Source organism: Klenkia terrae, from assembly GCF_037083865.1.
Taxonomy (GTDB): Bacteria; Actinomycetota; Actinomycetes; order Mycobacteriales; family Geodermatophilaceae; genus Klenkia; species Klenkia terrae.
In genome coordinates this window covers 1-57,671 of sequence record NZ_JBAPLV010000025.1, presented here as the reverse complement: position 1 = coordinate 57,671, position 57,671 = coordinate 1, and the positions used below count along the sequence as shown (strand labels likewise).

Here is a 57,671-nt window from a genome sequence, read left to right as displayed (position 1 = left end):
AGCTTCGGAGCCCGGGCGACGTTGAGCGTCGACGGCACCGACTACGACATCTTCCGGCTCGACGCGGTGGAGGGCGCTGACAAGCTGCCCTACAGCCTCAAGATCCTCCTGGAGAACCTGCTCCGCACCGAGGACGGCGCGGACATCACCGCCGACCACGTGCGGGCGATCGCCGGCTGGGACCCCTCGGCCGAGCCCGACCAGGAGATCCAGTTCACCCCGGCCCGCGTGGTCATGCAGGACTTCACCGGCGTGCCCTGCATCGTCGACCTGGCCACCATGCGCGAGGCCATGGCCGACCTCGGCGGCGACCCGACGAAGATCAACCCGCTCGCCCCGGCCGAGCTGGTCATCGACCACTCCGTCATCTCCGACGTGTTCGGGACCCCCGAGTCCTTCGAGCGCAACGTCGAGATCGAGTACCAGCGCAACGGCGAGCGCTACCAGTTCCTCCGCTGGGGCCAGGGCGCCTTCGACGACTTCAAGGTCGTCCCCCCGGGCACCGGCATCGTCCACCAGGTCAACATCGAGCACCTGGCCCGCGTGGTCTTCTCCCGCGACGAGGACGGGAAGACCCTCGCCTACCCCGACACCTGCGTGGGCACCGACAGCCACACCACGATGGTCAACGGCCTGGGCGTGCTGGGCTGGGGCGTCGGCGGCATCGAGGCCGAGGCGGCCATGCTCGGCCAGCCCGTCTCCATGCTCATCCCCCGCGTCGTGGGCTTCAAGCTCACCGGCCAGCTGCCCGACGGCGCCACCGCCACCGACCTGGTCCTCACGATCACCGAGATGCTGCGCAAGCACGGCGTCGTCGGGAAGTTCGTGGAGTTCTACGGCGCCGGCGTCTCCGCCGTCCCGCTGGCCAACCGCGCCACCATCGGCAACATGAGCCCGGAGTTCGGCTCGACCGCCGCGATCTTCCCGATCGACGGCGAGACGATCCGCTACCTGCAGCTCACCGGCCGCAGCGACGCCCAGGTCGCCCTGGTCGAGGCCTACGCCAAGACCCAGGGCCTGTGGCACGACGAGACCCGCGAGCCGGTCTTCTCCGAGTACCTCGAGCTGGACCTGGCCACGATCGTGCCCTCGATCGCCGGCCCGAAGCGCCCGCAGGACCGCGTGCAGCTGTCCGACGCCAAGGCCGCCTTCCGCGAGGTGCTGCCCACCTACGCCGGCTCCGCCGACGACAGCGTCGACGACGCCCCCACCGCCGAGTCGGTCTCCGACGAGGGCGTGGAGGAGACCTTCCCGGCCTCGGACCCGGTCTCGGCCAGCAACGGCAACGCCGGCGCCGAGCCGCACACCGTCGTCCCGGCCCGGGTACCGGACCGCGCCTCCAAGCCGACGAAGGTCGTGCTCGAGGACGGCACCGAGACCTACGTCGACCACGGCCACGTGACGATCGCCTCGATCACCTCGTGCACCAACACCTCGAACCCCTCGGTGATGATCGGTGCGGCGCTGCTGGCCAAGAACGCCGTCGAGCGCGGGCTGACCAGCAAGCCGTGGGTGAAGACCACCCTGGCGCCGGGGTCCAAGGTCGTCATGGACTACTACGAGAAGGCCCAGCTCACCCCGTACCTGGAGAAGCTCGGCTTCTACCTGGTCGGCTACGGCTGCGTGACCTGCATCGGCAACTCCGGGCCGCTCCCCCCGGCGATCAGCGAGGCCGTCAACGAGGCCGACCTGGCCGTCGTCTCGGTGCTCTCGGGCAACCGGAACTTCGAGGGCCGGATCAACCCGGACGTGAAGATGAACTACCTGGCGTCCCCGCCGCTGGTCATCGCCTACGCGCTGGCCGGCTCCATGGACGTCGACCTGAACAACGAGCCGCTGGGCCAAGACCAGGACGGCGTGGACGTCTACCTGCGCGACATCTGGCCCTCGCCGATCGACGTGCAGCGCACGATCGACGAGTCGATCACCAAGGAGATGTTCGTCGACGACTACGCCGACGTCTTCGCCGGTGACGAGCAGTGGCGCTCGCTGCCCACCCCCGAGGGCAAGACCTTCGACTGGGACGCGCAGAGCACCTACGTCCGCAAGCCCCCGTACTTCGACGGCATGCCGGCCGAGCCGGCCCCCGTCGAGGACATCGCCGGGGCGCGCACCCTGGCCGTGCTGGGTGACTCGGTGACCACCGACCACATCAGCCCGGCCGGCTCGATCAAGGCCGACTCCCCCGCCGGGAAGTACCTGTCCGAGCACGGCATCGAGCGTCGGGACTTCAACTCCTACGGCTCGCGCCGCGGGAACCACGAGGTCATGATCCGCGGCACCTTCGCCAACATCCGGCTGCGCAACCAGCTGGTGCCCGGCACCGAGGGCGGCGTCACCAAGAACCACCTGACCGGCGAGACGACGACGATCTACGACGCCTCGCGCGGCTACATCGACGCCGGCGTGCCGCTGGTGGTGCTCGCGGGCAAGGAGTACGGCTCCGGGTCCTCGCGCGACTGGGCCGCCAAGGGCACCGCGCTGCTGGGCGTCAAGGCCGTCATCGCCGAGAGCTACGAGCGGATCCACCGCTCCAACCTCATCGGCATGGGCGTGCTGCCGCTGCAGTACCCCGAGGGCCAGAACCGGGAGTCCCTGGGCCTGACCGGTGACGAGGAGTTCACGATCACCGGCATCACGGCGCTCAACGACGGGTCCACCCCGCGGACGGTCAAGGTCAAGGCCGGGGACGTCGAGTTCGACGCCCGGGTCCGGATCGACACCCCCGGCGAGGCGAACTACTACCGCAACGGCGGGATCATGCAGTACGTGCTGCGCTCCCTCCGCGGGTCCGTCCCCGCCTGATCCGTGGACCTGGGGCTGGGCGGTCGCGGGTACCTGCTCACCGGCGCGAGCCGGGGGCTGGGTGCCGCGACCGCCCGTGCCCTGGTCGACGACGGGGCCCGGGTGCTGGTCAGCTCCCGGTCCCGAGGATCCGTGGACGCCGCCGTCGCCGCCCTGGGTGGGGCGCCGGCGGCGTACGGCCTGGCCGCCGACCTCGCCGACACCTCGTCCGCCCAGGACCTGGTGGCCGCGGCGGTCCGCGACCTCGGCCGGGTCGACGGCGCCCTGGTGTCCGTCGGCGGGCCGAAGCCCGGGTCCGTGCTGGACACCGACGAGGCCGACTGGCGCGACGCGGTCGACTCCGTCCTGCTGGGCACCATCCGGCTGGTGAAGGCTTTGGTGCCCGTGCTGGCCGAGGGGTCGGCGATCGGGCTGGTGCTGTCCACCTCGGTGCGGCAGCCGATCGGTCACCTGGCCATCTCGAACGGCCTGCGGCCGGGGCTGGCGATGACCGCCAAGGCGCTGGCCGACGAGCTGGGCCCCCGCGGCATCCGGGTGTTCGGCCTGCTGCCCGGCACCATCGCCACCGACCGGATCACCGACATCGAGGCCGCGTCGGGCGACGCCGCCGCGATGCGGGCCCGCACCGAGTCCGGCATCCCGCTGCGCCGGGTCGGCCGGCCCGAGGAGTTCGGCGCGGTCGCCGCCTTCCTGCTCTCCCCCGCGGCGAGCTACGTGACCGGCACGATGGTCGCCGTCGACGGCGGCGTCACGAGGTCCCTGTGACGACGCAGGAGGCACACGACGCCGTGGTGGAGACCGCCCCGGTGCTGGTGGCCTGCGCGCACGGCACCCGCAACCCGACCGGCCGCCGGCTGATCGCCGAGCTCGCGCTGGCCGCGAAGGCGCTGCGGCCGGGGCTGGAGACGACCGCAGCGTTCGTCGACGTGCAGCCGCCCACGGTGGTCGACGTGGTGGCCGGGCTGGCGGAGCGGCGCACCTCGGCCGTCGTCGTCCCCGTGCTGCTGTCGGGCGGGTTCCACGTCCACGTGGACATCGCCGGTGCCGTCGACAGCCACCCGGGCACCCTGTCGGCCCGCCCGCTGGGCCCGGACCTCCGGCTGGCCCAGGTGCTGCACGACCGCCTGGTCGCCGCCGGCGCCGACCCCACCGACCCGACGACCGCCGTCGTGGTGGCCGCGGCGGGCTCCAGCGACCCCCGGGCGACCGCGGACGTCGAGGACACCGCCGACCTGCTGCAGCGCACCTGGGCCGGCCCGGTGACCACCGGCTACGGCTCGGCCGCCCAGCCCACCGTGCCCGACGCAGTGGCCACCGCCCGCGGGGCCGGCGCCGAGCGGGTGGTGGTCGCGGCCTACCTGCTGGCGCCCGGGCACTTCCGCGACAAGCTCGACGCCGCCGGCGCCGACCTGGTCACCGCCCCGCTGCTGCCCGACGAGCGGATCGCCGCCGTCCTGCTGGACCGCTACGACGCCGCGATCGCCTCGGCCCGCCGCGAGGCCGAGGTCCGCGGCCCGCACCGGGTCGACACCCTGGACTTCTGGCCGGGCCCCGAGGACGCCTGAGGGCTCAGGGCCCGGTGGCGACCGGGCGGGTGGGGTCGGCCGACCACTCCGACCACGAGCCCGGCCACAGGGCGGCGTCGACGCCGGCGACGGCCAGCGCGGCGACCTCGTGCGCGGCCGTGACCCCGGAGCCGCAGTAGACGCCCACCGTCGTCCCCGGGACGACGCCGAGCGCGGCGAAGTGCTCGGCCAGGTCGGAGCGGAACCGGCCGTCGGCCAGGGTGTCGGTGGTCGGCGCGCTCACCGCGCCCGGGACGTGGCCGGCCACCGGGTCGATCGGCTCGACCTCGCCCCGGAACCGCTCGCCGGCCCGGGCGTCCAGCAGCACGCCGCCCGAACCCGGCAGCGCAGCCGCCTCGTCGGCGGTGAGCACGGGCATGGCGCCCCCGGTCAGGACGACGTCCCCCGGCTCGGGCACCACCTCACCGGTCTCCAGCGGACCGGTCCAGGCGGCCAGGCCGCCGTCCAGGATCGACACGTCGACAAGTCCACCCCAGCGCAGCAGCCACCAGGCGCGGGCGGCCGCCGTCCCCGGGCCGGCGTCGTGCACGACGACCCGGGACCCGGTGCTGATCCCCCACCGGCGGGCCGCGGCCTGCAGGTCGGCGACCGACGGCAGCGGGTGCCGGCCGGCGGCCGAGGGCGGGGCGGCCAGCTCGGTGTCCAGGTCGACGTAGACCGCACCGGGCAGGTGGCCGGCCAGGTACTGCTCGTGCCCGTCGGTGCGGCCCAGCGCCCAGCGCACGTCGAGCACCACCGCGCCCGGGACGGCGCCCGGACCGGCCAGCACCGGGATGGTCACCCGGCGAACTCGGCGGCGAGCACGGCGACCGCGTCGGCCGGGGCGGACCGGAGAGCCGGGGTGGCGGCGAAGACGCCGATCTTCCACCGGCGGCCGTCCTTCACCAACACGACGGTGTGCACCGCGACCAGGTCGGGGTGCAGCGTGCCGTCGGGCGCGGGCATGCCGGCGATCGCCGTCAGCACGGCGGTCTCCTCCCCCATGGCCCGCACCGAGCGGACGGTGCCCGCGTACGGCGGCGGGGCGTGGTCGGCGAAGATCCGCCGGAGGTCGGCGGCGAACTGCAGCCGGCCGTGGTGCTGGGTGCCGTCGAAGCCGACCACGTCGGCGTCGTCGGCGAGGGTGGCCGCCTGCCGGGCGGCGCTGTGCGCGTTCCAGCCGGCCAGGTACTCGGCGTAGACGGCGCGGATCTCCGCGTCCTCGGGGTGCACGACGGACAACGGGACTCCAGGGGTGGTGCGGGTGGGACCCCTGTGACGGTAGTGCTCAGGCCGGGGCAGCGGTCGGCGACACGGGCCCCTGGGTGAACTGGGTGCTGTGCAGCTCGGCGTAGCGACCGCCGCGGACGAGCAGCTCGTCGTGCGTGCCCTGCTCCACGATCCGGCCCTCGTCGAGCACCAGGATCAGGTCGGCGCTGCGGATGGTCGACAGCCGGTGCGCGATGACCAGCGAGGTGCGGCCGGCCAGCGCGGTGTCCAGCGCCTTCTGGACGGCGACCTCGCTCTGGCTGTCCAGGTGCGCGGTGGCCTCGTCCAGGATCACCACCCCGGGCGCCTTGAGCAGCACCCGGGCGATCGCCAGCCGCTGCTTCTCCCCGCCGGACATCCGGTAGCCGCGGTCGCCGACCACCGTCTCCAGACCGTCGGGCAGCGAGGCGACCAGCGCGGCGATCCGGGCGCCGGTCAGCGCGGCCCACAGCTCGTCCTCGGTGGCCTCGGGCCGCGCGTAGACCAGGTTGGCCCGGATCGTGTCGTGGAACAGGTGGGCGTCCTGGCTGACCACGCCGATGGCGGCCCGCAGCGAGTCCGCGGTGGCCTCCCGCACGTCGACCCCGCCCACCCGGACGGCGCCGGCGGTCACGTCGTACAGCCGGGGCACCAGGTTGGCGATGGTGGACTTGCCGGCCCCGGAGAACCCGACCAGGGCGACCAACTGGCCGGCCTCGGCCCGGAAGCTGACGTCGTGCAGCACCTCGGCCGGCTCGCCGTGCTCGGGCAGCGACAGGTCCTCCAGCGAGGCCAGCGACACCTGCTCGGCGGTCGGGTAGCTGAAGGAGACGTGGTCGAACTCGACCGAGCGGTCCCCCGCCGGCACCGGCCGGGCGTCGGGCGCCTCGTCGATCATGGGTGCCAGGTCGAGCACCTCGAAGACCCGGTCGAAGCTGACCATCGCGCTCATCACGTCGACCCGGACGTTGGACAGCGCGGTCAGCGGGCCGTACAGCCGGGACAGCAGCAGCGCCAGGGACACCACGGCGCCCGGCGTCAACGAGCCGTCGAAGGCCAGCGAGCCGCCCAGGCCGTAGACCAGGGCGGTGGCGAGCGCCGCGACCAGGGTGAGCGCGGTGAAGAAGGTGCGGCCGTACATCGCCGACAGCACACCGATGTCGCGCACCCGGGCGGCGCGGGCCCGGAAGGACTCCACCTCGGCCTCGGGCCGGCCGAACAGCTTGACCAGCAGCGCGCCGGCCACGTTGAACCGCTCGGTCATGGTGGCGTTCATCGACGCGTTGAGCCCGTAGGACTCCCGGGTGATCTCCTGCAGCCGCGCCCCGATCCGCTTGGCCGGCAGCACGAACAGCGGGACCAGCACGACCGACAGCAGGGTGATCTGCCAGGACAGCGTGAGCATCACGCCGGCGGTGAGCACCAGGCCGATGACGTTGGAGACCACCCCGGACAGCGTCGAGGTGAAGGCCTGCTGGGCGCCGATGACGTCGTTGTTGAGCCGGCTGACCAGCGCACCGGTCTGGGTGCGGGTGAAGAACGCCACCGGCATCCGCTGCACGTGGGCGAACACCCGGGCCCGCAGGTCGTAGATGACGCCCTCGCCGATCCGCGAGGAGTACCAGCGCTGCGCCAGCGAGCTGCCCGCGTCCACCAGGGCCAGGCCGGCGATGACCAGCGCGATCCGCACGATGTCGCCGGAGGTGCCGGTCAGCCCGGCGATCCGGTTGACGATGTCGCCGGCCAGCAGCGGGGTGGCCACCCCGATCACCGCCGACAGCACCACCAGGGCCAGGAAGAACGTCAGATCACGTCGGTACGGACCGGCCACGCCGAGGATCCGGCGCACGGTCCCCTTCGGGATCTCCCGGGCGGGGGTGGCGTCGCGGCGGAAGGACCGCATCGCGGCCATCGAGGTCATCGGTCCGTCCACGACGTCCTCAACCCTGCGTCGACGTGCCCTGTTCCGCGAAGGCGTGCAGCCGCCGGACCTGCGCGGCCCGCTCGGCGGCGTCCTGCCCCTCGGTGTCGGCGGCTGCGGCCCGCCGCACGAGCGCGGCGGTCTCCCGGCTCGCACCGGCGTCGGGGCCGAGGATCGCGCCGACCAGCTCGCTGACGGTGCGCTCGAGCGCTTCGGCAGGGACGACGGCGTTGGCCAGCCCGGTGGCGTGCGCCTCGGCGGCACCGACCCGCCGTCCGGTCAGGCACATCTCCAGGGCACGGCTGTAGCCCACCGCCTGCACCAGGGTGGACGTGCCGGTCAGGTCGGGCACCAGGCCGAGCACCGCCTCGGGGAGGGAGAAGGTGGCCTCCTCACCGCAGACCCGGAGATCGCAGGCCAGCGCCAGCTGCGCGCCGGCGCCGATGGCGTGCCCCTGCACGACGGCGATCGAGACGACGCCCGGCCGGCGCAGCCAGCGGAACCCGGCCTGGTAGCCGCGGATCCGCTCCTGGGCGCCCTCCGGGCCGAGGCCGACGAGCTCGCCCAGCCCGCCCGGCAGCGACGGGTCGGCGGAGAACAGCGACCGGTCCAGCCCCGCCGAGAATGCCCGGCCGGCGCCGCGGACGACGACCACCCGGACGTCGTCGGGCAGCGTCGCGCCGATCTCTGCCAGGGCGTGCCAGGTCGCCGGGACCTGGGCGTTGAGCTGGTCGGCCCGGTCCAGGGTGACGGTGAGGACGGGGCCGTCCAGCGACGTGGTGACCCAGCCCCGGGCCGGGTCGCCGCTCACTTCTTCGCGTCGGGCGCGCTGGGGCGGTTGGCGCCGCCGCGGCTGCGCAGGGTCGCCCCGGACTCGCTCAGCAGGCGGTGCACGAAGCCGTAGGAGCGCCCGGTGGAGGCGGCCAGCAGCCGGATGCTCTCCCCGGCGTCGTACCGCTTGCGCAGGTCGTCGGCGAGCGTGTTGCGGTCGTCGCCGGTGATCCGCTTGCCCTTGGTCAGGTCAGCGGTGGTGTCGGCTGCTGCGTTCGAGTCGGCCATGACTCCCCTCCGTGCCAGCGTCCACCCCGGCTGCGCCGAGGTCCCCCACTGGTCGCCCGGACCGTCGTCCCGGTGACGTCGGTCTCGTCCGAATGATCACCCAGTGGCGGGCGCGCCGCTCGGTGAGCGGCTACGCCAGCTCGACGAGCTCGGCGAAGTCGGCCGACCAGGTGTCCTCGGTGCCGTCGGGCAGCAGGATGACCTTGTCCGGGTCCAGCGCGGTGACCGCGCCCTCGTCGTGGGTGACCAGCACGATCGCGCCCTGGTAGGTGCGCAGCGCCTCGAGCACCTGCTCGCGGCTGGCCGGGTCCAGGTTGTTGGTCGGCTCGTCCAGCAGCAGCACGTTGGCCGCCGAGCAGACCAGCGCGGCCATCGCCAGGCGGGTCTTCTCGCCACCGGACAGCGTGCCGGCGCGCTGGTCGACGGCGTCCCCGGAGAAGAGGAACGCGCCCAGGATGCGGCGCAGCTCGGTCGCGGTCTGGTCCGGCGCCGCGGACTGCATGATCTCCAGCAGCGAGCGGTCCATGTCCAGCGTCTCGTGCTCCTGGGCGTAGTAGCCCAGCCGCAGCCCGTGCCCGGCCTTGACCTCGCCCGTGTCCGGCTTCTCGGTGCCGGCCAGCATGCGCAGCAGGGTGGTCTTGCCCGCGCCGTTGAGCCCGAGGACGACGACCCGGGTGCCGCGGTCGATGGCCAGGTCCACGCCGGTGAAGATCTCCAGCGAGCCGTAGCTCTTGCTCAGCCGCTCGGCGGTCAGCGGGGTCTTGCCGCAGGGCGCCGGGGTCGGGAAGCGCAGCTTGGCCACCCGGTCCTGCACGCGCACCTGCTCCAGGCCCGCGGCCAGCCGCTGGGCGCGCTTGTCCATCGACTGCGCGGCCTTGGCCTTGGTCGCCTTGGCCCGCATCTTGTCCGCCTGCGCGGTCAGCGCGCCGATCTTCTTCTCGGCGTTGGCCCGCTCGGAGCGGCGGCGGCGCTCATCGGTCTCCCGCGCCTCCAGGTACCGCTTCCAGCCCAGGTTGTAGACGTCGACGGTGGCCCGGTTGGCGTCCAGGTGCCAGACCTTGTTCACCACGGCGGCCAGCAGGTCGACGTCGTGGCTGATCACGATCAGCCCGCTGCGGTGGGTGGCCAGGAAGCCCCGGAGCCAGGCGATCGAGTCGGCGTCCAGGTGGTTGGTCGGCTCGTCGAGCAGCAGGGTCTCGGCGTCGGAGAACAGGATCCGGGCCAGCTCGACGCGGCGGCGCTGGCCACCGGACAGCGTGGACAGCGGCTGCTCCAGCACCCGGTCCGGCAGACCCAGGTTGGTGCAGATGCGCGCGGCGTCGGACTCGGCGGCGTAGCCGCCCATGGCGGCGAACTGGTCCTCGAGCCGGCCGTAGCGGCGGACGGCGCGGTCGCGCTCGGCGTCGTCGGCGGGCTCGGCCATGGCGATCTGGGCCTTGGTCAGCTGGGCCTTGAGCTCGTCCAGGCCGCGGCCGGACAGCACCCGGTCGCTCGCGGTGATCGACAGGTCGCCGCTGAGCGTGTCCTGCGGCAGGTAGCCCAGCTCGCCGACCTGGTCGACCTTGCCGGCGTGCGGGACGCGCTCACCGGCCAGCGTGGTGAGGGTGGTGGTCTTGCCGGCGCCGTTGCGCCCGACGAGGCCGATCCGGTCACCGGGCTGCACCCGCAGGTCCGCCTCGCTGATCAGGATGCGCGAGCCCGCGCGGAGCTCGAGGCCGGTGGTCGTGATCACTGGTTCCATGGTACCGGCGGAACGGCCCTGGTCCGAGGACCTGCGGTGGTGACATCCGCAGCACTACTCAGCCCGGGTCGGGTAGCACGCCGGAGGCCGGGGGCCCTGGACCCGGACAGCCTGGGTGGCATGACTGCTCCGACCGCCGCCCCGTGGGTGCTGCGCTGCCCGGTCTGCTCGACGCCGGTGCCCCCGGGCGCCCCGCCGAGCACGCCGTGCCCGACCTGCGGGCTGCCCGCGGCCGCGCACGCCGGCCTGGTGGTCGGCCGGATCGGCGTGACCCTGGCCGACCTGCACCGCGACCGCGACGCCCTGCTCGCCACGCTCCGCACCGCCGCCCCCGGACCTCGACGCCCCCCGACACCCCCTCCCGCACCCCCGACGCCCTTCCCGTACGCACCGGCCCCCTCCGCGCCCACGCACCCCGCCCCCGCTGCCGGGCCGGAGCCGGAGCGGCGGCGGGTCAGCCCGCAGCAGGTGCTGGTCGGGCTCGGGGCGCTGCTGGTCGTGGCCGCCTCGCTGGCCCTGGTCGCCGTCGCCTGGACCCGGTTCGGGATCGGGTTCCAGGCCGGCGTGATGGCGACCGCCACCGCCGCGGCCGCCGTGGGCTCCGGCTGGGCCGCCCGGCGCGGGCTGCGGGCCACCGAGGAGGGCCTGGCCGCCACCGCGGCCGCCCTGCTGCTCGTGGACGTCGGCGCGGCCCGGTCGCTGGGCCTGCTCGGCCTGGACGCCGTGGACGGCCGGGTCTACGCCGCCGTCGCCGCGGGCGTGGTCGCCGTCCTCACCGCCGGGCTGGCCGCCCGCACCCGCAGCACGCTGGTCTGGCCGGCGGTCGCCCTCCTGGCCGCCGAGCCGGTGCTGCTGCTGGCCCTGGGTGACCTGGTCGACGGCGTGCTCGGCGTCGCGGCCCTGCTCGTGGTCGCCGTCTCCGACGGCCGGGTCGCCGGGGTGCTGCCGCGCTGGTCCGCCGAGGTCGCCCGGGTGCTGGCCGGGGTCTCCGCTGCGGCGGCCGCCGCCCGCGCCGTCGCCCTGGCCTGGACCGGCTCCCCGCTCACCGGCGCCGGGGCCACCGCCCTGGTCACCGCCGCGGCCGTGGCCGGCGGGGTCGTCCTGGTCCGCCGGGCGGAGCGGGGGCACCCGGCCGGTGCCCCCTGGGCGGTGGCCGGCCTGGCCGCCGTCCCCGCGCTCGCCGTCGCCGGCCTGGTGCAGCCCGCCGGGGACCTCGCGGCGCCGCTGCTGGCCCTGGCCGGGCTGGCCGCCGCGTCCGCCGCGGTCCTGCTGTGGTCCTCCCCGCTGCGGCGCGAGGTGGGCGGCGGTCCGGCGGTCGCCCTCGTCGCCGTGGGGACGACGCAGCTCGTGCTCGCCGACCGCCCGGCGGCGCTGGCCCTGGTCGCCCTGGTCGCCGCGGTCCCCGCCGCCCTGGCCGCGGTCACCCACCGCGCCGCCAGGGCCGCCGGCACCGCGCTGGCCCTGCTGCTGCCCGGGGTCGCCGTCCTGGCCGCCCGGGAGGGCGACGTCCTCGGCACCTCGGCGGCCGGGCTGCTGCTGGCCTTCCTGGCCGCGGCGGCGCTCGGCGCGGCCACCACCCGGCTCGGCGCCCCCGAGGAGCGGGCCGCTGCCCTCGCCGCGGTCGTGCTCGCCGCGGCCGCCACCGGTACGGGTGCCTCGGTCGGCGCCTGGGGCCAGGTCGGTGCCCAGCTGGCGCTCGTGGGCGGTGCCGCCCTCGCCCACTCCGTCGCCGGGCGCCGCACCGTGACCGGCTGGATCGCCCTCGCCGACCTGGTCGCGGCCGCGTGGGTCGCGCTGGCCGGCGCCGCCGTCGTCACCACGGAGGCCTACAGCCTGCCGCTGGCCGCCGCGCTGCTGGTCGCGGCCGGCCCGCGCCTGGTCCGCGGGCCCTCGTGGCAGAGCTGGGGCCCGGCGCTGCTGGTCGGGTTCGCGCCGTCGCTGGTCACCGCGCTGGCCGTCGACCAGCCGCTGCGCACGCTGCTGGTCGGGCTCGCCGGGGTGGTCGCATTCGTCGCCGGGACGTGGGCGCACCGGCAGGCCCCGTTCCTGGTGGGCGCGGTGACCGTGGGCGTGCTCGGGGTCGTCGAGCTGGCCCCGTGGGTGGGCCGACTGGACTCCTGGGTGCCGCTGGGTGCCGCCGGGCTGCTCCTCCTGGTCGTCGGCGCCACCTACGAGCAGCGCCGCCAGCAGGCCCGGGAAGCCGTCGCCTGGGTGTCCCAACTGCGGTGAGCCCCCTACGGTGGGGCGGTGGACGGCGACCGCGGCGCCACCGCACCCCCGCGGCCACCGCTCCCCTACCCCGCCCCCGGCGGCCGGGAGTACCCGCCGCCCCTGGACCCGCAGCCGCTGGGCGACCGGGTCACCCCGCAGCAGCTGCTGCTGGGCGCCGGCGTCGTCGCGGTGCTGGGGTCGGTGCTGTCCACCTTCACGGTCGGGACGCCGGCCGGGGTCGTCGCGGTCTCGGTCCTGCTGCTCGTCGCGGCCGCGCTGGGCGTCCTGGCCGGGCACGCCGGCAGCCCGACCGCCGGCGAGGCCCTGGCCGTCGGCTCGGTGCTGGCCGCGGCGGCGCTGGTCGTGGTCGGCGCGCGGACGGCGCCCGACCCGGAGCTGGCCGCCGGCACGCTGGTGCTCTTCGTGGCCGTCGGCACCGGCGCGCTGGCGCTGGTCAGCCCGCAGCTGCGCACCTGGCGGGTCAGCTGCTGGGTCGCCGCCCAGGTCGCGGTGCTGGTGGCCGTGCGGGCCGGGGACCTGCCCAGCGACCTGCTCGCCGGGGCCCTGCTGGGCGTGGCGTTGACCGGCCTGGCGATCGCCTGGTTCGCCGACGGCGTCGTCGCGCTGTCCGGCCTGCTCTGCTCGGTGCCCTGGTGGGTGGTCGGCGTCTGGGTCGCCGAGCGGGCCGCCTGGTCCGGCGACCGGCCGGCGGTCGCCGCGCTGCTGGCCACCGGGGCCGCGGTCGGCCTGCTGGTCACCACGCACGAGAAGGTGCCGGAGCTCCCCCTGGGCGGGGCTGCCGTCCCGGTGCTCTCCGGGCTCACGGCCGGCTCGGTGGTCGCCGGCGCCGCGGCGTCCACCGGGCCGCAGTGGGTGCTGGGGTCGGGGTTCCTGGGCCTCGGACTGGCTGCGCTGGTCGCCGTCGCCGCGTCCCGGGGGCCGGACTGGGTGCCGCGGGACGCCGGGCTGGCCGCCGCGGCCACGCTGACCGTGCTCGCCGCCGTCGGCACCGCGCGCGCCGGGAACTGGGCCGACCTCGGGCTGCTGATGGTCACCACCGCGGCCGCCGCGGTGCTGCTGTCGGTCCGGGACCGGGACACCAGACCCTCGACGGTCCCGATCGCGGTCGGGACCGTGGCGCTGGCCGTGGTGCTGCTGACCAGCGAGGGCCAGGTGTCGGGCGCGGCGGTCGGCGCCGCGCTGGTCGCCGTCGCGGTGGCCGCGCTGGCCGAGGCGGTGGTGCTCGCCGTCGTCTTGCCGTGGTGGTCGCGCCGGCGGGTGCAGGCCTGGGTGTCGGCCCGGATCGGGCGCCGGGCGGCTGCCCCGACCGGACCGGTGGACGACGTCCGGTCGGCGTTCGCCGCCGCTGATACCGGGCGCAGCCCACCCCCGGCGACCGAGGAGGACGACCCCGCGTCGCCGGACCGGCGGGCGTCGGTCTCGGCCGCGGGCACCGGTGCGGTCGTCGGCTTCCTCGGCATCGCCACGGCGTCGTCCTCCGGGCGGCTGGGCGCCACCGCGCTGCTGCTCGCCGTCCTGGGGCTGGCCCTGATGGGGCACGGTGACGTCACCCGCGGCACCCGGGACCCCGACGTCCCGCTGGACGAGCAGGAGGTCCGCGGGCGGGGCACCCGGGTGCTCGGCGGCCTGGCCCTGGTGGCCGCCGCCTGGCTGGGCGCCGACCAGCTCGGCTGGGGTGCGCCGGAGGTGGTGACCGTGCCGGCCGGGGTGGTCATGCTGGCCGGCCGGTGGCGCTCGCTGCCGCACGGCACCAGCTGGCCGGCCTGGGGGCCGGGTCTGGCTGTGGGGCTGATGCCCTCGGTGCTGCTCACCGTGCTCGACCCGACGCCGGTGCGCCAGGTCGTGACCCTGGTCGCGGCGCTGCTGCTCGTCCTGGGCGGGCTCGGCTGGGCGGTGCGCGCACCGTTCGTGCTGGGCCTGGTCGGCGTCCTCGGGGTGACCGCCGGCTGGCTGCTCGACGGCGCGCCGACCCCCTGGGTGGTCGCCCTGCTGGTCGTCGGCGCCCTGCTCATGGCGGCGGGCGCCGTCCGGGAGCAGCAGCGCCGCCGGGGGGACGCCGTCCCGGCCCGGGTGCGGACGCTGCGCTAGCTGCCGAACAGGGACTCGGCGCAGACCACGCGGTAGCCCGCTGCCAGGAACGAGCGCATCGACGCCGTGTTCGCCGGCGCGACCTGCGCCCACAGCCGGCCGTCGACCAGGGCTTCGGCCCGGCTGCAGGGGCCCGCAGCGCGCGGAGCGCGTTGTGGGGGGCAGCGGGGTCCTTCTACTCCCACCGGCCGGCCAGCCCGCGGCCCAGCGAGAGCAGCGCCGCGCCGTCGGGTGTGCCGAGCACCCGGACGTCGGTGCGGTGCCGGTGCGCCCGCTGCACCCGCGGGTGGTCGGCTGCCTGCAGCGGCTGCAACGGGATGGCCGGTGCGACCGGCGCCGTGGGTGCGACCAGCACGGCGTCCACGACGCCCGGCTCGACGCCGGTCTCGTCGGCCAGCGCGCTCAGGAACCGGGCCGACAGCGGTGCGGCGACCGGGTCCGGCGACGCGGCCACCCAGGCGGCGACCCAGGCCGGGTCGACGTCGGCGCCCACGTAGGCCCAGGCGGTGCCGCCGACGACGACAGCCCGCGCCCCGAGGGGCGCGGGCTGCGTCGTGACGCTGCCGTCGGCCGCGGGGTCCTCCCCCGCGGCCAACCGGTCCAGCAGCTGCTTCAGACCCGGAAGCCCAAGGCGCGCAGCTGCTCCCGACCGTCGTCGGTGATCTTGTCCGGGCCCCACGGCGGCATCCAGACCCAGTTGATCCGGATGTCCTCGACCAGGCCGGGGCCGGGGCCGCCGGTGAGGGCCTGGCGGGCCTGGTCCTCGATGACGTCGGTCAGCGGGCAGGCCGCGGAGGTCAGCGTCATGTCGATGACGGCGACGTTCGCGTCGTCCACCTCGATGCCGTAGACCAGGCCGAGGTCGACGACGTTCACGCCGAGCTCGGGGTCGACGACGTCGCGCATGGCCTCCTCGAGCTCCTCGAGGTCCGGCTTGATCACCGGGGCCTTCGGGGTCGCGGCGACGGGGGTGTCGGTGGTCTCGCTCATGCGGGCTCCTCCGTAGGGGCGGTCTCGGTGGGCGTCCAGGCCCGGGCGCTGGCGTCCTTGAGGGCCATCCAGCTCATCAGCGCGCACTTGATCCGCGCCGGGTACTTCGACACCCCGGCGAACGCGACGGCGTCCTCCAGGCTGTCCTCGAGCTCGTCGGCCACGGCGGTGTCGCCCTTGGCCTGCATCAGGCGCATGAAGTCCTCGCCGGTGGCCAGGGCGTCGGGGACGCTCTTGCCGACCACCAGGTCGTACATCGCCGACACCGAGGCCTGGCTGATCGAGCAGCCCATGCCCTCGTAGGACACGTCGGTCAGGGTGTCGCCGTCGACCTTGACCCGCAGCGTGACCTCGTCCCCGCAGGTCGGGTTGACGTGGTGCACCTCGGCGTCGAACGGGTCGCGCAGTCCGCGGCCGTGGGGGTTCCGGTAGTGGTCCAGGATGATCTCCTGGTACATGTCCTGCAGCTTCATCAGGCCTCCTCCCCACCGTCAACGCCGAAGAAGCGCTGCGCATGCCGCACGCCCTCGACCAGGGCGTCGACGTCGTCGTAGCCGGTGTGCACGTAGAACGTGGCGCGGGTGGTCGCCGGGACGCCGTAGCGCCGGACGACCGGCCAGGCGCAGTGGTGCCCCACCCGGACGGCGATGCCCTGGTCGTCGAGGACCTGGCCGACGTCGTGCGGGTGGATGCCCTCGACGGTGAAGCTGATCGCGCCGCCGCGGGCGACGGTGTCGACCGGGCCGATCACCCGGACGCCGGGGATGGCCTGCAGCTGGGCGAGGGCGTACTCGGTGAGCGCCTCCTCGTGCGCCTGCACCTTGTCCATGCCCAGCGCGGTCAGGTAGTCCGCGGCCGCGGCCAGCCCGATCACCTGCGCGGTCATCGGGACGCCGGCCTCGAAGCGCTGCGGCGGCGGGGCGAAGGTGCTGCCCTCCATCCGCACGACCTCGATCATCGAGCCGCCGGTGAGGAACGGCGGCAGCGCGGCCAGCACCTCGGCGCGGCCCCACAGCACGCCGACCCCGGTGGGGCCGAGCATCTTGTGCCCGGAGAACACCAGGAAGTCCGCGCCCAGGGCGGCGACGTCCACCGGCTGGTGCGGCACCGACTGCGCGCCGTCGACCATGACCAGCGCGCCCACGGCGTGCGCGCGCTCGATGATCGGCGCCAGCGGCGGCATGGTGCCCAGGATGTTGGACTGCTGGGTGACCGTGACGAGCTTGGTCCGCTCGTTGACCACGGTGTCCAGGTCCGACAGGTCCAGCCGGCCGTCGTCGGTGAGCCCCAGCCAGCGCAGCGTGGCGCCGGTGCGCTCGCACAGCTGCTGCCACGGGATGAGGTTGGCGTGGTGCTCCATCTCGGTGACGACGACCTCGTCGCCCTCGCCGACGGCGTACCGGTGGAACTCCGGCTCCTTGGCGGTGACCGCGTTGCTCATCGCGTAGGCCACCAGGTTGATCGCCTCGGTGGAGTTGCGGGTGAACACGACCTCGTCGGGCTGCGCGCCGATGAACGACGCGATCGTCACCCGGGCCTGCTCGTAGGCCTCGGTGGCCTCCTCGGCCAGGGCGTGCGCGCCGCGGTGCGGGGCGGCGTTGACGTTCTCGTAGAACCAGCGCTCGGCGTCGAGCACCTGGCGGGGCTTCTGCGAGGTCGCCCCCGAGTCCAGGTAGACCAGCCGCTTCCCGTCCCGGACCGTGCGGCCCAGGATCGGGAAGTCGGCACGGACCGCCTCGACGTCCAGCGGGAGCGGCGTGCGCCCGGTCGCGGGCGCCGTGGCGGTCGCGGTCATGCCGAGGCCACCGCCGCCGCGTCCGCGTCGGCCTTGAGGTAGGCCGCGTAGCCCTCGGCCTCGAGCTTGTCGGCCAGCTCCTTGCCGCCCTCCTCGACGACCCGGCCGGCGACGAAGACGTGCACGAAGTCGGGCTCGATGTAGCGCAGGATCCGCGTGTAGTGCGTGATCAGCAGGACGCCGACGGAGCTGTTGGCCTTGGCCCGGTTGACGCCCTCGGACACGACGCGCAGGGCGTCGACGTCGAGGCCCGAGTCGGTCTCGTCGAGGATCGCCATCTTGGGCTTGAGCAGGCCCATCTGGAGGATCTCGTGGCGCTTCTTCTCGCCGCCGGAGAAGCCTTCGTTGACGTTGCGCTCGGCGAAGGCGGCGTCCATCTCGAGCGCCTCCATCTCGGTGCGCATGTCCTTGACCCAGGTGCGCAGCTTCGGCGCCTGGCCGGTGACGGCGGTGGCGGCGGTGCGCAGGAAGTTCGACACCGAGACGCCGGGGACCTCGACCGGGTACTGCATGGCCAGGAACAGGCCGGCCCGGGCGCGCTCGTCGACGGTCATCGCGAGGACGTCCTCGCCGTCGAGGGTGACGGTGCCCCCGGTGATCGTGTACTTCGGGTGCCCCGCGATGGAGTACGCCAGGGTGGACTTGCCGGAGCCGTTGGGGCCCATGATCGCGTGGGTCTCGCCGCTGCGGATGGTGAGGTCGACGCCGCGGAGGATCTCCTTGGTCTCGTCGCCCTCCCCGACCGTGACGTGCAGGCCGCGGATCTCCAGCACGCTGCCGGTGGTCTCGCTCATGTGATGCCTCTCAGTTCGGTGGGTCAGCCGGTTGCCGCGGAGGTGTCGACGAGGACGTCGTCGCCCTCGACGCGGACCGGGTGGGTGGTGACCGGCTGGTTCGCCGGCAGGTTGGTGGGGACACCGGTGCGCAGGTCGAAGCACGACCCGTGCCAGGTGCACTCGATGGTGGGGACGCCGTCGACGATCTCGACGTCCCCGTCGCTCAGCGGGTAGTCCTGGTGCGAGCACAGGTCGGTCAGCGCGAAGACGTCGTCCCCGTGCCGGGCCACGACCAGCTCGATGGCATCTGCACCGTCGCCGACGGAGACCGGGAGGGCCTCGCCGTCGGCGACCTCGGAGAGGGAGCAGACCCGCTGGTAGCTCATGCCGGCTGGAGCTCTCCGGCCTCGACGTCCTGCTCCTCGAGGCCCGGGAGGGCACCCAGCCGCTGCTCGATGGTGCCCATCAGGCGGTCGGCCAGCTCGGGGACGGCGATCTTCTGCACCACGTCGGCGAAGAAGCCGCGGACGACCAGGCGGCGGGCGGTCTCGGCGTCGATCCCGCGCGAGCACAGGTAGAACAGCTGCTCGTCGTCGAACCGGCCGGTCGCGCTGGCGTGGCCGGCGCTGACGATCTCGCCGGTCTCGATCTCCAGGTTGGGCACCGAGTCGGCGCGGGCGCCGTCGGTGAGCACCAGGTTGCGGTTGAGCTCGTATGTCTCCGTGCCGGTGGCCGCGGGGCGGATCCGGACGTCGCCGACCCACACCGTGTGCGCCTGCTCGCCCTGCAGCGCGCCCTTGTAGACGACGTTGCTGACGCAGTTGGGCGTGGCGTGGTCGACCCAGAGCCGGTGCTCCTGGTGCTGGGTCTCGTCGGCGAAGTAGACGCCGGACAGCTCGGCGGTGCCGCCGGGGCCGGCGTACTCGACGTTGCTGACCAGGCGGACCAGGTCCCCGCCGAGGGTCACCACGACCTGGCGGAAGGTGGCGTCCCGGCCGACGACGGCGTCGAACTGGCCGCCGTGCGCGGTGCCGGGCTCCCACTCCTGGACGCTGATCAGCTCGACCTGGGCACCGTCGCCGACGAGCACGGTGACGCCGCCGGAGTACTTCGCCGAGCCGGCGTGGTCCAGCACGATGGTGGCCTTGGCGAAGTTGCCGACCTGGACCACGGTCTGGCCCCACACGACCTCGTCGGAGCCGGTGCCGCGCAGCGACAGCGTGACCGGGCGGTCCAGCTGGGCCTCCGCGGGCACCCGGACGACGGTCGCGCCGCCCGCGCGGACGCGGGTGAGGGCGGCGAGCCGGTCGACGGGCTCGGGCAGCCCCTTGAGCAGCGGGTCGTCGGCGCCGACGGTGGTCAGCTCGACCCCGTCGGGCAGGTCCGACGTCAGCTCGAGGCGGGCGTCGGAGTCCGCACCCTCCAGCAGCGGGCGGACCCGCTTCATCGGGGTGAAGCGCCACTGCTCCTCCCGGCCCGTGACGACGGGGAAGTCGTCGGGGTCGGCGGAGGTGAACCGCTCGGCCGGCGAACCGGTCGGGGCGGGGCCACCGTGGCTGTGCGACCCCGGGCCGGCACCGGCGGTGCCGGTGTCGGACGCGGGGGTGGTCGGCGGGCCGGCCTGCGCACCGACGCCGGGGGCGAAGAGCTCCTCGGCGAGGGTGGCGGAGTCGGTCGTCAGGCTCGTCTGTGGGTCGGTCATCAGCCGACGGCACCTTCCATCTGCAGCTCGATCAGGCGGTTCAGCTCGAGGGCGTACTCCATCGGCAGCTCCCGGGCGATCGGCTCGACGAAGCCGCGCACGACCATCGCCATCGCCTCGTCCTCGGACAGACCGCGGCTCATCAGGTAGAAGAGCTGGTCCTCGCTGACCCGGGAGACCGTGGCCTCGTGGCCCATGGAGACGTCGTCCTCGCGGACGTCGACGTAGGGGTAGGTGTCCGAGCGGCTGATCGTGTCGACCAGCAGCGCGTCGCACTTCACCGTGGAGCGGGAGCCGTGGGCGCCCTCGTCGATCTGCACCAGGCCCCGGTAGGAGGTCCGGCCGCCACCGCGGGCGACGGACTTGCTGATGATGTTCGACGAGGTGTGCGGCGCGGCGTGCACCATCTTGGCGCCGGCGTCCTGGTGCTGGCCCTCGCCGGCGAAGGCGATCGAGAGCACCTCGCCCTTGGCGTGCTCACCGGTCATCCACACGGCCGGGTACTTCATCGTCACCTTGGAGCCGATGTTGCCGTCGACCCACTCCATGGTCGCGCCCTCGTGGGCCACGGCCCGCTTGGTGACCAGGTTGTAGACGTTGTTCGACCAGTTCTGGATGGTCGTGTACCGGCAGCGCGCGTTCTTCTTGACGATGATCTCGACGACCGCGGAGTGCAGCGAGTCCGACTTGTAGATCGGCGCGGTGCAGCCCTCGACGTAGTGCACGTAGGCGCCCTCGTCGACGACGATCAGCGTCCGCTCGAACTGGCCCATGTTCTCGGTGTTGATCCGGAAGTAGGCCTGCAGCGGGATCTCCACGTTGACGCCCGGGGGCACGTAGATGAAGGAGCCACCGGACCACACGGCGGTGTTCAGCGCGGAGAACTTGTTGTCCCCGGACGGGATCACCGAGCCGAAGTACTCGCGGAACAGGTCCTCGTGCTCGCGCAGCGCGGTGTCGGTGTCCAGGAACAGGACGCCCTGCTCCTCGAGGTCCTCGCGGATCGAGTGGTAGACGACCTCGGACTCGTACTGGGCAGCGACACCGGAGACCAGGCGCTGCTTCTCGGCCTCGGGGATGCCCAGCTTGTCGTAGGTGTTCTTGATGTCGGCCGGGAGGTCGTCCCAGGTCGCGGCCTGCTTCTCCGTCGACCGCACGAAGTACTTGATGTTGTCGAAGTCGATGCCGGAGAGGTCCGAGCCCCAGTCGGGCATGGGCTTCTTGCCGAAGAGCTTGAGGGCCTTGAGGCGGCGCTCGAGCATCCACTCGGGCTCGTTCTTCCGACGGGAGATGTCGCGCACGACCTCCTCGTCGATGCCGCGGCGCGAGGAGGCGCCGGCGACGTCGGCGTCGGCCCAGCCGTACTTGTAGCGGCCGAGCTGGTCGATCTGCTCGTCCTGGGTCAGGGGGGTGACCGGCTGCTCTGTGGTGGTCATGCGGATGTCCTCTCCCGGGCGTTCTGTCGGGTGTGGCTCGGTGCGGGGCGGCGCGCGTCCGCCCGCTCGTTCGGTACAGGGCTCCCGGGGCGGGTTGTGTTCCCGCTCCGGGGGGTCCCGGGTATGTGGGTGGTGCAGATCCCGTCGCCGTGGGCGATGGTGGCCAGCCGCTGCACGTGCGTGCCGACCAGGCGGCCGATGACCGCGGTCTCGGCCTCGCACAGCTGCGGGAACTCCGCGGCGACGTGCGCGACCGGGCAGTGGTGCTGGCACAGCTGCCCGCCGCTGGAGATCGCCGAGGCCGAGGCAGCGTAGCCCTCGGCGGTGAGCGCCTCGGCGAGCACCTGGGCCCGGTCCACGGGCTCGGGACCGGTGGTCGCCGCGGCCCGCTCGACGGCGGTCGAGCATCGCTGCTCGAGGCCGGCCAGCTGCTGCTCGGCGACGTCCCGGACGGCGTCGGGCCCGCCGTGCGCCGCGACGAACCGCAGCGCGGTGAGCGCCAGGTCGTCGTAGGCGTGCGGGAAGCCCGACCGGCCGGCGTCGGTGAGCACGAAGTGCCGCGCCGGGCGGCCGCGGCCGCGGACCGACCCGGGCAGTGCACGCTCGGCGACGCGGCCCTCGGCGACCAGGGAGTCCAGGTGCCGGCGGACGGCGGCCGGCGAGACACCCAGCCGGGTCGCCAGCTCGGTGGCGGTCTGCGCGCCGTGCTCCAGCAGCAGACCGGTCACGCGGTCGCGGGTGCGCCCGTCGTCGGCCGGGGCCGAGGACCGGGCGGACTGCGCCGCAGTGGATTCCACAACACGAGTGTGCGCTATTTCCCGGAGCCCGCAAGCAAGGTCGCCCTAACCCGAACGCGCCGGTCACGGCCGCGGGGAGGGGTCCCGACGGACCCCTCCCCGCAGTCGTGGCACCGGGTGCCAGGTCAGACGGCCGCCGGCTCCTGGACGGCGAAGTCCAGCTCGCCGTCGACGACGTCCACCCGCAGCCGCGCGCCCTTGCCCAGGTCGCCGGACAGCACCATCCGGGACAGCGGGTTGTCCACCGACCGCTGGATCGCCCGGCGCAGTGGACGGGCACCGAAGGCCGGCTCGTGGCCGCGCTCGGCCAGCCAGGTCACCGCCCCCGGGGTGAACTCCACCTCGATGTCCTGCGCCGACAGCCGACGACGGGTCTCGTCCAGCAGCAGGTCGGTGATCCGGGCCAGCTGCTCGGTCTCCAGCTGCCGGAAGACGACGATCTCGTCGATCCGGTTGAGAAACTCGGGCCGGAAGGACTCCTTGAGCCGCCGCATCACGGCGTTCCGCACGTCGTTGCCGCCGCCGTCGGCGGACGTGAAGCCCAGCGGCCCGCGGGCGGCGTTGACGATCGCCTCCGAGCCCAGGTTCGACGTCATGACCACGACGGTGTTCGCGAAGGACACCGTGCGGCCCTGGCTGTCGGTGAGCCGGCCGTCGTCCAGCAGCTGCAGGAGCGTGTTGAACACGTCCGGGTGCGCCTTCTCCACCTCGTCGAGCAGCACCACCGAGTACGGGTTGCGGCGGACCGCCTCGGTCAGCTGACCGGCGTCCTCGTAGCCCACGTACCCGGGGGGCGAGCCGACGAGCCGGCTGACGGTGTGCCGCTCCTGGAACTCGCTCATGTCCAGCCGGACCATCTTGTCCTGGTCGACGAACAGCGCCTCGGCCAGTGCGCGGGCCAGCTCGGTCTTGCCGACGCCGGTCGGGCCCAGGAACAGGAAGCTGCCGATCGGCCGGTCCGGGTCGCCCAGCCCCGCGCGGGACCGGCGGATGGCCTCGGAGACCACCTCGACGGCCTCGTCCTGGCCGACGACGCGGGCGTGCAGCACGTCCTCCAGCCGCAGCAGGCGGTCGCGCTCCTCCTCGGTCAGCTGGGCCACCGGGATGCCGGTGGAGCGGGAGACCACCTCGGCGATCTCGGCCACCCCCACCTCCGGGATGCCGGCGTCCCCGCCGGTGCGGGCCTGGTCCAGGCGCTGCTGGGCCGCGGCGAGCTCGTCGCGCAGCGCGGAGGCCTGCTCGTACTGCTCGGCGGCCACCGCCTGGTCCTTCTCCCGGCCCAGCCGGTCGACCTCCTGCTCCAGCGAGCGCAGGTCGGTGGTCGGCGTCTTCACCCGCAGCCGCACCCGGGCACCGGCCTGGTCGATGAGGTCGATGGCCTTGTCGGGCAGGAACCGGTCGGCGACGTAGCGGTCGGACAGCTCGGCCGCGGCCACCACGGCCTCGTCGGTGAAGCGGACCTGGTGGTGGGCCTCGTAGCGGTCCCGCAGGCCGCGCAGGATCTCGATGGTGTCCAGCACGCTGGGCTCGGGAACCAGGATCGGCTGGAAGCGCCGCTCCAGGGCCGGGTCCTTCTCGATGCTGGTGCGGTACTCGTCCAGGGTGGTCGCCCCGATGACGTGCAGCTCGCCGCGGGCCAGGGCCGGCTTGAGCATGTTGCCCGCACCCGCCGAGCCCTCGGAGCCACCGGCGTTGACGACGGTGTGCAGCTCGTCGACGAAGACCAGCACGGAGTCCGAGTTCTCCCGGATCTCGTCGATGACCTTCTTCAGCCGCTCCTCGAAGTCCCCGCGGTAGCGGGTGCCGGCGACCAGGCCGGTGAGGTCCAGCTCCACCAGCCGTCGTCCGCGCAGCTGGTCGGGGACGTCGCCGGCCACGATCGCGGCGGCGATGCCCTCGACGATCGCGGTCTTGCCGACGCCGGCCTCGCCGATCAGCACCGGGTTGTTCTTGTTGCGGCGGGACAGCACCTCGATGGTCTGCTCGATCTCCGAGGCCCGGCCGATGACCGGGTCGATCTTGCCGTCGCGGGCCATCGCGGTCAGGTCGCGGCCGTACTCGTCCAGCGTGGGCGTGGTCGAGGGAGGCTGCTCGCCGGAGCCACCGCCCGCGGCCGGGACGCCGGCCGCGGCGCGCTGCAGCGCCTCGGGCGTGACGCGGGAACCGCCGAGGAACCGGCCGGCCCCGGACTCGGGGTTCAGGGCGAGGGCGAACAGCAGGTGCTCGGGGCCGATGTAGGTGGAGCCGCTGGCGCGGGACACCTGGTGGGCGTCGAGCAGGGCCCGCTTGGCCGCCGGGGTCAGCACCGGGGGCTGCTCGGTCGGCTCGCCGCGGCGCAGGGCGCCCTCGAGCTGGGCGCGCAGCTGCTCGGGGTCGGCGCCGGCGCGGGCCAGCAGCCCGCGGGTGGGCTCGTGGCCGGCCAGCGCCCACAGCAGGTGCTCGGCGTCCAGGTCCCGGCCGCCCCAGGCCGCGGCCTGGCGGGCGGCGGCGGAGACGACCTGGCGGGCGTGGTCGGAGAGCAGCTGGGTGATGTCCACGCGCTGCATGCCGCGCCGCGCGCCGGAGGAGAGGAAGGCGGAGAAGAAGTCGTCGAACGGGCTCCTGCCGGAGCCGGTGTCGAAGGGATCGGTCACGGTGTCACTCCTGGGGGTCGTCCTGCGTCGGCCCTCCCCGACCGGGGTTGGGTCGGTGGCCGCGCGCTGCCGTGCACAGCGCGTCCGCACCCCCCGTCCTTCCCGCATTCGCCGCAGGCGAACACCGGGTCGGGGGCGCGGCCACCTACCCTGGGACCCGTGCCGGTCTCCTCTGTCGTCGTCCGCCGCGTGGCCCTCGCCAACGCCGTCGCCAACGGCCTGATCGTCGTCACCGGGGGTGCGGTCCGGCTCACCGGTTCGGGCCTGGGCTGCCCCACCTGGCCCGAGTGCACCGACGGCTCGATCACCCCCACCGCCGAGCTCGCCGGCCACGGGCTCATCGAGTTCGGCAACCGGCTGCTGACCTTCGCCCTGGCGGTCATCGCGATCGCCACCGTCGTCGTGGTGTGGCGCTCGGCCCGCCGCGAGCTGCGGAAGTGGGCGATCGGCAGCTTCCTGGGCATCCCGGCGCAGGCCCTGCTCGGCGGGGTCACCGTGCTCACCGGCCTGAACCCGTGGACGGTCGCCGCGCACTTCCTGGTGTCGATGGTGCTGGTGGCGGTGGCGACCACGCTGTGGCTGCGCTCCCGGGAGCCCGGCGTGGGCCAGCTGCTGGTCCGCCGTCCGATCGCCCTGCTGATCACCGGGATCGCCGTGGCGGTGGGCGCCGTCCAGGTGTTCGGCACCGTCGTCACCGGGTCCGGCCCGCACAGCGGCGACCCGGAGGCCGGGCGCACCGGCCTCGACCCCGAGCTGGTCAGCCAGCTGCACGCCGACGTCGTCTTCCTGCTCATCGGGCTGACCGTCGCGCTGCTGGTGGCCCTCTACGCCACCGACTCCGCCAGTCGGGTCCGCCGGGCCGCCCGAGACCTGCTGGTGGTCGAGCTGGCCCAGGGCGTGATCGGCTACGTGCAGTACTTCACCGGCCTGCCCGTCGTCCTGGTGCTGCTGCACATGGCCGGCGCCGTGCTGATCACCGCCTACACCGCCCGGCTGCTCTGGGCGGTCCGCGGCCCGCGCACCGAGGCCACCCTCGAGCCCGCCGCCGACGCCTTCGCCACCACCCGCTGACCCCTGGGGCGCCTCCGCGGCGTCGCGTGACAGCTCAGTGCGGTCCGGCGACGCCCAGCACCGCGCTCAGCCGCCACTCGACGGGCCGACGCCGGCCATCCGGGCGCATCGCCGTCGAGTGACGGCTCAGCGTGGATCAACAGCCCCCGCATCCACGCTCACCCGTCAGCCGGCGCCCTGGCCCCGGCCACCCGGGCCCAGCACCAGCTTCACCACCGTCGAGTGACAGCTCAGTGCGGCCCGGCGGCATCCAGGACCGCGGTCAGCTGTCACTCGACGAGCGGCGCCGGCCATCCAGGCACGTCATCGTCGGCTGACGGCTCAGCGTGGATGGCCGGCCTGCGGGTCCACGCTGAGCCGTCACCGGACGCGCGGCGTGCGGTCACACCCGCGGCAGGACGTCGAGTGGCAGCTCAGCGTGGATAGCCGGCGTCCCCGCGCCCGCTCAGCTGTCGGTCGACGCAGCAGGGCGCCTAGGCGAGCACAGCGACCGGCCATCGGTCGCCGCGCGATCGACGTGCACCGTCAGACGAGGACGTCGACGACCAGGGCGATGGACAGCAGGGTCATGTAGGTGATCGACACCGAGAACAGCCGCATCGGGCGGTCGGCGCCGCCGCCGCGGATCCGCGCCAGCCAGGCGTGCGACTCGTAGACGTACCAGGCACCCAGCGCGATGACCGGGACGCCCGCGATCCAGCCCAGCCCCGGGGTCACCGGCACCATCAGGGCCGACACGGCGAGCGTGCCCCAGGCCCACGCGATGGACTGCCGTCCGACGCTGACCGGGCCGGCCACCACCGACAGCATCGGGACGCCGGCGCGGAAGTAGTCGTAGCGGTAGCGGCTGGCCAGCGCCCAGAAGTGCGGCATCTGCCAGCAGAAGACGATGCCGAAGAACACCACGGCCGGCCAGGCCAACGACCCGGTGACCGCGGCCCAGCCGATGAGCACCGGGGCCGCGCCGGGGAGGCCGCCGAACACCGTGTTGTGGTGGGTCCGGCGCTTGAGCACCATCGTGTAGAAGACCGAGTAGGCCAGCATCGCCACGGCGGTCAGCGCGGTGGCCAGCGGCGTGGTGAAGACCCCGAGCACGACCAGGGAGACCCAGGCCAGCAGGACGCCGAAGATCAGCGCCGAGCGCGGGCTGATGACGCCGGTGACGATCGGCCGGTCGCGGGTGCGCGACATGATCCGGTCGATGTCGCGGTCGTACCAGCAGTTGATCGTGTTGGCCGCACCCGCGGCCAGCATGCCGCCGACCAGGGTGGCCAGCGCGAGGCCCGTCCCGGGCCAGCCGCCGGCGGCCAGCATCATCGCCGGGAGCGTGGTCACCAGCAGCAGCTCGACCAGCTTGGGCTTGGTGAGCGAGACGTAGGCGCCCACCAGGGCCAGCGGCGGGGTACGCCGCACCACGGCACGCCGTTCGGCCACGGAGGTCACGAGTCGACTCACACCATTCAGACCGGGGCGGGCAGAGGTCGACCCCACTCTAGCCCCGAGACCGGGTGCGGTCCTTCCCTACCACTAGGGTTCCCGACGTTGATGGTGCGCGCCTCGCGGGTAGGGCCCAGGTCGGCAACGACGACGACCGGCAGTCACCCCGGCATCGCCCCCGACCCATGACCGATCCCGAGGGAGCACCCGCCAGATGGCAGACAAGAGCACCGAGTCCGAGGCCCCGGCCGAGGCCGCGACCGACAGCCCGACCGGCGCGCCCGAGCAGCCGAACCCCACCCTCCCCGAGGGCTTCACCGAGCTGGACCGCCGGGCGATCGACACCGCCCGCGTGCTGGCGATGGACGCCGTCCAGAAGACCGGCAACGGCCACCCCGGGACGGCGATGAGCCTGGCCCCGCTGGCCTACCTGCTCTTCCAGAAGCACCTCAAGCACGACCCGTCGGAGCCGAACTGGGTCGCCCGCGACCGCTTCGTCCTCTCCCCCGGCCACACCGCGCTGACGCTCTACACCGAGCTCTACTTCTCCGGCTACGGCCTGGAGCTCGACGACCTCAAGGCGCTGCGCACCTGGGGCTCCAGGACCCCGGGCCACCCCGAGGTCGGCCACACCACCGGCGTCGAGACCACCACCGGCCCGCTGGGCCAGGGCGTGGGCAACGCGGTCGGCATGGCCATGGCCGCCCGCCGCGAGCGCGGCATCTGGGACCCGACGACGGACCCGTCCGCCGACAGCCTCTTCGACCACACCATCTGGGCGATCGCCTCCGACGGCGACATGGAGGAGGGCATCTCCGGCGAGGCGTCCTCGCTGGCCGGCACGCAGCAGCTGGGCAACCTCGTCGTCGTCTACGACGACAACAAGATCTCCATCGAGGACGACACGACCGTCGCCTTCACCGAGGACGTCGGCAAGCGCTACGAGGCCTACGGCTGGCACGTCCAGCACGTCGCCGACGGCGAGGACCTCGCCTCCCTGGACGCCGCGCTGACCGCCGCGAAGGCCGAGACCGGCCGTCCCTCGCTGATCGTGATGCGCACGGTGCTGGCATGGCCGGCGCCGAACAAGCAGAACACCGGCGCCGCGCACGGCTCCGCCCTCGGCGACGACGAGGTCGCGGCCACCAAGGAGATCCTCGGCTTCGACCCGGCGCAGACCTTCGAGGTCGCCGACGAGGTCATCGCGCACACCCGCAAGGTGATCGAGCGCGGGCAGGCCGCCCGCGCCGAGTGGCAGCCCCGCTTCGACGCCTGGCGCTCGGCGAACGCCGACCAGGCCGCGCTGTTCGACCGCATGACGACCCGCACCCTCCCCGAGGGCTGGGCCGACGCGCTGCCGACCTTCGACGCCGACCCCAAGGGCATGGCCACCCGCAAGGCCTCCGGTGCCGTGCTGGCCGCCATCTACCCGGCGCTGCCGGAGCTGTGGGGCGGGTCGGCCGACCTGGCCGAGTCCAACAACACCGCGGTCGAGGGCGAGCCCTCGTTCCTGCCCTCGGTGCACCAGACCAAGATGTGGAGCGGTGGCCCCTACGGCCGCACGCTGCACTTCGGCATCCGCGAGCACGCCATGGGCTCGATCATGAACGGCATCGCGCTGCACGGCGGCACCCGCGTCTACGGCGGCACGTTCCTGACGTTCTCGGACTACATGCGCCCCGCCGTCCGGCTCGCCGCGCTCATGCAGCTGCCGGTCACCTACGTGTGGACGCACGACTCCATCGGCCTGGGCGAGGACGGCCCGACGCACCAGCCGATCGAGCACCTGGCCGCGCTGCGGGCGATCATCGGCCTGGACGTCGTCCGCCCGGCCGACGCCAACGAGACCGCGGTCGCCTGGCGCACCATCCTCGAGCACGACGACCGGCCCGCCGGCATCATCCTGTCCCGGCAGAACCTGCCGATCGTGGACCGCGCCGAGTTCGGCTCGGCCGAGGGCACCGCCAAGGGCGCCTACGTGCTGGCCGAGGCCAGCTCCGGCACCCCCGAGGTGATCCTGATGAGCACCGGGTCCGAGGTGCAGATCGCCGTCGCCGCGCGCGAGCAGCTCGAGGCCGCGGGCACCCCGACCCGGGTGGTCTCCATCCCGTGCCAGGAGTGGTTCGCCGAGCAGGACCAGGCCTACCGCGACGAGGTCTTCCCCCCGTCGGTCAAGGCCCGGGTCTCCATCGAGGCCGCCATCGCCATGGGCTGGCGCGACTTCGTCGGCGACGCCGGCCGGATCATCGGGCTGGACCACTACGGCGCCAGCGCCCCGTACACGAAGCTCTACGAGGAGTTCGGGCTCACCGCCGAGGCCGTCGTGGCCGCGGCCCGCGAGAGCATCCAGGCCGCGTCCGCGGGCACCGGCCTCTCCGCCGGCGGCGACGTCGTCGGCGGCCTGCACACCCAGCGCACCGGCGACCAGAAGTAGAGAGGGACACCGAGATGACCCAGAACGAGAACCTGGCGAGCCTGTCGAAGGCGGGTGTCGCCGTGTGGCTGGACGACCTGTCCCGCGACCGGATCCGCAGCGGCAACCTGCAGTCCCTGGTCGACGAGCACTCCGTCGTCGGCGTCACCACGAACCCGTCGATCTTCGCCGCCGCGATCAGCGGCTCGGAGTCCTACGACGACCAGCTGCACGCCATGGCCGTCCGCGGGGTCTCGGTCGAGGAGGCGCTGCGCACCATCACCGCCTCCGACGTCCGGGACGCCTGCGACCTGCTCGCGCCGGTCGCCGCCCGCACCGGCCGCGACGGCCGCGTCTCCCTCGAGGTCGCCCCCGGGCTGGCCCACGAGACCGACGCGACCGCCGCCGAGGCCGCCCACCTGTGGTGGCTGGTCGACCGGCCGAACCTGTTCATCAAGATCCCGGCCACCGTCGAGGGCCTGCCGGCCATCACCGAGACGATCGCCAACGGGATCAGCGTCAACGTCACCCTCATCTTCAGCCTCGAGCGCTACAAGGCCGTCATGGAGGCCTACCTCGCCGGCCTGGAGAAGCGCGCCGAGGACCCCGAGGCGAGCTTCGAGGGCATCGAGAGCGTCGCGTCCTTCTTCGTGTCCCGCGTGGACACCGAGATCGACAAGCGCCTGGACGACGCCGGTGCCGACCCCTCCCTCAAGGGCAAGGCTGGCATCGCCAACGCCCAGCTGGCCTACGAGGCCTACGAGGAGATCTTCTCCTCCGACCGCTGGAAGGCCCTCGAGGCTCGGGGCGCCAGCAAGCAGCGCCCGCTGTGGGCCTCCACCGGGGTGAAGAACCCCGACTACAGCGACACGATGTACCTGTCCGAGCTGGTCGGCGCCGACACCGTGAACACGATGCCGGAGAAGACCATGCAGGCCTTCGCCGACCACGGCCAGGTCGGCCGCCCGGTGACTGACACCTACGCCGACGCCGCGGCCGTCATGCAGTCGGTGACCGACGCCGGGGTCGACCTGGACGACGTGTTCGCCGTGCTGGAGACCGAGGGCGTGCAGAAGTTCAACGACGCCTGGGATGAACTCTCGACGTCGGTGGCCGAACAGCTCAAGGACAAGAAGTAGTCGAAGGACTCCTGACCGGGGGCCGGCGCACCGCCGCGCCGGCCCCTGTTGTCCCCCACCACCCCACAGCACCTGAGGGACGGATGACCACCAACCCGTTGCGCGACCCGAGGGACCGGCGGTTGCCCCGGGTCCCCGAACCCTGTGCCCTCGTGGTCTTCGGCATCACCGGGGACCTCGCCCGCAAGAAGCTGCTGCCGGCGGTCTACGACCTCGCCAACCGCGGCCTGCTCCCCACCAACTTCGCGCTGCTGGGCTTCGCCCGCCGCGACTGGGACGACGTCGACTTCGCCGAGCTGTCCCGCACCGCGGCCCGCGAGCACGCCCGCACCCCGTGGCGCGAGGAGGTCTGGGAGCGGCTGTCGAACTCGGTCCGCTTCATCCAGGGCTCCTTCGACGACGACGACGCCTTCGACGAGCTCGCCCGCACCCTCGGCGAGCTGGAGGGCAGCCACGGCATCGGCGGGAACGCGGCGTTCTACCTGTCCATCCCGCCGAGCATGTTCCCCGTCGTCCTCAAGCAGATGCAGCGCACCGGGATGGCCGAGAGCACCTCCGACCGCTGGCGCCGGGTGGTCGTGGAGAAGCCGTTCGGCACCGACCTGCCCTCCAGTCGCGAGCTCAACGGGCTGGTCGACTCGGTCTTCAGCGCCGACGACGTCTTCCGCATCGACCACTACCTGGGCAAGGAGACGGTGCAGAACCTCCTGGCCCTGCGCTTCGCCAACACCCTCTTCGAGCCGGTCTGGAACGGCGCGCACGTCGACTCCGTGCAGATCACCATGGCCGAGGACGTCGGCATCGGCGGGCGCGCGGAGTTCTACGAGCGCACCGGCGCCGCCCGCGACGTGCTGCAGAACCACCTGCTGCAGCTGCTCGCGCTCACCGCGATGGAGGAGCCCGTCGAGTTCTCCGCCGAGGAGATCCGCACCGAGAAGCTCAAGGTGCTGCGGGCCATCTCGGTGCCCAAGGACATGGCCCGCTTCGCCGTCCGCGGCCAGTACGAGCAGGGCTGGCTCGCCGGCCAGCGGGCCAAGGGCTACCGGCAGGAGGACGGCGTCGCCGAGGACTCCCGCACCGAGACCTACACCGCCGTCCGGCTGGGCGTGGAGACCCGGCGCTGGGCCGGCGTCCCGTTCTACCTGCGCACCGGCAAGCGGCTCCCCCGCCGGGTCACCGAGATCGCGCTGTCGTTCCGAAAGGCCCCGCACCTGCCCTTCGCGCCCACCGACACCGAGGAGCTCGGCCACAACCAGCTCGTCGTCCGGGTGCAGCCCGACGAGGGGGTCACCCTCAAGTTCGGGTCGAAGGTGCCGGGCAGCGTGATGGAGGTCCGCGACGTGTCGATGGACTTCCTGTACGGCGAGCAGTTCACCGAGTCCTCCCCGGAGGCCTACGAGCGGCTGCTGCTGGACGTGCTGCTGGGCGACGCGACGCTCTTCCCGCGCAACGCCGAGGTCGAGGCCTCCTGGGCGGTCATCGACCCGCTGGAGGAGTACTGGTCCAGCACCACCCCGTTCTCCTACCGGGCCGGCGAGTGGGGCCCGCGGGCCGCCGACGAGATGCTCGCCTCCGAGGGCCGGGCATGGCGCCGGCCGTGACCGCACCCCACCGACTCCTGGAGGACCCCAAGTGAGCACGCTGTGGGACACCAACGGCTCCGCGATCGTCAAGGAGCTCGCCGCGCAGCGCCGCACCGGTGGTGCGGTGATGAGCGGGGTCGCGCTGACCCTGGTCGTCGTGGCCGACGAGGACCGGGTCGCCGAGGCCGAGGCCGCTGCGGCCGCCGCCGCCGAGGTGCACCCGTGCCGGCTGCTGGTGGTCGTCCGCCGCCAGGTCGAGGCGCCGTCCCCGCGGCTGGACGCCGAGGTGCTCATCGGCGGCCGGCTGGGCCCCGGCGAGGCCGTGGTCATGCGGATGTACGGCCGGCTCGGCCTGCACGCGGAGTCCGTCGTGCTGCCGCTGCTCGCCGCCGACGCCCCCGTCGTCACCTGGTGGTTCTCCGCCGCCCCCGACCGCATCGAGACCGACGCGCTGGGTGTGATCGCCAACCGGCGGGTCACCGACAGCCTGATGGCCGCCGACGGCGTCGCGGCGCTGCGGCAGCGGGCCGAGGACTTCGCCCCCGGCGACACCGACCTGGCCTGGACCCGGAGCACGCCCTGGCGGTCCACGCTGGCCTCCACCCTGGACGCCGTGGTCGGTCGCCGCGGTGGCCCGGTGCAGGTGCTCGCGGGCCAGGTGGTCGGCGACCCGGAGAACCCCACCGCCCAGCTGGTCGCCGGCTGGCTCAGCGCCCGCTGCGGCTGCAAGGTCACCGTCGAGGCCGGGCAGCGCAGCACCGGGTCCAAGGGCATCGACACCGTCGTCCTGACGCTGGACCAGGACGAGGAGGTCCGGCTCACCGACGACCGCAAGGGCGGGGCGGTCATCAGCCAGCCCTACCGGCCCGACTCCACCGTCGCGCTCACCAAGCGGTCCCTCGGCGAGCTGATCGGCGAGGAGATGAAGCGGCTGGACTCCGACGAGCCCTACCGCGAGGCCCTGGAGGCGGCCACCGGCCTGACCGGGCTGGCCGACCGCCCGGCGGTCCGCGAGCACCGCTGGTTCGACCCCATGCGCCCCGTGCAGCCGGCTCCCACGGTGCCCGCGGACTCGACCGAGGACGACGAGGTCGCGCAGACCGGCACCGGCCCGGGCGACGACGACGGCGGCGACGACTCCCCGGCGGAGGCGTGAGCAGCCCGGAGGTCGTCGTCCGGCCCGACGCCGACGACCTGGCCGCCACGGTGGCCCGGGAGCTGGTGGCGCGGCTGGCCGCGGCCCAGGCCGAGCACGGCACCGCCTCGGTGGTGCTGACCGGCGGGGGCATCGGCACCGCGGTGCTGCGCGCGGTCGCCGCGGCCGGCTCGGCGGTCGACTGGAATGCCGTCGACGTGTGGTGGGGCGACGAGCGCTGGGTGGCCGCCGACGACGACGACCGCAACGAGAAGGGCGCCCGCGAGGCGCTGCTGGACGTCGTCGGCGTCCCGGCCGACCGGGTGCACGCGATCCCGGCCTCGGACGCCGGCTTCGCCGAGCCGGAGGACGCCGCGGCCGCCTACGCCGCGGAGCTCACCCGGGTCGGCGGCGGGGCGCTGCCGCGGATCGACGTGCTGCTGCTCGGCGTCGGGCCCGAGGGCCACGTGGCCTCGATCTTCCCGGACTCCCCCGCGGTCGGCGACGACCGGGCGGTGGTCGCCGTCCGCGACTGCCCCAAGCCGCCCCCCACCCGGGTGAGCCTGGGGTTCGCCACGATCACCGCCGCCGACGAGGTGTGGCTGCTGGTCTCCGGCGAGGGCAAGGCCGAGGCCGTGGCCCGGGCGCTGTCCGGTGGCGAGACGCCGGCGAGCCTGCCGGCGGCCGGCGCCGTGGGGCGCCGGGACACCCGCTGGATGCTCGACCAGGACGCCGCCTCCCAGCTCGGCTGAGCCGGGCGGCGGCGTCCTGTCGTCATGCTCCGCGTCGGGCGCGGAGCTTGCTGAGCGCCTCCTCGAGGAGGGCGTCGCCGTCGGCGTCGGTCCGGCGTTCCCGGACGTAGGCCAGGTGCGTCTTGTACGGCTCGTTGCGCGGCGGCGGCGGCGGGTTCTGCTCGTCCTGGCCGGCCGGGAGCCCGCAGCGCGGGCAGTCCCAGGTCTCGGGGACCTCGACGTCGTGCGCGAAGGCGATCGGGGTGTCGTGGCGCTTGGCGCACCAGAAGACGACCCGCACCCGCGGGGCCGACTCCCCCCGCTCGGACTCACCCATCGGACCTGCCCCGACCCGGCTGCCCCGGATCGCGCTCCCACCAGCCACGTGCGCTCCCACCCTCAGGTTTCCCGTCCGAACCCCCGCGGCGTGGAGTGTAGGCCCACTCAGGTGACACCCAGGTCACGATGAGGAGACGGGAAAGTCCTGGTCAGGTCGGTGTTGCCCGACCGGATGGCGGGCGTCAGACCTTGAGGAGGATGCCCAGCCCGATGATGCACACGGTCCAGATGGCCGCGGTGAAGACGGTCAGCCGGTTGAGGTTCTTCTCGACCACCGAGGACCCGGACAGCGAGGACGACGCGGCGCCGCCGAACATGGAGGAGAGCCCACCGCCCTTGCCGCGGTGCAGCAGGATGAGCACGATGAGCAGCAGGCTGGTGAGCACCAGCAGCACGTTCAGGACGATCTCGATCACGGGTTCTCCAGTTCGAGCGGGCAGCCGACGGACCAGCCTACGGGACGCCGGTCAGCCGCCGACCACGCCGGCCGTGGCCACGTCGTAGCCGTTGTAGGGCAGCATGACGACCCCGTTGCGCAGCCGCTGGCCGGCCAGCAGCTGCACCCGGGTCTCGGCCAGCGGCACGAGGGCGTGGGTGGCCAGCGCGGTGTCCGCGACCGCCGCCCAGGCGGCGACGTCCCCGGCCCCCACCGCGGCGTCGACGGCGGCGTCCACCCCGGGGTCGTTCAGCAGCGCGTAGTTGGCGTTGCCGGCCTGCTCGGTGATCGACCGTCCGTCCACCAGCGGGACCAGGAACGAGGCCGGGGTCGGCAGGTCGGCGGCGTAGCTGGCCAGCACCATCCCGTACTGGCCGCCGTTGATCGCGGCCGGTGAGCCGATGCCGGCGGTGTAGTAGGTGGTGGCGTCCAGCGGGGCGAGGGTCACCACGATGCCCACCTGCGCGAACTGGGCGACCAGCCGCTCGGCGACGGACACCGACATGGGCACGTCGGGGACGGCCATCGTCACCGCGAAGCCGTCGGGTCGACCGCACGCGGCCAGCGCCTGCCGCGCGGCGTCCAGGTCGGCCGCCGGGTCCGGGTCGGCGGGGCCGCCGGGGAGCGAGCGGGGCCACAGCACCGAGCTGCGCACCGCGTCGCCGAGGTCCTGCAGGGCGTCCTGCACGTCGGCCCGGTCCACGACAGCGGCCACCGCGGCCCGGCAGTCCGGGACCGTCATCGGCTCCACGGTGGTGGGCAGCGCCAGCACGCGCAGCGACCCGGTGGTCAGGTCGTCGACCCGGCCGGCCAGGTCCTCGTCCTCGGCGAACCGGTTCACGGTGGCCTGCTGCACCCCGATGCCCGACAGGTCGACGTCCGCTGACCCGGCCAGCAGCGCCTGGTCGCGGTCCAGCCCGGTCAGCCCGGTCCGGACGACCACCTGGTCGGGCAGGGCGGTGCGCACCGGGTCGCTGTCGGGCGTCCAGGCCGGGTTGCGGTCCAGCACGATCCCGGTCTGCGGGTCGACCGAGGTGATCGCGTAGGGCCCCGACGAGACCGGGTCGGCCTCGTAGCCCGCACCGGTGTCGTTCTCCACCGGCACCGGGGACGACGACGGCAGCGCCAGCACGAACGGGAAGTCCGGTGCGGCGCGGGAGAGGGTGAACTCGATCGTCGCGTCGTCCGGGGTGGCGATGGTGGTCAGGCCCAGGCGGTCCGGCGACTCGTCCTGGTAGGGCCCGGCGTAGAGGCTGTCGGGGTCCAGCAGGTCCAGCACGAAGTTCGGCCCGCCGCTCACCACGTCGACGGCGAAGGATCGCTCGATGCCGTACTTGACGTCGCGGCTGGTGATCGGCCGGCCGGTCTCGAAGACCGCCCCGGGGCGCAGCGTGAACCGCCAGGTGACCCCGCCGTCCGGCGTCGTCCCGAGGTCGGTGGCGAGGTCGGGCACGAGCTGGTCGGTGCTGCCCGGGGTGCTCGAGTAGGTGACCAGCGTGCGGGTGTAGAGCCGCATCAGGTTCCAGATGGCCGGCACGTTGGACCGCTGCGGATCCAGGCTGTCCACCTGCGCGGTGACCAGTCGCAGGGTGCCGCCCTGGGCCTCCGACGGGGACCGGACGCCGTCCAGCCCGCCGTCGGGGGTGCCCCCGACCGTCGGCACCGAGCTGTCGGCGGGGTCGCCCCCGCTGCAGCCGGCCAGGAGGGCGACCAGCACGAGCAGGGCGAGGACGGCACGGGACCGGTGCGGGTGGGGCCTCACGGGGGCGGCGGTCCTCCGGTGGGTGGGCCGCCGCCCCTGCGGGTCAGCGGCTCTCGGCTGCGGTGCGGCAGATGGAGACGAACTCGTCGGCGTCCAGGCTCGCGCCGCCCACCAGTGCCCCGTCCACGTCCGGTCCGGCGAGGATGCCCGCGGTGTTGCCGGCCTTCACCGAACCCCCGTAGAGGATACGGACGACGTCGGCGGTCTCCGGCCCGAAACGCTCGGCGAGCCGCGCCCGGATCGCGCCGCACACCTCCTGCGCGTCCTCGGGGGTCGCCACCTCGCCGGTGCCGATCGCCCACACCGGCTCGTAGGCCACGACGACGCCGGCCACGGTGGCCGCGTCCAGGCCCTCGAGCGCCGCATCGAGCTGCGCGGTGGTGTACGGGACGTGCTCGCCGGCCTTGCGGACGTCGAGCCCCTCCCCCACGCACAGGATCGGCACCAGCTCGTGCTCGATCGCCTTGCGCACCTTGGCCGCCACGACCTCGTCGGTCTCGGCGTGCAGCGCCCGCCGCTCCGAGTGGCCGACGACGACGTAGGTGCAGGCCAGCGCCTTGAGCTGGGCGCCGCTGATCTCACCGGTGTAGGCACCGGAGTCGGCGACCGACAGGTCCTGCCCGCCGAAGCCGATCTCGATCTTGTCGCCCTGCACCAGCGTCTGCACGCTGCGGATGGCGGTGAACGGCGGGACGACGACCACCTCGGCCGCCTCCAGCTCGGGCTCCTTGAGGCCGAACGCGACCTTCTGGACCAGGCCGATGGCCTCCAGGTGGGTCAGGTTCATCTTCCAGTTGCCGGCGATGAGCGGCCGGCGACCCTGGTAGACCTTCCCGGACTTCGTGCGGGCCATCAGACGGCCCCGTCCGCGAGCACGGCCAGGCCCGGGAGCTCGCGCCCCTCCAGGAACTCGAGCGACGCACCGCCCCCGGTGGAGATGTGGCCGTAGGCGTCCTCGTCCAGGCCGAGCTGGCGGACCGCGGCGGCGGAGTCGCCGCCGCCGACCACGGACAGCCCGTCGACGGCGGCCACCGCGGTGGCCACCCCCCGAGTGCCGTGGGTGAACGGCGCCAGCTCGAACACGCCCATCGGGCCGTTCCAGAAGACCGTGTGCGCATCGGCCAGCTGGCCGGCGAACAGCTCGACGGTGTGCGGGCCGACGTCGAGGCCCTTGAGCCCGTCGGGGATGGCCTGCACCGGCACCACCTTGACCTGGGCGTCGGCGACCAGCGCCTCGGCGCAGACCACGTCGACCGGCAGCACGATCTTGTCCCCGGCCTGCTCGAGCAGCCGGCGGCAGGTGTCCACCTGGTCGGTCTCCAGCAGCGAGTCGCCGACCCCGTGGCCCTGGGCGGCCAGGAAGGTGAAGCACATCCCGCCGCCCACCAGCAGCTTGTCCACCGTGGGCAGCAGCGACTCGATGACGGCGAGCTTGTCGCTGACCTTCGAGCCGCCGAGCACGACGACGTAGGGCCGCTGGGGCTCCCCGGTCAGCCGGGTGAGCACCTCGAGCTCGCGGGCGACCAGCCGGCCGGCCGCGTGCGGCAGCCGCAGCGCCACGTCGTAGACCGAGGCGTGCTTGCGGTGCACGGCCCCGAAGGCGTCGTCGACGTAGAGGTCGGCCAGGGCGGCGAACCGGTCGGCCAGCGCGCCCCGGGCGTCGTCGTCCTTGCTGGTCTCGGCCGCCTCGAAGCGGACGTTCTCCAGCAGGCAGACGTCGCCGTCGGTCAGCGCCGCGACCGCGGCCTGGGCACCGGAGCCGGCGGTGTCGGTGGCCAGCGGGACGGGCACGCCCAGCAGCTCCGACAGCCGGGCGGCGACCGGCGCCAGGGAGAACCGGGGGTCCGGCTCGCCCTTGGGCCGGCCCAGGTGCGCCGCGACGACGACGCGGGCGCCGGCGTCGCGGAGCGCCTGCAAGGTGGGCAGGCTGGCCCGGATCCGGCCGTCGTCGGTGATGACCCGATCGCCGGTGGAGTCGTCGAGGGGCACGTTCAGGTCGGCGCGCAGGAGCACGCGCTTGCCCTCGACCCCCTCGGCGATCAGCTCGTCGACGGTCCGCATCGTCAGAGCTTCGAGCCGACGAGCGAGGTGAGGTCGACCAGCCGGTTGGAGTAGCCCCACTCGTTGTCGTACCAGCCGACGACCTTGACCTGGTTGCCGAAGACCTTGGTCAGGCCCGAGTCGTAGATGCACGACGCCGGGTCGGTGACGATGTCCGAGGAGACGATCGGGGCGTCGGTGTAGACCAGGTACGGGGCCAGCGGGCCGTCGGCGGCGGCCTTGTAGGCGGCGTTGACCTCGTCGACGGTGACCTCGCGGGACAGCGTGACGGTCAGGTCGGTGGCCGAGCCGGTCGGGACCGGGACGCGCAGGGCGTAGCCGTCGAGCTTGCCCTTGAGCTCGGGCAGGACCAGGCCGATGGCCTTGGCCGCACCGGTCGAGGTCGGGACGATGTTCAGCGCGGCGGCGCGGGCGCGGCGCAGGTCCTTGTGCGGGCCGTCCTGCAGGTTCTGGTCGGCGGTGTAGGCGTGGATCGTGGTCATGAGACCGCGCTCGATGCCGAAGGCGTCGTTGAGCACCTTGGCCAGCGGGGCCAGGCAGTTCGTGGTGCAGGACGCGTTGCTGATGATGGTCTGCGAGCCGTCGTACAGCTCGTGGTTGGCGCCCATGACGATGGTGATGTCGTCGTCGGTCGCGGGCGCGGAGATGATGACCTTCTTGGCACCGGCCTCGACGTGCTTGCGGGCGTCGGCGGCCTTGGTGAAGAAGCCGGTGGACTCGATGACCACGTCCACGCCCAGGTCGCCCCAGGGCAGGTTGGCCGGGTCGCGCTCGGCCAGCGCGGTGATGGTCTTGCCGCCGACGACGATGCCGTCCGCGGTCGAGGAGACCTCCTCGGGGAACTTCCCGAGGACCGAGTCGTACTTGAGCAGGTGCGCGAGGACGTCGTTGCTCGTGAGGTCGTTGACCGCCACGATCTCGATGTCCTGGCCGCTGGCGGCGACTGCGCGGTAGAAGTTGCGGCCGATCCGACCGAACCCGTTGATGCCGACCCGTACCGTCACTGGGACCTCCGTGGGTGCGATGTGTGATGTCCATCCGGGGGTCGCGCAGGGCGCACGACACCGCCTCGCACAGAACCCTAGCGGCCTGCCCCAGGAGCGCGAGAGCTGCCCGTCCTCGCAGGTCAGGCGGTCGACAAGACGTCGCGGACGTCTGCACCGGCGTCCCCGGCCACCACGACGCGGTCCCGGCCGCCGCTCTTCGCCCGGTAGAGCGCCCGGTCGGCCCGGGCCAGCAGGTCGGCCGCACCGCGCCCGCCGTGCCGGGCCACCGCGACCCCGGCGCTCAGCGTCACGGCCAGGACCCCGTCGGGCACCGGGTGCCGCAGGGCACCGACCCGGGCCCGCACCGTCTCGGCCCGGGCGAGCGCCTCGGCCTCGTCGGCGCCGGGCAGCACCAGCACGAACTCCTCGCCGCCGGCCCGGGCGACCGTGTCCCCGGTCCGGGTGCCGGCCCGCAGCTCGGCGGCCACCGCGCACAGCACGGCGTCCCCGGTGCCGTGGCCGAAGCGGTCGTTGACGGACTTGAAGCGGTCCACGTCGACCAGGACGACGGCGACCGGCAGACCCTCGTCCACCGACCTGGCGAGGTCGTGGAGCAGGGCGCGGTCCAGGTGCCGGCGGTTGTGCAGGCCGGTGAGCGGGTCCCGGACGGCCTCCTCGGCCAGCGTCGCCCGCAGCCGGTCGATGGTGGCCACCTGCTCGGCCAGCTGCTGGGCCAGCCGGCGCAGGTCGGCCTCCCGGAGCTGGGCCTCGGTGACGTCCCGGACCACGGTGACCCGCCCGATCCGTCGTCCGGCGGAGGCGACCGGGACCGACTGCACGTCCAGCCAGCGCCCGGGCGCCGCCTCGACCACGGCCCGGCCGGTCGAGTAGGTGCCGTCGGCGCCAGGGCCGTCGGGGAGCACCGCGTCCAGCAGGTCCGGCCCGGTGAGCTCCCGCAGCGGACGGCCCAGCAGGGTGGCCCCGGCCCCGGGCCGCAGCGCGGTCAGCAGCGCCCGGGCAGCCGGGTTGAGGTCGATGACCCGGCCGACGGCATCGGTGACCAGCACGCCGTCGGTCATGGTCTCGACCACCTGGTCGCGGGCGACGGGCACGACCGCCAGCAGGCCGAGGCGGAGGATCGCCCACCCGGCGACCAGGCCGGTGACGATGAAGAACAGCGGCGTCAGGTCCACCACGCCGCTGCCCTGCATGCCCACGGTGAGGACGAGGTTGCCCGCGGTCGGCGGGAGCGCCGAGGCCAGCAGGACGGCGGCCTGGCGGCGGACGACCTGCGGACCCCGCAGGGCGGTCCGGGCGAGCCGGAGCAGGCCGAGTGCGATGAACGCGTAGCTGTAGGCGGAGTGCGCGGCGAAGAGCGGTCCGCCGATCATCTGCACCGCGCCGGCGGGCGCGGTGAGGTCGGTACGGCCGAAGACCAGGTCGGTGGTCGCCGGCAGGCTGCTGCACACCGCGAGCAGCACCGGCTCGACGGCCACCAGGGCCACCAGCCAGCGGCGCGGCCGCCACCCGGGGTCGGCCAGCACCCGGCTCAGCGCGAGGAAGCCGACGACGGTGGCGCCCACGGCCAGGAAGATCGCCGGGAAGCCCGCGGCCCGGACGGCCGGCGGGACGGGCGCCAGGACCAGCCCGACGGCCAGGCACCAGACGCTGACCCCGACGAGTACCAGGGCGAGGGCCCGGGCGGCGGGGTTGTCCCGGCGGCGGCGCCAGGCGACCAGGGCGACCGCGGCGGTGATGATCGGGGCGAGGGCGAACACGAGCACCCAGACGGTCCCCCGCACCTGGCTCCCCCGTCCGCCGCCCGGTCGCGACGTCGGCCGGGGTCACCCCCTGCTTCGGCACCCCCGGGCCCGGCGGGGAGCCGGCGGACGGCGGTCGTGACCCGGGCGGGTGAGGACCCGGGTCAGGGGCCGATCATGTCGTCGGTGACGACGGACTCGGTGTCCGGGATGCCCAGGTCCTTCGCGCGCTTGTCGGCCATCGCCAGCAGCCGTCGTATCCGGCCGGCGACGGCGTCCTTGGTCATCGGCGGGTCGGCCCGCTGGCCCAGCTCCTCCAGCGACGCCTGACCGTGCTCCAGGCGCAGCCGCCCGGCGACCAGCAGGTGCTCGGGGGCCTCGTCGGCCAGGATCTCCAGGGCCCGCTCGACCCGGGCGCTGGCCGCGACCGCGGCCCGCGCGGACCGGCGCAGGTTGGCGTCGTCGAAGTTGGCCAGCCGGTTGGCCGTCGCCCGGACCTCCCGGCGCATCCGCCGCTCCTCCCAGGTGAGCACGGCCTCGTGCGCGCCCATCCGGGTGAGCAGCGCGCTGATCGCGTCGCCGTCGCGGACGACCACCCGGTCGGCGCCGCGCACCTCCCGCGCCTTGGCCGCGATGCCCAGCCGGCGGGCGGCACCCACCAGCGCCATCGCCGCCTCGGGGCCGGGGCAGGTCACCTCCAGGGAGGAGGACCGGCCGGGCTCGGTGAGCGAGCCGTGGGCCAGGAACGCCCCGCGCCAGGCGGCCTCGGCGTCGTTGAGACCGCCGGAGACGACCGCCGGCGGCAGCCCGCGCACCGGCCGGCCCCGCTGGTCGACCAGGCCGGTCTGCCGGGCGAGGCCCTCGCCGTGCTTGGCGATGCGGACCAGGTAGCGGACGCCGCGGCGGATGTTGCCGCCGGCCAGCACGCTGACCCCGCTGGTGTAGCCGTAGACCTCGCTGATGTCGCGGCGCAGGCGGCGGGCCACGGAGCCGGTGTCCAGCTCGGCCTCGATGACCACCCGTCCGCCCACGATGTGCAGCCCGCCGGAGAAGCGCAGCAGCGCCGTCACCTCGGCCTTGCGCTCGGAGGTCTTCGTGCACTCCACCCGGGAGAGCTCGTCCTTCACCATCGCCGTCATCGCCATGCGCTGCCCCACTCCCCCTCGACCCGTCCGCCCCGCACCGGGCACGCGGGGTGCCTCGCGGTGGTGGCGGTGGGGACCGTCGATGTCCGATCCTGCCGCACCCGGGACCGGCGCGGCATCACCGGGCACCTGCTCCGGGAGCTCCGCGCAGCGCCGAGGCCAGCGCCCCGGTCAGCAGCTCCGGGTCGTGCCGGGGCGGTCCGTCCGCTGCCGCCACCGGCGCCAGCACCAAGGTCGCGCCGCATCCCTGCACAGCTGACAGCAGACCACGGCGGTCAACCACCGCATCCGCATCGGCGATGACGGTGTGCAACGGCACGCCCTGCAGGTGGTCCTGCAGCACCCGCAGGTGCTGCTCCGGGGAGAAGTCGTCCGTCTCGCCCGCCTGCGGTTCCAGGTTGAGCACGACGACCACCTGGGCCGAGCTCGCCGCCAGCGCGGCGCGCAGCCGCGGCACCAGCAGGTGCGGCAGGACGGAGGTGTACCAGGACCCCGGGCCCAGGCTGACGACGTCGGCGCGGGCGATGGCGGCCAGGACGTCGGGGTGCACCGGGGGGTCGGCGGGGGTGACCCGGATGGAGCGGACCCGGTCCGGGCTGGCCGCGATCGCCACCTGGCCGCGGATGTGCCGGGACCGCTGGGGGTCGTCGGGGTCCACGGTGTCCACGATCGCCACCAGGTCCAGCGGGACGTCGGCCATCGGCAGCACCCGCCCGCGGGCACCCAGGAGGTCGGCGAGGGTGTCCAGGGCCCGCACGGCGTCCCCGCCGTGCATCTCGGTCAGCCCGGTCAGCACCAGGTTGCCCACCGGGTGCCCGGCCAGCACGCCGCTGCCGCCCAGCCGGTGCTGCAGCAGGGTGGCCATCTCGCGGGTCCGGGGCTCGTCGCCGGCCAGCGCGGCCAGCGCCATCCGGAGGTCGCCGGGCGGCAGCACCGGCATCTCGCGCCGGATCCGCCCCGAGGAGCCGCCGTCGTCGGCCACGGTCACCACCGCGGTCAGCTCGCCGGCCAGCGGGCGCCAGGCGGCCAGCGCCGCCGCGAGGCCGTGCCCGCCGCCCAGCGCCACGACGGACGGCCCGGACGCCGTGGGTACGGATGCCTCGGGGCCGGGCACCGCAGCTCCCGGCGCGGCGGGTCCTGGCGCCGCAGGTCCCGGCGCCGTGGTCACTCGCGACCCAGGTCGCGGTGCCGGGCGTTGGCGGTGACGCCGTCGGCGGACAGCCGCCGGGCGAACTCCTCGGCGATGGCCACCGACCGGTGCTTGCCGCCGGTGCAGCCGACCGCGAGGGTCAGGTACTTCTTGCCCTCCCGGCGGTACCCGGGGACCAACAGCCGCAGCACGTCCAGGTAGCGGTCCAGGAACTCGGTGGCGTCGGCCGCACCGAGCACGTGGTCCCGGACGGCGGCGTCCTGGCCGGTCAGCGGCCGGAGCTCGGGCACCCAGTGCGGGTTGGGCAGGAACCGGGCGTCCACGACCAGGTCGGCGTCCAGCGGCAGGCCGTACTTGAACCCAAAGCTGAGCACGGTGGCCGTCAGCTCCGGCACCGCGCCCTCGCTGAGGAAGGCCGCCTCCAGCGTGGCGCGCAGCTGGTGGACGTTCAGGTCGGAGGTGTCCACCCACAGGTCGGCGTCCCCGGCGATGCCGGTCAGCAGCGCCCGCTCGGCGGCGATCCCGTCCGACAGCCGCCCGGAGCCCTGCAGCGGGTGCTCCCGCCGGTTGGACTCGTACCGGCGGACCAGCACCTCGTCCCGGGCGTGCACGTAGACCACCCGCGGCCGGTGGCCCGCGTCGGTCAGCGAGCGGATGGACTCGGCGAGGTCGCTGGAGAAGGCCCGGCTGCGCACGTCGACGACGGCGGCGAACCGGCGGACGTCGCCGCGGGCACCCAGCTCGACCATCGGCGCCAGCAGGGCCGGCGGCAGGTTGTCCACGACGAAGAAGCCGAGGTCCTCGAGCACCCGGCCGGCGCTGTTCTTGCCGGCGCCGGACAGACCGGTGACCACGACGACCTCAAGCGGTCCCGCGGCGGCCGGGTCAGCGGGCGCGTCGGCGGCGGTCGGGGTGTCGGCGGCCGGGTCGGCGGCGGTCGGGTCGGCGTCCGCGGCGGGCAGCTCGGTCACGGGGCGGCTCCGGTGGTCTGCGGGACTGTCGAGCCGCCATCATCCCCAGTCGGGGTCGGGTCGGCGGCGGGGGGCTCCTCGCCCACCGCGGAGAGCACCGCCTCCGCCGTGCGCCGACCGATGCCGGGCACCCGGGTGAGGTCCTCGACGGATGCGGCCCGCAGCCGCTTGAGCGACCCGAACTCCTTCATCAGCGCCTTCCGCCGGGTGTCGCCCAGCCCTGGCACGTCGTCGAGCAGCGACACCAGCATCCCGGCGGAGCGCTTCTGCCGGTGGTACGTGATGGCGAACCGGTGGGCCTCGTCGCGGACGCGCTGCAGCAGGTACAGCGCCTCGGAGGTGCGCGGCAGGATGACCGGGTCGGGGTCGTCGGGGAGCCACACCTCCTCCATCCGCTTGGCCAGGCCGCAGACGGCGACGTCGGTGATGCCCAGCTCGGACATCGACCGCGCGGCAGCCGCCACCTGGGGCTGGCCGCCGTCGACGACCAGCAGGTTCGGCGGGTAGGCGAACCTGCGGGCCCGGCCCTCCTCGGCGGCGACGCCCTGCTCGTCGCGCCGGTCCTCCTCGTCCTTGAGGTGCCGGGCGAACCGGCGCCGGACGACCTCGGCCATGGCGGCGGTGTCGTCGGTGCCCTGCGCGACCTGGAACCGCCGGTAGTCGCTCTTCTTGGCCAGCCCGTCCTCGAAGACGACCATGCTGGCCACCACGTTGGTGCCCTGCACGTGGCTGACGTCCATGCACTCGATGCGCAGCGGCGCGTCGGGCAGGTCGAGGGCCTCCTGCAGCTCCGACAGCGCCAGGGACCGGGCGGTGAGGTCGCCGGCGCGCTTGACCCGGTGCCGGGCGAAGGCCTCCTTGGCGTTGCGCTCGACGGTCTCCATCAGCGCCCGCTTGTCCCCCCGCTGGGGCACCCGCAACGACACCCGGGACCCGCGCAGCTCGCTGAGCAGCTCGGCGTAGACGTCGGCCTCGGCCGGCAGCTCGGGCACCAGCACCTCGCGGGGCACCGCCTCGCCGGCCTCGCCGACCCCCGTCTGCTCGTCGACGCCGCCGTAGACCTGCAGCAGGAACTGCTCGACGAGCTCCCCGGTGCCGACGTCCTCGACCTTGTCCAGGATCCAGCCCCGCTGGCCGCGCACCCGGCCGCCGCGGACGTGGAACACCTGGACGGCGGCCTCCAGCTCGTCCTGGGCGAAGGCCACCACGTCGGCGTCGGTGCCGTCGCCGAGCACGACGGCCTGCTTCTCCAGCGCCCGGCGCAGCGCGCCCAGATCGTCGCGCAGCCGGGCGGCGCGCTCGTACTCCATGTCCTCGGCCGCCTGCGCCATCTGCTTCTCCAGGCGGCGGGTGATCTGCTCGGTGCGGCCGCCCATGAAGTCGCAGAAGTCGTCGACGACGGCCCGGTGCTCCTCGGCGGTGACCTTGCCGACGCACGGCGCGGAGCACTTGCCGATGTAGCCGAGCAGGCAGGGCCGGCCGATCTGGCCGTGCCGCTTGAAGACCCCGTTGCTGCAGGTGCGGGCGGGGAAGACCCGGGTCAGCGTGTCGAGGGTCTCGCGGATCGCCCAGGCGTGGGCGTAGGGGCCGAAGTAGCGGACGCCCTTGCGCTTGGGACCGCGCATGACCTGCAGCCGGGGGTACTCCTCGTTGAGGGTGACCGCCAACGAGGGGTAGCTCTTGTCGTCCCGGTACCGGACGTTGAACCGGGGGTCGAACTCCTTGATCCAGTTGTACTCGAGCTGCAGCGCCTCGACCTCGGTGCCGACGACGGTCCACTCGACCGACGCCGCCGTGGTGACCATCTGCCGGGTGCGCGGGTGCAGCCCGGCGATGTCGGCGAAGTAGCTGTTCAGCCGCTGGCGGAGGCTCTTGGCCTTGCCGACGTAGATGACCCGCCCCGAGGGGTCGCGGAACTTGTAGACCCCCGGGGACTCCGGGATGCTGCCGACCGCCGGTCGGTACGTGGACGGGTCGGCCATGGCTCCAGGCTAGGTCGGGGGTCGGACATCGGTGGTGCTCCGCAGGCCCCCTCGGGGCCTGCGGAGCAGCGGGCCTCAGCCGACGACGACCTCGGTGACGGCGTCGGTCGCGGGCTGGGCGGCGGCCACCTTCTTGCGCGGCTTCTTCTTCGCGGCCGCCTCCATCCGCGCGGGGTCCAGGATGTTCGCGAGGAACTTCCCGGTGTGGCTCTCCGGGATGCCGGCGATGAGCTCGGGCGTGCCCTCGCCCACGACGGTGCCGCCGCGGAAGCCGCCCTCGGGACCCATGTCGATCAACCAGTCTGCACTCTTGATCACGTCGAGGTTGTGCTCGATGACGATGACCGAGTTGCCCTTGTCGACCAGACCCTGGATGACCAGCAGCAGCTTGCGGATGTCCTCGAAGTGCAGCCCGGTGGTCGGCTCGTCCAGGACGTAGATCGTGCGTCCGTTGGACCGCTTCTGCAGCTCGCTGGCGAGCTTGACCCGCTGGGCCTCGCCCCCGGACAGCGTGGTGGCCGGCTGGCCGAGCCGGACGTAGCCCAGCCCGACCTCGGTCAGCGTGGTCAGGTACCGGGCGATGCTGTTGATGGGGGCGAAGAACTCCGCCGCCTCCTCGATGGGCATGTCGAGGACCTCGGCGACCGTCTTGCCCTTGTAGCGGACCTCGAGGGTCTCCCGGTTGAACCGGGCGCCCTTGCAGACCTCGCAGGGCACGTACACGTCGGGCAGGAAGTTCATCTCGATCTTCAGCGTCCCGTCGCCGGAGCACGCCTCGCAGCGCCCGCCCTTGACGTTGAAGCTGAACCGGCCGGGCTGGTAGCCGCGGACCTTGGCCTCCTCCGTGGAGGCGAACAGCTTGCGGATCGCGTCCCACACACCGGTGTAGGTCGCCGGGTTCGAGCGCGGCGTGCGGCCGATCGGCGACTGGTCGACGCCCACCACCTTGTCCAGCTGCTCGAGGCCGGTGATGGTGCGGTGCCGGCCGGGGACCATGCGGGCGCGGTTGAGCTGGTTGGCCAGCACGGTGTAGAGGATGTCGTTGACCAGGCTGGACTTGCCCGACCCGGACACCCCGGTGACGGCGACCAGCATGCCCAGCGGGAAGGTGACGTCCACCCCGCGCAGGTTGTGCTCGCGAGCGCCCTTGACCACCAGCTCACGGCCCGGCGTGCGGGGCCGGCGCTGGGCCGGGATGACGATCTCCTTGCGGCCGGACAGGTACTGGCCGGTCAGGGACCGCTCGCTGGCCAGCAGGTCCTCGTAGGTGCCCGAGACGACGACCTCGCCGCCGTGCTCGCCGGCCCCGGGACCGATGTCGACGATCCAGTCGGCCTGCTTGATGGTGTCCTCGTCGTGCTCGACGACGATCAGGGTGTTGCCCATGTCGCGCAGCCGGACCAGGGTCTCGATCAGCCGGACGTTGTCCCGCTGGTGCAGCCCGATGGAGGGCTCGTCGAGCACGTAGAGCACCCCGACCAGGCCCGAGCCGATCTGGGTGGCCAGCCGGATCCGCTGGGCCTCGCCGCCGGCCAGGGTCGCCGCGGGTCGGTCCAGGGAGAGGTAGTCCAGCCCCACGGAGACCAGGAACGACAGCCGGGCCTGGATCTCCTTGAGCACGCGGTCGGCGATGGCCCGCTCGCGCTCGCCCAGGGTCAGGGCGGCCAGCCACTCGGACGCGTCGCCGATGGACAGGCCGGTGACCTCGGCGATCGACCGGCCGTCGAGCTTGACCGCCAGGATCTCCGGCTTCAGCCGGGTGCCGTGGCAGACCGGGCAGGGCACGTCGCGCATGTAGCCCTCGTACTTGTCCCGCATGAACTCCGAGTCGGTGTCCTCGTGCCGCCGCTCCAGGAACGGCAGGACGCCCTCGAAGGCGGCGTAGTAGCTGCGCTCGCGGCCGTACCGGTTCTTGTAGCGGACGTGCACCTGCTCGGGGGAACCGTGCAGCACGGCCTTCTGCACCTTGGCCGGCAACTTCTCCCACGGGTCCTTCATGGAGAAGCCGAGCTGGTCGGCGAGGCCGCCGAGGAGCCGGGTGAAGTACTCGTTGCTCATCGAGCCGGCCCAGGGCGCGATCGCGCCGTCGCCCAGGCTCTTCTCCGGGTCGGGCACGACCAGGTCAGGGTCGACCTCCTTGCGGGTGCCGATGCCGGTGCACTCGGCGCAGGCGCCGAACGGGGAGTTGAAGGAGAACGAGCGAGGCTCCAGCGCCTCGAAGCTCAGGCCGTCGTCGATGCAGGCCAGGTGCTCGGAGTAGGTGCGCTCGCGGCCCGGGTCGTCCTCGTCGAGGTCGACGAAGTCCAGGAGGACCAGGCCGCCGGCCAGGCCCAGGGCGGTCTCGACCGAGTCGGTGAGCCGGCGCTTGGCGCTCTCCTTGACGGTGAGCCGGTCGACGATCACCTCGATCGTGTGCTTCTCCTGCTTCTTGAGCTTGGGCGGCTCGGTGAGGGAGTGCACGGTGCCGTCGACGCGCACGCGGGAGAAGCCCTGCGTCTGCAGCGACGAGAAGAGGTCGACGTACTCACCCTTGCGGGCGCGGATGACGGGGGCGAGCACCTGGAAGCGGGTGCCCTCGGTCATCTCCAGCACCTGGTCGACGATCTGCTGCGGGGTCTGCCGGGCGATCGGCTTGCCGCAGTTGGGGCAGTGCGGCTGGCCGGCGCGGGCGTAGAGCAGGCGCAGGTAGTCGTAGACCTCGGTGATGGTGCCGACGGTCGACCGGGGGTTGCGGTTGGTCGACTTCTGGTCGATGGACACCGCCGGGGACAGGCCCTCGATGAAGTCGACGTCGGGCTTGTCCATCTGGCCCAGGAACTGGCGGGCGTAGGCCGACAGCGACTCGACGTAGCGGCGCTGGCCCTCGGCGAAGATCGTGTCGAAGGCGAGGCTGGACTTGCCCGAACCGGACAGCCCGGTGAACACGATCATCGCGTCCCGGGGCAGGTCCAGGTGGACGTCCTTGAGGTTGTGCTCGCGGGCGCCGCGGACGACGAGCCGGTCCATAGGGGTCCCTGTCTGTGTGGTCGCTGTCGGGGGGCGCAGCCGGAGCTGCCGTGCTGGCGCGGGCGAGGGCTCAGCCCGGGCCGGCGGGGTCGAAGACGGGGGCGTGCCGGCGCCAGGGATCGCGGCGCTCCAGCTCTGCCGCGAGCCAGAGTAGTCGCGTCTCGGCACCCGGGGGGCCGACGAACTGGACCGCCAGCGGGGTCCCACCGGCCCGTCGCCCCGCCGGTAGGACAAGGGCCGGGAGGCCCGCCATGTTCCACGCCGAGGTCCACGGCGCCCACCGTGCGTTGGCCGTCACGTTGGCCAGCCAGCCGCGTTCGTGCCAGGGCCGGGCGGCCAGCGGCGGGCCGGTGACGACCGGGGTGAGCAGCACGTCGACACCCGGGTCGGCGGACTCCGCCGAGCCGGCGAACCACGCCGTCGACCGCTCCCGGAACGCCGCGGCGGTGGCCGGCCGGACCAGCCCGAGCCGGCGCACCAGCCGGCCCAGCCGGGCGTGGGTGCGCGTCCGCGGTTCCAGGGCGTGCCGGTCGGCACCCAGGTGCTCGGCGTCGTCGGCGGCGCCGGCCACCCAGCGCGCCAGGACGGCGAGCGCGGCCGCCGTCGGCACCGGCGGGTCGCGCCGGACGACGGTGTGGCCCAGGGCGCGGAGCTGCTCGACGACGGCCTCGACCGCGGCCCGGCCCTCGGCGTCCAGGCGGGTGCCGGGCACCGGGGACCGGGTGGAGACGGCGATCACCAGCGCGGCTCCGTCGTCGTCGACGGGCTCGGCGACCACGCCGTCGGCGAGCACCGCGTGCGCCACCGCCAGGTCGGCCACCGTGGTGGCCAGGGCGCCGTTCTCGGCCATGCCCGACCAGGAGTCGGCGCCGAGACCCGCCGGCACCACCCCCGTCCCGGGCTTCAGGGTGACCAGCCCGCAGGCGGCGGCGGGCAACCGGAGGGACCCCATGCCGTCGTTGCCGTGCGCCAGCGGCACCCCGCCGGAGGCCACGGCCGCGGCGCTCCCGCCTGACGAGCCGGCCGGCGACAGCGCGGTGTCCCACGGGTTGCGGGTGACCGTGCCGGGGCCGTCGGTGGCGGCGAACACGCAGAGCTCGGGCACCCGGGTGATCCCGACGACGACCGCACCGGCGGCCCGCAGCCGGGCGACCACGGGGTGGTCGGCCGGAGCGACCACGGCCGGTGCCGCAGCGGTGCCGTCGGTCGCCGTCTCCCCCGCCACGGCCACGTTGTCCTTGACCGCCACCGGGACGCCGGCCAGCGGCAGGCGCGCGCGGTCGGGCCGGGCGTCGACCTCGGCTGCCTCGGCCAGCGCCGCGTCGTGCCGGAGCACACGGTAGGCACCGATCCGGGCCTCGACCGCGTCGATGTGCGCGAGGTGTGCCCGGACCACCTCGACAGCGCTCAGCTCGCCGCTGCGGACCCGGGCGGCGAGCTCGGTCGCGGGCAGCCCGACCAGCTGCCGGACGACGCCGGTTCTGCTCATCGAGTCCATGGGTCGAACCTAGACGGACCCTCCGACAGTTCGGCCTGCCGCGGTTGGACTCAGTCGGTCGGCGCGGCGGGCGAGCCCGGCACGGGCACCGGGCCGAGGTAGTCGACGGTGTAGTCGGACACGGCCAGCTGTCCCAGCTCGTAGTCCGAGGAGCAGACCAGCGTCTGCGGACCCGGCAGCGCGGTCACCGTCCGCAGGCCGGTCCCCGAGAACGCCGGCGTCCCGGCATCGACGGGCTTGAGGTCGACGGTGACGACGGCGATCTCGCTCTCCGACCCGGGGATCAAGGCCCCGGACTCGTCGAAGCAGAATGCGATGCCGGGGCCGGTGAGATCAAAGCTCTCGCCGTCGAACGTCCCCGTGTAGGTGACGCCGCTGCTGACGTCGACTGTGCTCTGGCACCCCGACGCGGTGCACTCCGACGTGACAGTCCACGTCAGGACCCTGGTGTCCCCGACCGGGAAGGCGGGCACGGCGGACTCCACCACGGTCGAGGTCGCCTCGTACAGCCCGTCGGGGAGGGCGGCCCGCAGCGACTCCACGGCGGCCGCGCTGGCGGAGGCGGCGGAGGCGGCGGAGGCGGCGGAGGCGCTGGCGGAGGCCTCCGCGCTGGACGCCGAGGCGATCGACTCCGCCGCCTGGCTGGTCCGCAACGCCTCGTCGTCGGCGGCGCTGCGCACATCCGTCTCGTCGTCCCCGCCGACCAGCAGGAACGTCACCACCCCGGCGACGACCACGGCCGCCGCCCCGACCGCCAGCAGGGAACGCCCGGCCGTCCAGCCGCCCGAGGCCGCCGCAGCACCCGCCGCGGCCACCCCGGCGACCACGGTGCTGCCGCCCCCCGCTGTCACCGGGGCCGCCGTCCCGGTCAGCGCTGCACCCGCGCCCCCCACCACCGCCGTGAGCGCGGACCGGCCCAGCCAGCCCGGGCCGTAGGTGCGCTGCGCGGCCTCCTCCAGCTCGGCCAGGAACGCCGCACCGTCGGCCGGCCGGGCCGCGGGGTCCTTGGCCAGCGCACGGTCCAGCAACGCGGCCAGGTGCGGCCCGTGCCCGGTCAGCGCCGGCGCCGGCTCGGACACGTGCGCCCGGAGGACGGCTGCGGCGTCCCGGTGCGGGAAGACCGGTCGCCCGGTCAACAGCAGGTGCAGCACCGCAGCGGCCGAGTAGACGTCGGCGGCCGGTCCCACCCCGGCTCCGCGCACCGCCTCCGGGCTGCTGAACGCCGGCGTGGCCGTGGCGCCGCTCTCCCCGGTGCCGCGGGCCGACCCGAAGTCGGCGAGCTTCGCCGTCCCCGCCCGGTCGAAGACCACGTTGCGGGGCGACAGGTCCCCGTGCACCAGGCCCAGGGTGTGCACGTGGGCCAGCCCGGTCAGCGCGCCGCGCAGCACGCCCAGCGACTGCTCGGGGGTCAGCGAGCCGTGCGCGACGAGCACGTCCTCGAGCGTGGGCCCGTCGACGAGTTCCTGGACCACCCAGGTGTCGGCGCCGTCCTCGACCACCTCCACCAGGCCCACCACGTTCGGGTGCGCAGCCCGGGCCAGCACCTCGGCCTCCCGGCGCAGGTCGGTGGTGCTGCCCGCGGCCCGCGGCGCGGCGACCTTGATCGCCACCTCCTGCCCGGACCCGACGTGGGTGGCCCGGTGCACCGTGCCTGCGCCGCCGCTGCCCAACGGCTCGCCGACCAGGTAGTCACCGATGCGGGTCCCTGGCTGCGTCGTCATCGTGGTGTCCTGTCGGGGGGCGGCCCTCGTCGGCCGAGGGAGCGGAACCTAGTGATCGGGGTCCCCGGACGGGTGGTCCCGCACAGCCGTCCACCAGGCCGGGCGGCGCGCCGGAGCCGGCGGCCGAGGACCGGTGACCCTGCGTCACACAGGCCGTTGACCTGCGGCTCCTCGGCGCCCATCCTGCTGCCGTGGTCGGCGACGACGGGTGGCGACGGCGCACGCTGCCGGCGGACCTGGAGCACGTCCGGGTCCTCGGCAGGGGCGGGTTCGGCGAGGTGGTGCTGGCCCGCCAGGTCGCGCTGGGTCGCCTGGTCGCCGTCAAGCGCATCCACGCCGGCGGCTGGGCCGGCGACGACGACCTGCGCCGGTTCCGACGCGAGGCCCAGGTGCTCGCCCGGCTCGACCACCCGACGGTGGTCCGCGTCCTGGACCTCCGCACCGACCACGGCGACGCGCTCCTGGTGATGGAGTACGTGCCGGGTCGGTCGCTGGACCAGTTGCTGACCGAGGGCCCGCCCCCGGTCCCGCTCGCCCTGGCCGTGCTGCAGGACGTCGCCACCGCGTTGGCGCTGGCCGCCGACCACGGCGTGGTGCACCGCGACGTCAAGCCGGGCAACGTCTTCCTCACCGGGGACGGCCGGGCCAAGCTCGGCGACTTCGGCCTCGCCCGCGTCACGGCCGACCCAGGGTTGTTCCGGACGTCGGACGGCGGCGTGCGCGGCACCCCGGCCTACATGGCCCCCGAGACCGGGCTCGGTGGCCAGGAACCGGGCCCCGCGGCGGACGCCTACGCGTTCGCCGTGCTGGCCTTCGAGGTGCTCACCGGCCGGCTGCCGTTCCTGGCCGACGACCCGCTCGCGCTGTGGGCCGCGCACGACACGGCCACCCCGCCCGCGCCGACCTCGGTGGCCCCGCACCTGCCGCCCGCGGTGGACGACGTCCTCCTCGCCGGGCTGGCCAAGGACCCGGGGGCGCGGCCGGCCCCCACAGCCCTGGTCGCGGGCCTGACCACCGCCCTGGCCGGCGCGCCCGCTGAGGTCCCGGCACCGCGGGGTCGCTCGGCGGCGCCGGTCACCGTCGTCACCACGCCCGGCACCCCGGCGCCCGATGCGGTCGCCGCCCTGCTGCAGGGCCGAGCCGGCGCACCGCTCCCCCGCCGGCGCCGGGCCACCGGGCGGGGACGGCGCACGGCCGCGGCGGTGCTCCCGGTCGTGGCCGCGCTGGCCGCCGTCCTGGCCGTCCGCTGGTGGCAGCAGCCCGACGAGCCCGAGCCGACCCCCTTCGCCATCACCTCGTCGGCGGTCGAGCTGTCCCGCGACGACGGACGCTGCCCGGGCACTGACTACCGGGCCACCGCCACCCTGCGGACCAGCGGGACCGCGGGCCGCCTGCAGGCGGTGTGGACGCTGCCCGACGGCCGCACGCAGACCAGCGCCGACGTCGCCGTGGAGTCCGGCCAGAGCACCGTCGTGCTCGTCCTGGACTTCCGGCTCACCGGCAGCGACCCGGTGGTGGCCCCGGCCGTGCTGACCGTCAGCGGGTCGGCGGAGGTCCGGACCAGCAGCCTCGACGTCCGGTACTCCTGCTGACCGCCCGCGGCGTCGTTAGCCTGGGCCGGCCCGCCGCACCGCCCGACCAGGAGGACACCATGACCAGCGACTACACCGGCGACGTCGAGGTCGGCGGGCCCGCGCAGACCCGCGACCTGGGCGCCCTGACCGTCACCAAGCTCGCGGTCAGCGAGATGGCCAACAACGCCTACCTGCTCATCTGCACCGCCACCGGGGACGGCGTCCTGGTCGACGCCGCCGCCGAGCCGGACGCGCTGCGCGACCTGGTCGGCGACACCCGGCTGACCGCCGTGGTCACCACGCACGGCCACTGGGACCACCACCGCGCGCTGCCCGAGGTGGTCGCCGCCAGCGGCGCCGCGACCATGGCCCACCCGGCGGACGCGGCCGACCTGCCCGTGCCGGTCAGCCACCCCGTCGACCACGGCGACACGGTGGCCGTCGGCGACCAGGTGCTCGACGTCGTCCACCTGCGCGGGCACACCCCGGGCTCCATCGCCCTGGTCTGGCGCGGCGGCGAGGCCGGCAACCACGTGTTCACCGGCGACAGCCTCTTCCCCGGCGGGGTCGGCAACACGCAGAAGGACCCGGCGCGCTTCGCCCAGCTGCTCGACGACGTCGAGGCCCGGCTGTTCGGCACGCTGCCCGACGAGACCTGGGTCTACCCCGGGCACGGCAAGGACACCACCATCGGCGCCGAGCGCCCCCACCTCCCGGAGTGGCGCGAGCGCGGCTGGTGAACCCCGACCGGGGCCGGTCGACGCCGGCCCCGCTCCGGCCTCAGCTGCGGTGCTGCAGGTACCAGTCGATGAGCGCCTTCGTGGAGGAGTCCTGGGACTCCAGCGCCGCGGCGTCGCCGGTGAGCGCCGGGGCGATCTGCAGCGCCAGCTGCTTGCCCAGCTCGACGCCCCACTGGTCGAAGCTGTCGATGCCCCACACCGCGCCCTGGGTGAAGGTGATGTGCTCGTAGAGCGCGATCAGCTGGCCGAGCACCGACGGGGTCAGCGACGGCGCCATGATCGAGGTGGTCGGCCGGTTGCCGGAGAACACCCGCGCCTGGACGACGTCCTCCGCGGTGCCCTCGGCCCGCACCTCCTCGGCCGTCTTGCCGAAGGCCAGCGCCTTGGTCTGGGCGAAGAAGTTGGCCATGAACAGCGCGTGCACGTCGGTGCCGCCGTCGGACAGCGGGTGCTGCGGCGTGGCGAAGGCCAGGAAGTCCGCCGGGATCAGCCGGGTGCCCTGGTGGATCAGCTGGTAGAACGCGTGCTGGCCGTTCGTGCCGGGCTCGCCCCAGAACACCTCGCCGGTGTCGGTGGTGACCGCCTCGCCGTCCCAGCGCACGGACTTGCCGTTGCTCTCCATCGTCAGCTGCTGCAGGTAGGCCGGGAACCGGTGCAGGTACTGGCTGTAGGGCAGCACCGCGTGGGTCTGCGCGCCGAGGAAGTTGACGTACCAGACGTTCAGCAGGCCCATCAGCAGCGGCACGTTGCGCTCGAGCGGGGTGGTGCGGGCGTGCTCGTCCACGGCGTGGAAGCCGGCCAGGAACTCGGCGAACCGCTCCGGCCCGATGGCCACGGCCAGCGAGGTCCCGATGGCCGAGTCGACCGAGTACCGGCCGCCCACCCAGTCCCAGAAGCCGAAGGCGTTCTCGGTGTCGATGCCGAAGTCGGCCACCTTCTCCAGCGCGGTGGAGACGGCGACGAAGTGCTTGGCGACGGCGGACCGGCGGGCCTCGTCGGCGTCCTCGACCGCGAGCCCGTCCCACAGCCACTGCCGGGCCAGCCGGGCGTTGGTCAGCGTCTCCAGCGTGCCGAAGGTCTTGGACGCCACGATGAACAGGGTGGTGGCCGGGTCCAGGTCCTTCGTGGTCTCGGCCAGGTCGGTCGGGTCGATGTTGGACACGAACCGGCAGGTCAGGCCGTCCTGCACGTAGGCCTGAAGGGCCTCGTAGGCCATCACCGGGCCGAGGTCGGACCCGCCGATGCCGATGTTCACCACCGTCTCGATCCGCTGGCCGGTGACCCCGGTCCACTCCCCCGACCGGACCTTCTCCGCGAACGCGTAGACCTTGGCCAGCTCGGCCTGCACGTCGGCGTCGACGTCCTGGCTGTCGACGGTCAGCGGGTCCAGCCCGGCCGGCCGGCGCAGCGCCGTGTGCAGCACCGCCCGGTCCTCGGTGACGTTGATGTGCTCCCCGGCGAACATCGCCCGCAGCCGGTCCTGGACGCCGGTCTGCTCGGCCAGCTGGCGGAGCAGGTCCAGCGTCTCGTCGGTGACCAGGTTCTTCGACAGGTCGACGTGCAGGTCGGCGACGTCCAGGGTGAGCCGCTCGGCCCGGCCCGGGTCGGCGGCGAACCAGCCGCGCAGGTCGGGGGTCTGGGCGTCGCGGTGCGCCCCCAGCGCCGACCAGGCGGCGGTCGTGGTCGGGTCGTGCGAGGCGGCAGCCACGTCAGCTCCAGGGGGATCGGGGATCGTCGTCCCCGACGCTAGGGCAGGCCGGGATCAGCCGCGCGCGCGGCTGGAGCCCGATGCCGACCCGCGGCCGCCGGTGGCCGTGCGGAGGTCGCGCTGGATCTGCCGCAGCAGCTTCAGCTGCTCGTCCACGTCGGCGGCGAGCTCCTCCTGCTCCTCGTGCGTGAAGTCGTCGTGGGTGCGGATCACCACCGCCGCGATCCGCCCGACGATGACGCCGATGCCGATGATCCCGGCGAACATGGTCAGCACCGCGATGACCCGGCCCGGGATCGTGGCCGGGGACAGGTCGCCGTACCCCACCGTCGTGGTGGTCACGAAGGCCCACCACACCGAGTCGCCGAACCCCCAGTGCTCCAGCCGGCTGACGCCCACCGCCGAGGCCAGCACCGCGCCCAGGTACACCCCGATCGCCAACGGCGTGCGGTTGGCGCACGCGATCAGCCCGTCCACGACCCGTGTCATCCGGCTCCTCCTCGTCGTCCCGGACCCTGGCTGGTCGGGCACGCAG

46 protein-coding genes (1 of these 46 running past the window's edge) are annotated in these 57,671 nt (G+C 74.1%); 13 read left to right on the top strand and 33 right to left on the bottom strand.

Annotated elements, in window-relative coordinates; all coding sequences use genetic code 11:
- The 3 genes in view from acnA to UXQ13_RS19055 are tightly spaced (at most 3 nt apart) and all read left to right on the top strand, a layout consistent with a single transcriptional unit that may run on beyond the window.
- Positions 1-2,805: the 3' portion of an aconitate hydratase AcnA gene (gene acnA, locus UXQ13_RS19065; RefSeq protein WP_225235432.1), read on the top strand. 18 nt of this gene lie to the left of the window's left edge; 2,805 of the gene's 2,823 nt are visible here — the last part of the coding sequence; its start codon lies off the left edge, out of view; it ends in the stop codon at positions 2,803-2,805.
- 3 nt (positions 2,806-2,808) lie between these two features.
- Entirely contained in the window at positions 2,809-3,570 is a 762-nt protein-coding gene (locus UXQ13_RS19060) for an SDR family oxidoreductase (RefSeq protein WP_225235431.1), read from the top strand.
- Complete coding sequence (locus UXQ13_RS19055) at positions 3,567-4,370, top strand: sirohydrochlorin chelatase (protein WP_225235430.1); 804 nt, start codon at positions 3,567-3,569, stop codon at positions 4,368-4,370. The genes UXQ13_RS19060 and UXQ13_RS19055 overlap by 4 nt, the downstream gene beginning before the upstream one ends.
- 4 nt (positions 4,371-4,374) lie before the next feature.
- Here the strand turns inward: UXQ13_RS19055 and UXQ13_RS19050 are convergent, their stop codons facing one another.
- The 6 genes from UXQ13_RS19050 to UXQ13_RS19025 form a co-directional block, all read right to left on the bottom strand.
- Positions 4,375-5,172 carry a sulfurtransferase gene (locus tag UXQ13_RS19050; RefSeq protein ID WP_225235429.1) on the bottom strand — a complete coding sequence of 266 codons (798 nt, stop codon included), beginning with the start codon at positions 5,170-5,172 and terminating at the stop codon, positions 4,375-4,377.
- Positions 5,169-5,603, bottom strand: a complete 435-nt coding sequence (locus tag UXQ13_RS19045) for an SgcJ/EcaC family oxidoreductase (protein ID WP_225236098.1) — start codon at positions 5,601-5,603, stop codon at positions 5,169-5,171. Before UXQ13_RS19045 ends, UXQ13_RS19050 begins: the two co-directional genes overlap by 4 nt.
- Positions 5,604-5,658: 55 nt before the next feature.
- Entirely contained in the window at positions 5,659-7,551 is a 1,893-nt protein-coding gene (locus UXQ13_RS19040; RefSeq protein ID WP_225235428.1) for an ABC transporter ATP-binding protein, read from the bottom strand.
- A gap of 7 nt (positions 7,552-7,558) precedes the next feature.
- Positions 7,559-8,350, bottom strand: a complete 792-nt coding sequence (locus tag UXQ13_RS19035; RefSeq protein WP_263639397.1) for an enoyl-CoA hydratase/isomerase family protein — start codon at positions 8,348-8,350, stop codon at positions 7,559-7,561.
- The gene (locus UXQ13_RS19030) at positions 8,347-8,598 is read right to left on the bottom strand and encodes a helix-turn-helix domain-containing protein (RefSeq protein WP_225235427.1); all 252 of its coding nucleotides are present in this window, start codon (positions 8,596-8,598) and stop codon (positions 8,347-8,349) included. The genes UXQ13_RS19035 and UXQ13_RS19030 overlap by 4 nt, the downstream gene beginning before the upstream one ends.
- Positions 8,599-8,728: 130 nt before the next feature.
- Entirely contained in the window at positions 8,729-10,339 is a 1,611-nt protein-coding gene (locus UXQ13_RS19025; protein ID WP_318250038.1) for an ABC-F family ATP-binding cassette domain-containing protein, read from the bottom strand.
- Positions 10,340-10,459: 120 nt separating this feature from the next.
- Between UXQ13_RS19025 and UXQ13_RS19020 the strand changes: the two genes are divergently transcribed.
- Positions 10,460-12,568, top strand: coding sequence for an SCO7613 C-terminal domain-containing membrane protein (locus tag UXQ13_RS19020; RefSeq protein ID WP_336392741.1), 2,109 nt, complete (start codon positions 10,460-10,462; stop codon positions 12,566-12,568).
- Positions 12,569-12,586: 18 nt separating this feature from the next.
- On the top strand, positions 12,587-14,659 hold the full coding sequence (locus UXQ13_RS19015) for an SCO7613 C-terminal domain-containing membrane protein (protein ID WP_336392740.1): 2,073 nt from the start codon (positions 12,587-12,589) through the stop codon (positions 14,657-14,659).
- A 175-nt stretch (positions 14,660-14,834) separates the two neighbouring features.
- Here the strand turns inward: UXQ13_RS19015 and UXQ13_RS19010 are convergent, their stop codons facing one another.
- The 10 genes from UXQ13_RS19010 to UXQ13_RS18965 form a co-directional block, all read right to left on the bottom strand.
- Entirely contained in the window at positions 14,835-15,254 is a 420-nt protein-coding gene (locus tag UXQ13_RS19010) for a hypothetical protein (RefSeq protein ID WP_225235424.1), read from the bottom strand.
- Positions 15,255-15,271: 17 nt separating this feature from the next.
- Positions 15,272-15,649 (bottom strand): metal-sulfur cluster assembly factor, encoded by a 378-nt coding sequence (locus UXQ13_RS19005; RefSeq protein ID WP_225235423.1) that lies wholly within the window; start codon positions 15,647-15,649, stop codon positions 15,272-15,274.
- On the bottom strand, positions 15,646-16,122 hold the full coding sequence (gene sufU, locus UXQ13_RS19000) for a Fe-S cluster assembly sulfur transfer protein SufU (protein WP_225235422.1): 477 nt from the start codon (positions 16,120-16,122) through the stop codon (positions 15,646-15,648). Before sufU ends, UXQ13_RS19005 begins: the two co-directional genes overlap by 4 nt.
- Positions 16,122-17,444: a cysteine desulfurase gene (locus UXQ13_RS18995; protein WP_225235421.1), complete on the bottom strand. Its 1,323-nt coding sequence runs from the start codon at positions 17,442-17,444 to the stop codon at positions 16,122-16,124. The genes sufU and UXQ13_RS18995 overlap by 1 nt, the downstream gene beginning before the upstream one ends.
- Positions 17,441-18,238, bottom strand: coding sequence for a Fe-S cluster assembly ATPase SufC (gene sufC, locus UXQ13_RS18990; protein ID WP_225235420.1), 798 nt, complete (start codon positions 18,236-18,238; stop codon positions 17,441-17,443). Before sufC ends, UXQ13_RS18995 begins: the two co-directional genes overlap by 4 nt.
- Positions 18,239-18,261: 23 nt before the next feature.
- Entirely contained in the window at positions 18,262-18,606 is a 345-nt protein-coding gene (locus UXQ13_RS18985) for a Rieske (2Fe-2S) protein (protein WP_225235419.1), read from the bottom strand.
- A complete protein-coding gene (gene sufD, locus UXQ13_RS18980; RefSeq protein WP_225235418.1) occupies positions 18,603-19,922 on the bottom strand; it encodes a Fe-S cluster assembly protein SufD in 1,320 nt (439 codons plus the stop codon). The genes UXQ13_RS18985 and sufD overlap by 4 nt, the downstream gene beginning before the upstream one ends.
- A complete protein-coding gene (gene sufB / locus UXQ13_RS18975; RefSeq protein ID WP_225235417.1) occupies positions 19,922-21,358 on the bottom strand; it encodes a Fe-S cluster assembly protein SufB in 1,437 nt (478 codons plus the stop codon). Before sufB ends, sufD begins: the two co-directional genes overlap by 1 nt.
- The gene (locus tag UXQ13_RS18970; RefSeq protein WP_336392739.1) at positions 21,355-22,155 is read right to left on the bottom strand and encodes a helix-turn-helix transcriptional regulator; all 801 of its coding nucleotides are present in this window, start codon (positions 22,153-22,155) and stop codon (positions 21,355-21,357) included. Before UXQ13_RS18970 ends, sufB begins: the two co-directional genes overlap by 4 nt.
- Before the next feature lie 125 nt (positions 22,156-22,280).
- Positions 22,281-24,788 (bottom strand): ATP-dependent Clp protease ATP-binding subunit, encoded by a 2,508-nt coding sequence (locus UXQ13_RS18965; RefSeq protein WP_336392738.1) that lies wholly within the window; start codon positions 24,786-24,788, stop codon positions 22,281-22,283.
- Positions 24,789-24,947: 159 nt separating this feature from the next.
- Between UXQ13_RS18965 and UXQ13_RS18960 the strand changes: the two genes are divergently transcribed.
- Entirely contained in the window at positions 24,948-25,859 is a 912-nt protein-coding gene (locus tag UXQ13_RS18960; protein ID WP_225235414.1) for a COX15/CtaA family protein, read from the top strand.
- Between the two features lie 525 nt (positions 25,860-26,384).
- On the opposite strand, the gene UXQ13_RS18955 is transcribed toward UXQ13_RS18960, so the two are convergent.
- Positions 26,385-27,302: a heme o synthase gene (locus tag UXQ13_RS18955; RefSeq protein WP_225235412.1), complete on the bottom strand. Its 918-nt coding sequence runs from the start codon at positions 27,300-27,302 to the stop codon at positions 26,385-26,387.
- A 208-nt stretch (positions 27,303-27,510) separates the two neighbouring features.
- Between UXQ13_RS18955 and tkt the strand changes: the two genes are divergently transcribed.
- The 5 genes from tkt (at position 27,511) to pgl (ending at position 34,318) form a co-directional block, all read left to right on the top strand.
- Complete coding sequence (gene tkt / locus UXQ13_RS18950) at positions 27,511-29,730, top strand: transketolase (protein ID WP_336392737.1); 2,220 nt, start codon at positions 27,511-27,513, stop codon at positions 29,728-29,730.
- A gap of 14 nt (positions 29,731-29,744) precedes the next feature.
- Positions 29,745-30,848, top strand: a complete 1,104-nt coding sequence (gene tal / locus UXQ13_RS18945; RefSeq protein WP_225235410.1) for a transaldolase — start codon at positions 29,745-29,747, stop codon at positions 30,846-30,848.
- A gap of 83 nt (positions 30,849-30,931) precedes the next feature.
- Positions 30,932-32,449, top strand: coding sequence for a glucose-6-phosphate dehydrogenase (gene zwf / locus UXQ13_RS18940; protein WP_225235409.1), 1,518 nt, complete (start codon positions 30,932-30,934; stop codon positions 32,447-32,449).
- A 31-nt stretch (positions 32,450-32,480) separates the two neighbouring features.
- Positions 32,481-33,587, top strand: coding sequence for a glucose-6-phosphate dehydrogenase assembly protein OpcA (locus UXQ13_RS18935; protein WP_225235408.1), 1,107 nt, complete (start codon positions 32,481-32,483; stop codon positions 33,585-33,587).
- The gene (gene pgl / locus UXQ13_RS18930; RefSeq protein ID WP_225235407.1) at positions 33,584-34,318 is read left to right on the top strand and encodes a 6-phosphogluconolactonase; all 735 of its coding nucleotides are present in this window, start codon (positions 33,584-33,586) and stop codon (positions 34,316-34,318) included. The genes UXQ13_RS18935 and pgl overlap by 4 nt, the downstream gene beginning before the upstream one ends.
- 22 nt (positions 34,319-34,340) lie before the next feature.
- Here pgl and UXQ13_RS18925 read toward each other — a convergent pair whose 3' ends face one another.
- The 14 genes from UXQ13_RS18925 to UXQ13_RS18860 form a co-directional block, all read right to left on the bottom strand.
- The gene (locus UXQ13_RS18925) at positions 34,341-34,682 is read right to left on the bottom strand and encodes an RNA polymerase-binding protein RbpA (RefSeq protein WP_225235406.1); all 342 of its coding nucleotides are present in this window, start codon (positions 34,680-34,682) and stop codon (positions 34,341-34,343) included.
- Between the two features lie 136 nt (positions 34,683-34,818).
- Positions 34,819-35,052, bottom strand: a complete 234-nt coding sequence (secG, locus tag UXQ13_RS18920; protein WP_263639396.1) for a preprotein translocase subunit SecG — start codon at positions 35,050-35,052, stop codon at positions 34,819-34,821.
- Between the two features lie 51 nt (positions 35,053-35,103).
- On the bottom strand, positions 35,104-36,834 hold the full coding sequence (locus tag UXQ13_RS18915; RefSeq protein WP_336392736.1) for an ABC transporter substrate-binding protein: 1,731 nt from the start codon (positions 36,832-36,834) through the stop codon (positions 35,104-35,106).
- A gap of 43 nt (positions 36,835-36,877) precedes the next feature.
- Positions 36,878-37,687, bottom strand: coding sequence for a triose-phosphate isomerase (gene tpiA, locus UXQ13_RS18910; protein WP_225235404.1), 810 nt, complete (start codon positions 37,685-37,687; stop codon positions 36,878-36,880).
- On the bottom strand, positions 37,687-38,895 hold the full coding sequence (locus UXQ13_RS18905) for a phosphoglycerate kinase (protein WP_225235403.1): 1,209 nt from the start codon (positions 38,893-38,895) through the stop codon (positions 37,687-37,689). Before UXQ13_RS18905 ends, tpiA begins: the two co-directional genes overlap by 1 nt.
- A gap of 2 nt (positions 38,896-38,897) precedes the next feature.
- Entirely contained in the window at positions 38,898-39,899 is a 1,002-nt protein-coding gene (gap, locus tag UXQ13_RS18900) for a type I glyceraldehyde-3-phosphate dehydrogenase (RefSeq protein WP_225236095.1), read from the bottom strand.
- Positions 39,900-40,021: 122 nt separating this feature from the next.
- Entirely contained in the window at positions 40,022-41,683 is a 1,662-nt protein-coding gene (locus UXQ13_RS18895; RefSeq protein ID WP_336392735.1) for a histidine kinase N-terminal 7TM domain-containing diguanylate cyclase, read from the bottom strand.
- A 122-nt stretch (positions 41,684-41,805) separates the two neighbouring features.
- Positions 41,806-42,780: a DNA-binding protein WhiA gene (whiA, locus tag UXQ13_RS18890; RefSeq protein ID WP_455428533.1), complete on the bottom strand. Its 975-nt coding sequence runs from the start codon at positions 42,778-42,780 to the stop codon at positions 41,806-41,808.
- 124 nt (positions 42,781-42,904) lie between these two features.
- Positions 42,905-43,900, bottom strand: a complete 996-nt coding sequence (locus tag UXQ13_RS18885; protein ID WP_336392734.1) for a gluconeogenesis factor YvcK family protein — start codon at positions 43,898-43,900, stop codon at positions 42,905-42,907.
- A gap of 50 nt (positions 43,901-43,950) precedes the next feature.
- A complete protein-coding gene (rapZ, locus tag UXQ13_RS18880; protein WP_336392733.1) occupies positions 43,951-44,907 on the bottom strand; it encodes an RNase adapter RapZ in 957 nt (318 codons plus the stop codon).
- A complete protein-coding gene (uvrC, locus tag UXQ13_RS18875; protein ID WP_336392732.1) occupies positions 44,904-46,889 on the bottom strand; it encodes an excinuclease ABC subunit UvrC in 1,986 nt (661 codons plus the stop codon). The genes rapZ and uvrC overlap by 4 nt, the downstream gene beginning before the upstream one ends.
- Before the next feature lie 75 nt (positions 46,890-46,964).
- Positions 46,965-49,895 (bottom strand): excinuclease ABC subunit UvrA, encoded by a 2,931-nt coding sequence (gene uvrA / locus UXQ13_RS18870; protein ID WP_225235398.1) that lies wholly within the window; start codon positions 49,893-49,895, stop codon positions 46,965-46,967.
- Between the two features lie 70 nt (positions 49,896-49,965).
- Entirely contained in the window at positions 49,966-51,384 is a 1,419-nt protein-coding gene (locus UXQ13_RS18865) for an amidase (RefSeq protein WP_336392731.1), read from the bottom strand.
- Between the two features lie 59 nt (positions 51,385-51,443).
- Positions 51,444-53,114 carry a serine/threonine-protein kinase gene (locus UXQ13_RS18860; protein ID WP_336392730.1) on the bottom strand — a complete coding sequence of 557 codons (1,671 nt, stop codon included), beginning with the start codon at positions 53,112-53,114 and terminating at the stop codon, positions 51,444-51,446.
- 191 nt (positions 53,115-53,305) lie between these two features.
- On the opposite strand from UXQ13_RS18860, the gene UXQ13_RS18855 reads away from it, so the two are divergent.
- Positions 53,306-54,706, top strand: a complete 1,401-nt coding sequence (locus tag UXQ13_RS18855; RefSeq protein WP_336392729.1) for a serine/threonine-protein kinase — start codon at positions 53,306-53,308, stop codon at positions 54,704-54,706.
- Positions 54,707-54,765: 59 nt separating this feature from the next.
- Positions 54,766-55,428 (top strand): MBL fold metallo-hydrolase, encoded by a 663-nt coding sequence (locus tag UXQ13_RS18850; RefSeq protein ID WP_336392728.1) that lies wholly within the window; start codon positions 54,766-54,768, stop codon positions 55,426-55,428.
- Positions 55,429-55,468: 40 nt separating this feature from the next.
- On the opposite strand, the gene pgi is transcribed toward UXQ13_RS18850, so the two are convergent.
- Together pgi and UXQ13_RS18840 are read right to left on the bottom strand one after the other, a co-directional pair.
- Positions 55,469-57,136, bottom strand: coding sequence for a glucose-6-phosphate isomerase (gene pgi, locus UXQ13_RS18845; protein WP_336392727.1), 1,668 nt, complete (start codon positions 57,134-57,136; stop codon positions 55,469-55,471).
- A gap of 54 nt (positions 57,137-57,190) precedes the next feature.
- Entirely contained in the window at positions 57,191-57,625 is a 435-nt protein-coding gene (locus tag UXQ13_RS18840; RefSeq protein ID WP_336392726.1) for a potassium channel family protein, read from the bottom strand.
- Positions 57,626-57,671 lie beyond the last annotated feature (46 nt).

What these genes read in the sequence shown, in the direction of transcription:
- UXQ13_RS19030 (WP_225235427.1), bottom strand. Translation starts at nt 8,598, where the DNA reads ATGGCCGACTCGAACGCAGCAGCCGACACCACCGCTGACCTGACCAAG.
- UXQ13_RS19025 (WP_318250038.1), bottom strand. Translation starts at nt 10,339, where the DNA reads ATGGAACCAGTGATCACGACCACCGGCCTCGAGCTCCGCGCGGGCTCG.
- UXQ13_RS19020 (WP_336392741.1), top strand. Translation starts at nt 10,460, where the DNA reads ATGACTGCTCCGACCGCCGCCCCGTGGGTGCTGCGCTGCCCGGTCTGC.
- UXQ13_RS19005 (WP_225235423.1), bottom strand. Translation starts at nt 15,649, where the DNA reads ATGAGCGAGACCACCGACACCCCCGTCGCCGCGACCCCGAAGGCCCCG.
- sufU (WP_225235422.1), bottom strand. Translation starts at nt 16,122, where the DNA reads ATGAAGCTGCAGGACATGTACCAGGAGATCATCCTGGACCACTACCGG.
- UXQ13_RS18995 (WP_225235421.1), bottom strand. Translation starts at nt 17,444, where the DNA reads ATGACCGCGACCGCCACGGCGCCCGCGACCGGGCGCACGCCGCTCCCG.
- sufC (WP_225235420.1), bottom strand. Translation starts at nt 18,238, where the DNA reads ATGAGCGAGACCACCGGCAGCGTGCTGGAGATCCGCGGCCTGCACGTC.
- UXQ13_RS18985 (WP_225235419.1), bottom strand. Translation starts at nt 18,606, where the DNA reads ATGAGCTACCAGCGGGTCTGCTCCCTCTCCGAGGTCGCCGACGGCGAG.
- sufD (WP_225235418.1), bottom strand. Translation starts at nt 19,922, where the DNA reads ATGACCGACCCACAGACGAGCCTGACGACCGACTCCGCCACCCTCGCC.
- sufB (WP_225235417.1), bottom strand. Translation starts at nt 21,358, where the DNA reads ATGACCACCACAGAGCAGCCGGTCACCCCCCTGACCCAGGACGAGCAG.
- tkt (WP_336392737.1), top strand. Translation starts at nt 27,511, where the DNA reads ATGGCAGACAAGAGCACCGAGTCCGAGGCCCCGGCCGAGGCCGCGACC.
- tal (WP_225235410.1), top strand. Translation starts at nt 29,745, where the DNA reads ATGACCCAGAACGAGAACCTGGCGAGCCTGTCGAAGGCGGGTGTCGCC.
- zwf (WP_225235409.1), top strand. Translation starts at nt 30,932, where the DNA reads ATGACCACCAACCCGTTGCGCGACCCGAGGGACCGGCGGTTGCCCCGG.
- tpiA (WP_225235404.1), bottom strand. Translation starts at nt 37,687, where the DNA reads ATGGCCCGCACGAAGTCCGGGAAGGTCTACCAGGGTCGCCGGCCGCTC.
- UXQ13_RS18905 (WP_225235403.1), bottom strand. Translation starts at nt 38,895, where the DNA reads ATGCGGACCGTCGACGAGCTGATCGCCGAGGGGGTCGAGGGCAAGCGC.
- whiA (WP_455428533.1), bottom strand. Translation starts at nt 42,780, where the DNA reads ATGACGGCGATGGTGAAGGACGAGCTCTCCCGGGTGGAGTGCACGAAG.
- uvrC (WP_336392732.1), bottom strand. Translation starts at nt 46,889, where the DNA reads ATGGCCGACCCGTCCACGTACCGACCGGCGGTCGGCAGCATCCCGGAG.
- uvrA (WP_225235398.1), bottom strand. Translation starts at nt 49,895, where the DNA reads ATGGACCGGCTCGTCGTCCGCGGCGCCCGCGAGCACAACCTCAAGGAC.
- UXQ13_RS18865 (WP_336392731.1), bottom strand. Translation starts at nt 51,384, where the DNA reads ATGAGCAGAACCGGCGTCGTCCGGCAGCTGGTCGGGCTGCCCGCGACC.
- UXQ13_RS18860 (WP_336392730.1), bottom strand. Translation starts at nt 53,114, where the DNA reads ATGACGACGCAGCCAGGGACCCGCATCGGTGACTACCTGGTCGGCGAG.
- UXQ13_RS18850 (WP_336392728.1), top strand. Translation starts at nt 54,766, where the DNA reads ATGACCAGCGACTACACCGGCGACGTCGAGGTCGGCGGGCCCGCGCAG.
- UXQ13_RS18840 (WP_336392726.1), bottom strand. Translation starts at nt 57,625, where the DNA reads ATGACACGGGTCGTGGACGGGCTGATCGCGTGCGCCAACCGCACGCCG.